This is a genomic window from Winogradskya humida, assembly GCF_016862215.1.
GTDB lineage: Bacteria > Actinomycetota > Actinomycetes > Mycobacteriales > Micromonosporaceae > Actinoplanes > Actinoplanes humidus.
In genome coordinates, this window is the sequence record NZ_BOMN01000116.1 from 1 (window position 1) to 57671 (window position 57671).

At 67.4% G+C, this 57671-nt stretch carries 47 protein-coding genes, 1 tRNA gene and 1 pseudogene (1 of these 49 running past the window's edge); 26 read left to right on the top strand and 23 right to left on the bottom strand.

Annotated elements, in window-relative coordinates:
- Positions 1-161: 161 nt before the first annotated feature.
- Genes Ahu01nite_RS40655 through Ahu01nite_RS40670 form a run of 4 tightly spaced genes read right to left on the bottom strand, consistent with a single transcriptional unit; the run spans position 162 to position 12696 of the window.
- Positions 162-554, bottom strand: a complete 393-nt coding sequence (locus tag Ahu01nite_RS40655) for a hypothetical protein (RefSeq protein WP_203842096.1) — start codon at positions 552-554, stop codon at positions 162-164.
- Positions 554-7387 (bottom strand): RHS repeat-associated core domain-containing protein, encoded by a 6834-nt coding sequence (locus Ahu01nite_RS40660; protein WP_203842097.1) that lies wholly within the window; start codon positions 7385-7387, stop codon positions 554-556. Before Ahu01nite_RS40660 ends, Ahu01nite_RS40655 begins: the two co-directional genes overlap by 1 nt.
- A gap of 33 nt (positions 7388-7420) precedes the next feature.
- The gene (locus Ahu01nite_RS40665) at positions 7421-11056 is read right to left on the bottom strand and encodes a LamG-like jellyroll fold domain-containing protein (protein WP_203842098.1); all 3636 of its coding nucleotides are present in this window, start codon (positions 11054-11056) and stop codon (positions 7421-7423) included.
- Entirely contained in the window at positions 11056-12696 is a 1641-nt protein-coding gene (locus Ahu01nite_RS40670; protein ID WP_203842099.1) for an integrin alpha, read from the bottom strand. The genes Ahu01nite_RS40665 and Ahu01nite_RS40670 overlap by 1 nt, the downstream gene beginning before the upstream one ends.
- Before the next feature lie 568 nt (positions 12697-13264).
- Between Ahu01nite_RS40670 and Ahu01nite_RS40675 the strand changes: the two genes are divergently transcribed.
- Positions 13265-14212 (top strand): hypothetical protein, encoded by a 948-nt coding sequence (locus tag Ahu01nite_RS40675; RefSeq protein WP_203842100.1) that lies wholly within the window; start codon positions 13265-13267, stop codon positions 14210-14212.
- Between the two features lie 624 nt (positions 14213-14836).
- Entirely contained in the window at positions 14837-15679 is an 843-nt protein-coding gene (locus tag Ahu01nite_RS40680; protein WP_203842101.1) for a hypothetical protein, read from the top strand.
- A 261-nt stretch (positions 15680-15940) separates the two neighbouring features.
- Here Ahu01nite_RS40680 and Ahu01nite_RS40685 read toward each other — a convergent pair whose 3' ends face one another.
- A complete protein-coding gene (locus Ahu01nite_RS40685; RefSeq protein WP_203842102.1) occupies positions 15941-16354 on the bottom strand; it encodes a hypothetical protein in 414 nt (137 codons plus the stop codon).
- Between the two features lie 379 nt (positions 16355-16733).
- Between Ahu01nite_RS40685 and Ahu01nite_RS40690 the strand changes: the two genes are divergently transcribed.
- Together Ahu01nite_RS40690 and Ahu01nite_RS51920 are read left to right on the top strand one after the other, a co-directional pair.
- Positions 16734-17051 (top strand): hypothetical protein, encoded by a 318-nt coding sequence (locus Ahu01nite_RS40690; protein ID WP_203842103.1) that lies wholly within the window; start codon positions 16734-16736, stop codon positions 17049-17051.
- Positions 16969-17682, top strand: a complete 714-nt coding sequence (locus Ahu01nite_RS51920) for an ATP-binding domain-containing protein (protein ID WP_344572521.1) — start codon at positions 16969-16971, stop codon at positions 17680-17682. Before Ahu01nite_RS40690 ends, Ahu01nite_RS51920 begins: the two co-directional genes overlap by 83 nt.
- A 46-nt stretch (positions 17683-17728) precedes the next feature.
- On the opposite strand, the gene Ahu01nite_RS40700 is transcribed toward Ahu01nite_RS51920, so the two are convergent.
- The 3 genes from Ahu01nite_RS40700 to Ahu01nite_RS40710 form a co-directional block, all read right to left on the bottom strand.
- Positions 17729-18199, bottom strand: a complete 471-nt coding sequence (locus Ahu01nite_RS40700; protein WP_203842105.1) for a hypothetical protein — start codon at positions 18197-18199, stop codon at positions 17729-17731.
- 210 nt (positions 18200-18409) lie between these two features.
- On the bottom strand, positions 18410-18649 hold the full coding sequence (locus Ahu01nite_RS40705; RefSeq protein ID WP_203842106.1) for a hypothetical protein: 240 nt from the start codon (positions 18647-18649) through the stop codon (positions 18410-18412).
- Between the two features lie 391 nt (positions 18650-19040).
- Complete coding sequence (locus Ahu01nite_RS40710; protein ID WP_203842107.1) at positions 19041-19841, bottom strand: HEAT repeat domain-containing protein; 801 nt, start codon at positions 19839-19841, stop codon at positions 19041-19043.
- An 842-nt stretch (positions 19842-20683) separates the two neighbouring features.
- On the opposite strand from Ahu01nite_RS40710, the gene Ahu01nite_RS40715 reads away from it, so the two are divergent.
- From Ahu01nite_RS40715 to Ahu01nite_RS40725, 3 genes are read left to right on the top strand one after another with little or no spacing between them, the layout of a single operon-like run.
- Complete coding sequence (locus Ahu01nite_RS40715; protein ID WP_203842108.1) at positions 20684-21361, top strand: response regulator transcription factor; 678 nt, start codon at positions 20684-20686, stop codon at positions 21359-21361.
- The gene (locus Ahu01nite_RS40720; protein WP_203842109.1) at positions 21354-22829 is read left to right on the top strand and encodes a sensor histidine kinase; all 1476 of its coding nucleotides are present in this window, start codon (positions 21354-21356) and stop codon (positions 22827-22829) included. The genes Ahu01nite_RS40715 and Ahu01nite_RS40720 overlap by 8 nt, the downstream gene beginning before the upstream one ends.
- Positions 22830-22884: 55 nt before the next feature.
- Positions 22885-24378, top strand: coding sequence for a DUF2079 domain-containing protein (locus Ahu01nite_RS40725; protein ID WP_203842110.1), 1494 nt, complete (start codon positions 22885-22887; stop codon positions 24376-24378).
- Here Ahu01nite_RS40725 and Ahu01nite_RS40730 read toward each other — a convergent pair.
- Entirely contained in the window at positions 24308-24721 is a 414-nt protein-coding gene (locus Ahu01nite_RS40730; protein ID WP_203842111.1) for a hypothetical protein, read from the bottom strand. The two genes, Ahu01nite_RS40725 and Ahu01nite_RS40730, sit on opposite strands and share 71 nt — an antisense overlap.
- 228 nt (positions 24722-24949) lie before the next feature.
- Between Ahu01nite_RS40730 and Ahu01nite_RS40735 the strand changes: the two genes are divergently transcribed.
- Together Ahu01nite_RS40735 and Ahu01nite_RS40740 are read left to right on the top strand one after the other, a co-directional pair.
- Positions 24950-25219, top strand: a complete 270-nt coding sequence (locus tag Ahu01nite_RS40735) for a hypothetical protein (RefSeq protein WP_203842112.1) — start codon at positions 24950-24952, stop codon at positions 25217-25219.
- Between the two features lie 73 nt (positions 25220-25292).
- Entirely contained in the window at positions 25293-25523 is a 231-nt protein-coding gene (locus tag Ahu01nite_RS40740; RefSeq protein ID WP_203842113.1) for a hypothetical protein, read from the top strand.
- Between the two features lie 106 nt (positions 25524-25629).
- Here Ahu01nite_RS40740 and Ahu01nite_RS40745 read toward each other — a convergent pair whose 3' ends face one another.
- The gene (locus tag Ahu01nite_RS40745; protein WP_239159528.1) at positions 25630-26601 is read right to left on the bottom strand and encodes an SMP-30/gluconolactonase/LRE family protein; all 972 of its coding nucleotides are present in this window, start codon (positions 26599-26601) and stop codon (positions 25630-25632) included.
- Positions 26602-26753: 152 nt separating this feature from the next.
- Between Ahu01nite_RS40745 and Ahu01nite_RS40750 the strand changes: the two genes are divergently transcribed.
- Positions 26754-27626 (top strand): helix-turn-helix domain-containing protein, encoded by an 873-nt coding sequence (locus tag Ahu01nite_RS40750; RefSeq protein ID WP_239159529.1) that lies wholly within the window; start codon positions 26754-26756, stop codon positions 27624-27626.
- Between the two features lie 8 nt (positions 27627-27634).
- Here Ahu01nite_RS40750 and Ahu01nite_RS40755 read toward each other — a convergent pair whose 3' ends face one another.
- Positions 27635-28474 (bottom strand): siderophore-interacting protein, encoded by an 840-nt coding sequence (locus Ahu01nite_RS40755; RefSeq protein ID WP_203842115.1) that lies wholly within the window; start codon positions 28472-28474, stop codon positions 27635-27637.
- Between the two features lie 54 nt (positions 28475-28528).
- Between Ahu01nite_RS40755 and Ahu01nite_RS40760 the strand changes: the two genes are divergently transcribed.
- The 3 genes from Ahu01nite_RS40760 (at position 28529) to Ahu01nite_RS50925 (ending at position 31703) form a co-directional block, all read left to right on the top strand.
- Positions 28529-29317, top strand: a complete 789-nt coding sequence (locus Ahu01nite_RS40760) for an AraC family transcriptional regulator (protein WP_203842116.1) — start codon at positions 28529-28531, stop codon at positions 29315-29317.
- Positions 29318-29405: 88 nt separating this feature from the next.
- Entirely contained in the window at positions 29406-30569 is a 1164-nt protein-coding gene (locus tag Ahu01nite_RS40765; protein WP_203842117.1) for a 4-hydroxybenzoate 3-monooxygenase, read from the top strand.
- A gap of 72 nt (positions 30570-30641) precedes the next feature.
- Entirely contained in the window at positions 30642-31703 is a 1062-nt protein-coding gene (locus Ahu01nite_RS50925) for a hypothetical protein (RefSeq protein ID WP_239159530.1), read from the top strand.
- Between the two features lie 6 nt (positions 31704-31709).
- Here Ahu01nite_RS50925 and Ahu01nite_RS50930 read toward each other — a convergent pair whose 3' ends face one another.
- Positions 31710-31979 (bottom strand): hypothetical protein, encoded by a 270-nt coding sequence (locus Ahu01nite_RS50930; protein WP_239159531.1) that lies wholly within the window; start codon positions 31977-31979, stop codon positions 31710-31712.
- A pseudogene (locus Ahu01nite_RS51925) lies at positions 31969-32805 on the bottom strand (serine hydrolase domain-containing protein); the annotation flags it as partial. The gene Ahu01nite_RS50930 and the pseudogene Ahu01nite_RS51925, both read right to left, overlap by 11 nt.
- A 568-nt stretch (positions 32806-33373) precedes the next feature.
- Here Ahu01nite_RS51925 and Ahu01nite_RS50940 point away from each other — a divergent pair.
- Positions 33374-34045 (top strand): sensor histidine kinase, encoded by a 672-nt coding sequence (locus tag Ahu01nite_RS50940; protein WP_239159533.1) that lies wholly within the window; start codon positions 33374-33376, stop codon positions 34043-34045.
- Entirely contained in the window at positions 34033-34686 is a 654-nt protein-coding gene (locus Ahu01nite_RS40780) for a response regulator (RefSeq protein WP_203842119.1), read from the top strand. The genes Ahu01nite_RS50940 and Ahu01nite_RS40780 overlap by 13 nt, the downstream gene beginning before the upstream one ends.
- On the opposite strand, the gene Ahu01nite_RS40785 is transcribed toward Ahu01nite_RS40780, so the two are convergent.
- The 4 genes from Ahu01nite_RS40785 to Ahu01nite_RS40800 form a co-directional block, all read right to left on the bottom strand.
- Positions 34683-35339 carry a hypothetical protein gene (locus Ahu01nite_RS40785; protein WP_203842120.1) on the bottom strand — a complete coding sequence of 219 codons (657 nt, stop codon included), beginning with the start codon at positions 35337-35339 and terminating at the stop codon, positions 34683-34685. The genes Ahu01nite_RS40780 and Ahu01nite_RS40785 overlap by 4 nt on opposite strands.
- The gene (locus tag Ahu01nite_RS40790) at positions 35332-36507 is read right to left on the bottom strand and encodes a hypothetical protein (protein ID WP_203842121.1); all 1176 of its coding nucleotides are present in this window, start codon (positions 36505-36507) and stop codon (positions 35332-35334) included. The genes Ahu01nite_RS40785 and Ahu01nite_RS40790 overlap by 8 nt, the downstream gene beginning before the upstream one ends.
- A 98-nt stretch (positions 36508-36605) precedes the next feature.
- The gene (locus Ahu01nite_RS40795; protein ID WP_203842122.1) at positions 36606-37322 is read right to left on the bottom strand and encodes a hypothetical protein; all 717 of its coding nucleotides are present in this window, start codon (positions 37320-37322) and stop codon (positions 36606-36608) included.
- A 1-nt stretch (position 37323) separates the two neighbouring features.
- Positions 37324-37668 (bottom strand): DUF6317 family protein, encoded by a 345-nt coding sequence (locus Ahu01nite_RS40800; RefSeq protein ID WP_203842123.1) that lies wholly within the window; start codon positions 37666-37668, stop codon positions 37324-37326.
- Between the two features lie 126 nt (positions 37669-37794).
- Here Ahu01nite_RS40800 and Ahu01nite_RS40805 point away from each other — a divergent pair, with 126 nt between their 5' ends.
- Together Ahu01nite_RS40805 and Ahu01nite_RS40810 are read left to right on the top strand one after the other, a co-directional pair.
- Positions 37795-38802, top strand: coding sequence for an NAD(P)-dependent alcohol dehydrogenase (locus Ahu01nite_RS40805; RefSeq protein WP_203842124.1), 1008 nt, complete (start codon positions 37795-37797; stop codon positions 38800-38802).
- Between the two features lie 11 nt (positions 38803-38813).
- Complete coding sequence (locus Ahu01nite_RS40810; RefSeq protein WP_239159534.1) at positions 38814-39011, top strand: hypothetical protein; 198 nt, start codon at positions 38814-38816, stop codon at positions 39009-39011.
- Positions 39012-39015: 4 nt separating this feature from the next.
- Here Ahu01nite_RS40810 and Ahu01nite_RS40815 read toward each other — a convergent pair whose 3' ends face one another.
- The gene (locus Ahu01nite_RS40815; RefSeq protein ID WP_203842125.1) at positions 39016-39615 is read right to left on the bottom strand and encodes a TetR/AcrR family transcriptional regulator; all 600 of its coding nucleotides are present in this window, start codon (positions 39613-39615) and stop codon (positions 39016-39018) included.
- Between the two features lie 57 nt (positions 39616-39672).
- Here Ahu01nite_RS40815 and Ahu01nite_RS40820 point away from each other — a divergent pair, with 57 nt between their 5' ends.
- The gene (locus Ahu01nite_RS40820; RefSeq protein WP_203842126.1) at positions 39673-41076 is read left to right on the top strand and encodes an MDR family MFS transporter; all 1404 of its coding nucleotides are present in this window, start codon (positions 39673-39675) and stop codon (positions 41074-41076) included.
- Between the two features lie 146 nt (positions 41077-41222).
- Complete coding sequence (locus Ahu01nite_RS40825) at positions 41223-42209, top strand: polysaccharide deacetylase family protein (protein WP_203842127.1); 987 nt, start codon at positions 41223-41225, stop codon at positions 42207-42209.
- Positions 42210-42384: 175 nt separating this feature from the next.
- Here the strand turns inward: Ahu01nite_RS40825 and Ahu01nite_RS40830 are convergent, their stop codons facing one another.
- From Ahu01nite_RS40830 to Ahu01nite_RS40850, 5 genes are all read right to left on the bottom strand, one after another.
- A complete protein-coding gene (locus tag Ahu01nite_RS40830) occupies positions 42385-44658 on the bottom strand; it encodes a putative bifunctional diguanylate cyclase/phosphodiesterase (RefSeq protein ID WP_203842128.1) in 2274 nt (757 codons plus the stop codon).
- A 505-nt stretch (positions 44659-45163) separates the two neighbouring features.
- Positions 45164-45239, bottom strand: a tRNA-His gene (locus tag Ahu01nite_RS40835).
- Between the two features lie 131 nt (positions 45240-45370).
- Complete coding sequence (orn, locus tag Ahu01nite_RS40840; RefSeq protein WP_203842129.1) at positions 45371-45961, bottom strand: oligoribonuclease; 591 nt, start codon at positions 45959-45961, stop codon at positions 45371-45373.
- A gap of 314 nt (positions 45962-46275) precedes the next feature.
- The gene (locus Ahu01nite_RS40845; protein WP_203842130.1) at positions 46276-49914 is read right to left on the bottom strand and encodes a hypothetical protein; all 3639 of its coding nucleotides are present in this window, start codon (positions 49912-49914) and stop codon (positions 46276-46278) included.
- Between the two features lie 195 nt (positions 49915-50109).
- Positions 50110-51762, bottom strand: coding sequence for a copper resistance CopC/CopD family protein (locus Ahu01nite_RS40850; RefSeq protein WP_203842131.1), 1653 nt, complete (start codon positions 51760-51762; stop codon positions 50110-50112).
- 87 nt (positions 51763-51849) lie between these two features.
- On the opposite strand from Ahu01nite_RS40850, the gene Ahu01nite_RS40855 reads away from it, so the two are divergent.
- The 7 genes from Ahu01nite_RS40855 to Ahu01nite_RS40885 form a co-directional block, all read left to right on the top strand.
- Positions 51850-52389: a sigma-70 family RNA polymerase sigma factor gene (locus tag Ahu01nite_RS40855; RefSeq protein WP_203842132.1), complete on the top strand. Its 540-nt coding sequence runs from the start codon at positions 51850-51852 to the stop codon at positions 52387-52389.
- Between the two features lie 89 nt (positions 52390-52478).
- Positions 52479-52973 carry a MauE/DoxX family redox-associated membrane protein gene (locus tag Ahu01nite_RS40860; protein ID WP_203842133.1) on the top strand — a complete coding sequence of 165 codons (495 nt, stop codon included), beginning with the start codon at positions 52479-52481 and terminating at the stop codon, positions 52971-52973.
- Positions 52970-53701: a DsbA family protein gene (locus tag Ahu01nite_RS40865; protein WP_203842134.1), complete on the top strand. Its 732-nt coding sequence runs from the start codon at positions 52970-52972 to the stop codon at positions 53699-53701. Before Ahu01nite_RS40860 ends, Ahu01nite_RS40865 begins: the two co-directional genes overlap by 4 nt.
- Positions 53698-54705, top strand: coding sequence for a hypothetical protein (locus tag Ahu01nite_RS40870; RefSeq protein ID WP_239159535.1), 1008 nt, complete (start codon positions 53698-53700; stop codon positions 54703-54705). The genes Ahu01nite_RS40865 and Ahu01nite_RS40870 overlap by 4 nt, the downstream gene beginning before the upstream one ends.
- Positions 54702-55172: a thioredoxin-dependent thiol peroxidase gene (gene bcp / locus Ahu01nite_RS40875; protein WP_203842135.1), complete on the top strand. Its 471-nt coding sequence runs from the start codon at positions 54702-54704 to the stop codon at positions 55170-55172. The genes Ahu01nite_RS40870 and bcp overlap by 4 nt, the downstream gene beginning before the upstream one ends.
- A gap of 91 nt (positions 55173-55263) precedes the next feature.
- On the top strand, positions 55264-56880 hold the full coding sequence (locus Ahu01nite_RS40880; RefSeq protein WP_203842136.1) for a methyl-accepting chemotaxis protein: 1617 nt from the start codon (positions 55264-55266) through the stop codon (positions 56878-56880).
- A 118-nt stretch (positions 56881-56998) separates the two neighbouring features.
- Positions 56999-57671, top strand: partial view of an HNH endonuclease signature motif containing protein gene (locus Ahu01nite_RS40885; RefSeq protein WP_203842137.1) — the 5' portion only. The gene runs 308 nt beyond the window's last position; only the first 673 of its 981 coding nucleotides appear in the window; the start codon lies at positions 56999-57001; its stop codon lies off the right edge, out of view.

Genomic DNA, 57671 nt, shown 5'->3' on the forward strand with positions numbered 1-57671 from the left:
CCTAACAAAGTCCTACTAGGACTACCGCAGAATCCACGGCGGACTGCTCGTGCTGGGGGGTGAAGGTCGCCGCGTCCACGGTCTGGGAGATTCTCCACCAGGCGGGTATCAATCTGGCACCCGAGCGCGCCAACAGTACGGGTGCGAAATAGAAGTTCGCATTATGCTGCAGATAATTCCACAATTATTTGCACCCTTGACGGGTTGATGAGGTCATCACCCAGTGCCCGCAGAGAAACTGCCCCTCGACCCGATCGAAACTCCATCCGGACCCTTTCTTCTGAATCGTGAACCACTAACCAAGGACCCGCATCCTGCAACTCAGTCTCAAAAATTGCATTATCAAGTTTCGAAGGCGGGGACCCCTTCCACACTTCTACTTCAACCAACCCATCGACGGCTGGAGCCACGCCAAAAATGACTGAATTTCCTTCTTGATACCAGTTCGACGAATCAGCATCCCAATCGGAGATATCGTCCTCTGCAGTCAAATCACGTACCAACAGAGCCCCATGAGATATTTTCGCCTTAAATGAAACTAACAAATCAGCCATCAAAAACCTTTCGCCGCGTTTCTTTTGATGCTACTTACAACGCCGCCCTGTATCCGAGCACAGGTCAGGCAATGTGGATAAGCAGTCTGCTGTGGCAACTTGATACCCACGTCGAAGATCTTAGTTGCCGGCTGATGATCAGGAATCCAGTCCCCCTCCCGTGTACCGGGGGTCTTGGCCGTACATGTGTGGCACCCGTTCTTGTCGCCGACTACGTTGATTAAATCCCGCACGAAGGGGTCGTCGATGTCGCCGTCCACGAGCGCAACGCCCTCCCGCGCGTAGGGTCCGGCGCCGAGAGTGAGATCACATTTCTGGCTAGGCGTTGCATTGTGGACAAGTACCGGGGTGTCACCGGGACGTACGAAATAGGCATGAATGTCATCGACGGTCAGGTCGTACATCACACTTGAGCCGACCCGATCCCGCACTTCGACAACCTCAGGAACAGCTCCGCCGGTCGACTGCAGGGCGTCGCCAGCGACAAGGCCCGCAGCAGGCGCCCATTCATCAACAGCCGATTTCAACAGCGGATGATTTGCGGTGGTGTACAGAACAGCTTCGCCCACCTCCCCCTTGATGCTCACGTCCGTGAAATAGTGATCCAAGTTTACGTGAGTAGCAGTGATCTCTTCAGTAGCTTCGGCTCCTGTTCCCGCGTCGTACGTGACAACTTTCTCACCGACCCGGATGTCCTCGATGGCTTTGTACGAGCCATCGGCCATCAGAACCATCGTACCGGCCGCAAAGCTGTGCTGCTCGAAGGTAATCGCGCAGCTAGCACCTTCCTCAACCGCTTGAAGAGCTTTGCGGCTCTTTTTGTATTCGTCGAAGGCTTTCCAGAGCTCGGTGCCGATTGATTTGGCCCGTTTGTATAGGTCGTCGAGTTTGTCGAGTTTGTTCCAGTAGCGGGCGACGAGTTTGCCGACTGCGCCGCCGACGACCATGCTGACGATGTTCATCAGGGTGGAGACGCAGCCCCCGATGTCGCCCTTGGTGAAGCAGTCGATGGCGTCGGTGATGCCGAGTTCGTCGGCTACGAACTTGATGAGTTCGCGGCCGACCTTCTCGATCATTTCCTGGGCCTTCTGGGCCTCGCTCTTGGCTTTCTTGACCTCGGGCGAGGTGTTGTCGCCGGTGCTGGCAACCGTGCTGGTGCCGCTACTACCGCTGCTGCCGCTGTCTCCGCTGCTGCCCGAGCTGGAGTTGTCGTCATCCCCACTGCAGCCGCCGCAACCATCGTTGTCGCCCTCGACCTCGTGGTAGTCGCCGTTGGTGTCGACGAAGTCGGCGCCGTCGCCGCAGTTGTCGTCGGAGCAGAACTTCAGGCCGCTGGGGTCGCTGAAGGTGACGGGGCTGTTGTTCGCGTAGGCGTACGCGTTCATCCGCTGTGGGTCGGTTACGTCGATGACCGGGTCAACCGAGATGAATCTGCCTGTCACCGGGTCGTATTCTCTGGCCCCCAGATGGGTCAGCCCGGTGGTGCTGTCTTTGGTTCCGCCGACGAAGCCGCGTTCGCCGACCCATTGGGCAGCGGTCGGCTGGACGCCGCGTTCCCCACCGAAGGGGGTGGAGCGGCGTAGGACGATGTCGCCGGTGACAGCGTCAACAGCGGCTTCGCCGGTGCCGTTGCGGTCAGCGATCTGCCACTGCATGCCCTTGGCGGATCGGACCGCGACCACGCCGCCCGGCAGGCCGTAGTAACGAGTGTCGCTGAGGACACCCGTGGTGGTGTCGATGCGCAGTTCCATGCTGGGCAGGTAGAGCGTGGTCGCCTTCGGCTCTTTGCGGAGCAGGCGTTCACCCGTCGGCCCGTACACGTAGCTGGTTTTGGTGCCGTCCGCCGCGGTGGCTGAGGCGAGGTGGCCTTCGGCGTCCCAGGTGAGGGTCTGGTCTTCGCCTGCCTCGCTGCGTTTGGTGGTGTTGCCGGACGCGTCGTACTCGTAGCGCCAGAGTTTCTGGGCTCCGGACGAGGCCGTTTCGGTCAGCTGGGACAGTTCGTGGCCGTCAGGGTAGTCGTATTTCTTGGAGGAGGCGGGGGTGTCGCCGGCCGCGTGGACGGTCTCGGTGAGGCGGTTGCCGCTGCCGTCGTAGGTGTACGAGTGGTGGTACGGCGCCACACCGCCGACGGTGTCCGCGGCGCATGGGTTGTCGCCGGTGGTCCCGGTTGAGAACGCGTCCGTCATCCGGTTCAGGTAGTCGTACGCGAAGCATTGGGTGTCGATCTGGCCTGTTGCCGGGGTGTTCTCGATCGACAGGACATTGCCGGCGGGGTCGTATTTGAACTGCTGGTTGACGTCGTTCGCCGGGCGGTCGGGGACAGGGTTGGTGGGCGTGGTGTATGCCTCCCGGGTGACCTTGCTGGTGAGCAGCCGCCGGGTGCCGCGTTCGTAGGCCATCGACACCTGTGTGGTGCGCTGACCGGCGTTGAGTTTGACGTCGGTCACCTCGCCGGTGGGGTCGTAGGCGATACTGGTGACCATGGGGTTCTTGGCCGTGCTGACGGTCTTGACCCGCTGAAGGTTGTCATAGGTGTAAGCGACGGCTTCAGCGGTCAGCCCACCGGTGACTGTCGGTGTGCCGTAGGACTGCAGCGTGCCGTCGGTGTTGTACGCGGTGAAGAAGGAGTACGTGCCGGACAGGCCGCTGCCGGCGTCGGCCGGGATGACGTAACGGGTCTCGAGCGGACGGTAGAAGTCGTCCATCGTCATCACGGCGGAGGCGTACTGCTGGTTGTTGACGAACCGGGTCGAGATGTAGGGCTGGCCCTTCGCTTTGACGTCCCAGGTCTGCTTGGTCAGCGGGGTCCGGACGGTGCCGGCGACTTCGTAGGTGGCCGTGACCCGGCCGAGGTCGTCGTACTCCGTCTCGATCTTGCGGTGCCGGGCGTCCTCGGTGGACAGCAGGCGGCCTGCGGTGTCGTAGGCGAAGGTGCCGGTGCCGCTGTCCGGGTCGGTCGCGCTGATCCTCTGCCCGGCCTGGTTGTACGCGTACGACCAGACGTCCTGGTCCGGGTCGGTGACCGTCGCGAGCTGCCCCGCCGCGGTGTATGTGTACTTGGTGGTGTCGTGCGCGCCGCTGGGCTTGCCCGACGCCGGGTTGGTCTTGAACTGCCACTGCTCAGTGACCTGACCACGCGCGTCCGTGATAGTGGCGGTGGCGACGCCGCCCTGGGGTGGCTGGACGTAGGTGCGGTCACCGCCGTAGTAGGTGCGGCTGCGCCACTTCTCCTGACCGGCGACGAAGGTGATCGTGTCGGTGACCCGGTCGAGACCGTCGTAGAGATAGCCGGTCGACAGGTCGGGGTCGTTGCGGTTGGTGAGCAGCAGTTCGCTGGAGGGGCTACCGGTGACCCAGCGGGCCTCGCCCATCCGGTCGACCTCGCCGGTGGACGTGTACCAGGTGTCGGCCACCATCCGGCCGTCCGGACCCTCGCCCTGAACCTGCCGGGGTCGCAGGAAGCCGTCGAAGATCTGCCATTCGGAGCTCCAAACACCGGTCGTGTTACCGGCGCGCTCGGTCCGTACGGCGGCGGGTTTGCCGTTGCCCGTGACGTAGGTGTATTTGATGCTGGGGTCGCCGCTCGACTTGCGGTTCGGGAGCCAGACGCTGGTCAGCCGGCCGAGTTTGTCGTACGCCATCTCGGTCAGCTTGTTGTTCCAGTCGTACTGCTTGGTGGGCATCCCCAGGCCCGGGTCGTACTCCGTGACGGCCGCGAACTCCACGGGGGTCTGCGCGGCGATCGTCATCTTCGGGCTGAACTCGGTCTTCTTCGTGGTCCGCCCGTTGGTCTCGACATATTCGAGGCGGGACTCGGTGCCGCCGGCGTCGCGGCCCCAGGTAGGCCGCCCGTACGCGTCGTACTTGCTTTCCGAGAACGTCTGGTACGTCGCCGTGGTGCCGTTGTGGCTCTTCAGCTTCTCGGTCTTGGTGACCAGGCCGCGTGTCGGGGCGGCGCCGAGAGCACCGTTGTCGAAGTAGGTGCGTGCGTCGGAGATCAGCTGCGTCGCCCGGTTCGGGGTGGTCGCGCACGGCACCGCGACGGTTTCGACCTCGGCGATGAGGGTGCGGATGTTGGTGGCGGTGTTGTCCGCGTACGTGGTCCGGCTGCACCGTTCGTCGCCGGTCTTGGTCACGTCGCCCTGGTCCTCGACCTGCGTGACCCGGCCGACCGGGTAGGCCGCGTCACCGTCGTACGCCGTGACCGTCTTCGTCTCGTGCCAGCCCCCGGCCTCGAGCGCGGTGAAGTTGCGCTTGGTCTCGGGGCGCACCAGATAGGCCCGCCGGGTGCCGAAGGAGCGCGTCTGCGCGGCGGTCTGCTTACGCCACGACGTGGTGGTCTCCTTGCTGACCACAGCGCCCGCGGCGTCGAGCACGTCGGTCTCGTACTCGAGCCCGGCCGCTTCGTCGTAGTCGGTGTACTTCGTGCCGGTGGAGTCCTCCACCGTCACCGACCGGGTGCCGCCGTCCGGGTTCTTGTCGCCGTCCATGCCCTGCAGGTAGAAGTGCCGCGACCGGGTTCGGACCGCATTGTCGTCGCCCTTGGTGACCAGCACGCTGGCGTAGCCGCGCCATTCGTTCCACGTCTGGTATTTCGCCTCGGTCATGCCGTCGGGGTCCGGGTACCGCCAGGCCGCGTCACCCTCATACGTGTAGAAAGTGACCATGTCCGGTGGCAGGGCGGTGCCAGGGGCGACGGTGGTGAGGTCGGTTTCGCGGACGGCGGCGACGACGTACTTGTGGAACCAGTCGGTGACCACTTCCTCGACACCGGCGCCGTGCCACTTGACCGGGAAGCACCGCTTGGTGCTCTTGCCCTCGTCGGGTACGGAATCCGCGCTGCAGTTGGCTTTCGCGTACTCGATGTCGATCTGCGAACCGGAGTCGGAGTAGACGGTGCCGAGCCGTGGCCGGACCATCTTGCCGAGCATGTCGTTGCCGCCGGGCTTGAGGATGCGGTTGGGCAGTTGCAGCGCGTCCAGGCGTACGGACGCCGACTTCAAGGCCGTCCCGCCGCCGTAGACGCCTTCCTCGGTGATGGTGTGCAACCAGAGCGAGCTACTGCCGTCACCGTTGTCCGTGAACAGGTGATCCAGGGTGTACCGGTCCACCGGCGTCCACGTGGTGGCGCCGTTGCGGACCTGGGTGGTGACCGTCGTCAGCCGTTTGCGGGTGAAGAACGTCGGGGTCGCCTGGTCGATCGTGCACTTGGCCCCTGCCGCGCAGATGCGGTCGAACGGTACGTCCGGCCACGCGCTCTGGGTGTCCTTGTTCAGGGTGCCGGACTTGCATGCGGCGACCGCCACATCGCAACGCTCGGCGACGGCGAAGTCGACCCGCGTGGCGGCGGCTGTGGTGTAGACGGAGCCGGCGCGCAGGCCGTACTCGATGTGGTCGAGGTAGCCGCCCCGGTCGTACTCGGTGCCGGCGACGTCGATCTTGCGGCCCAGGGCGTACGAGTTTTTTTCGGGCGTGTAGTAGTAGGTCATCACATTGCCGTGGCGATCGAGCGCGTAGTCGAGGTTCCAGCGCCAGGCCTGCTGGCACTTGGCGTTGGCGAACGTGGCGTTGTAGCAGGGCTCGGCCGGCGCGACGGTGTCTGACGGCAGTTTGTCGTCGGCGTTCTCCTTGTCGTCGCCGTAGACGGGGACGGTCCAGACCGACTTGGTCTCGACCTTGCCCGTGCTCCAGCCGGGCAGCTGATTGAGGCCGAAGAAGTACTGGATGCCGTCGGTGGTGGTCAGCTTCCAGTGCTCACCCTTGCCGGCACCGGTCCCCTCGTCGCGGTTGGTGGCACCGGACAGCTTCTCGATCTTCGAACCGTCGTCGCTTGCCAGCCGCCAGGTGTCGCCGCTGCGGACGAGCTCGCTGGACTTGCCGTTGAGGGAGAGCACCGCGTTGTCGTATGCCCAGCAGAGGTCGCCGACCTCCTTGTGACCGTCGTCGGCGCACGACTTGTACCGGCGCTCGACGTATCCCGGTTCGTAGCTGAACCCTTCACCGACCCAGGAGCCCTGGTTGTTGGTGATGGAGGTACGCCCATCGATTGTCTGGGAGTTGTAGCCGAAGCTGACGCCGGGGCCGAATCCACCGGGCGCCGACGGCGAGTTCACCGGGAACGACCAGTTGAACGCGCCGGACGATGGCGTGACGCTCCAGGTCGACGTCGGAGACAGCGGCGTGGCGGCAAAGCTGCCCTGGGCCGAGCTCTCGGTCGCGGTCACCGCCACGAGCGAACTCGCCGCTGCGACCGGCACCTCGGCGGTCAGCGTCCGGGCTTCGCTGTCGTTGACCGCCGCGAGCCGGACCGGCGCGCACGCCTGTGTCTCAGGCGTAGTGAGCGCACATTCGGGAAGGCTCACCAGCGTCAGGCGGGCACCAAAGTTGGCACTGCCTGCTGATGAGTACGCAGCGTAGTCGACGGTCAGCCGCACGGTTCCCGCCGCGGCGGGCGTCAGGCGCATGACCGGGCCGTCGACCTTGACGCGTACCGAGGTCTCATGGTCGTAGGTCCGCAGTTTTGCCTTTACCGGCGTCGTTTTCGCCGCGCGGGCGGTGACCGGGGTGACGGTCACCTCCCTCTCCCCCGCCGCCGGCCAGACGGGTGCGGGCGTGGGTTTGCGCGCCATGGCGAGCGCCCGGTCCGGCAGGTCGGTACGGCCGGAAGGGGCTTTCACCGCCTTGGCCGGTTTGCCGGTGGCGGCCGGTGCCGGTAGCGGAACCGGGCTCGCCTGGGCTTCGGGCGGATCGGCCTGCAGGAAGGTGCTGGTGACGACGAGAGCGGTCAGGAAGCCGAGTGCGCGGCGCACACGGACACGTCTGTGGGGGGACATCGTTACTCCTCCGGGAAGCAACCGGGCGGGACGTCAGAGGCTGGGTTGTTCCTGGCGGTTCGCCATGAGGGCAACGGTGGTGGCATCGGTGATGCCGGAGTACACGCGGACGTCGTCGATCACACCGGCGAAGTACTCGCCGTAGGTGCCACCGACCATGGCGCGGCCCAGTTGCAGGGCACCGCCCGCGTTGAGGATCGCCGCCGGTTCGGCGGGCTCTACCTGTGCCAGTTGACCGTCCACGTAGAACGACAGCTCCTTGGTGAACGCGTTGTAGACCAGCGCGAGGTGCTGCCCGTCCTGCGAGTCGTTCACGTAGTGGGTGGTGTCAGTGATCGTGGTCGTCTGGTCAGCCGGAGGGGCGGCCACGTCAGTCTGTGGCATGACCAGTTCCCAGAGGCCCCCATCGACTGGGGTGCACCGGATGCGGAACCCGCTGGTCTTGGTGGCGGCCTGGGAGATCACTGTCATGTTCTGCGCGCAGCCCGCGGAGGGGATACGGACTCGGGCGGAGACTGTGAAGCTCCCGCTCATCGGTACCACTGCGGCGTTGGTCCGGGCCCGGTCGTCGATCCCGTCGAGTACCAGTTCACCTGCGCCCACCAGAGCGGTGTCAGCGAATGGGTCGTTGGCCAGGTCCGGGATGTTGATCCGGGCGTCGCCCTCGAGGTAGAGGTCGCGGACGGTGTTGCCGTCGTACTCGATGCTGCGTTTGTCGGTGGTGGTCGCGTTGAGGGGCCAGTAGCCGAGCCGGACCGGCCGGAGTTTGGCCATCATCGAAGCCTCGCGGATCGACACGATGCGGTCGTAGACGGCGACGTCGGACAGCTCACCGTTCCACCAGTCCCGGTATCCGCCCTTGTCGAGCAGGCGACCGATCTGCACGGCGCCGCGGGACTTCCATGCAGTGCGGTTCTGGACGACGTTCTGCCCGACGCCGTTGACGATCAGCCGCATCGAGTTCACTTCCTCGTCGAACACCCCAACGAGATGGGTCCACTCATTGGTGCGCGCGGGAGTGTCGCTCGTCGACGTCCAGACACCGAGGGTATTGACGTCCAGGTAGGGCACCTCGAACGACCATTTGCCGCTGCTGGCGTCATAACCGAGGGTGAATCCAGGCTCACCGGTGCCGTCCTGACTGACGGCCGTGTGATCAACGGTGAGGTCGTTGAGCTTGACCCAGGCAGCCACCGAGAAGGAACCGCTGGTGTCGATCAGAGCGTTGGTGTTCGACTCCAAATAGCCGTCCGAGGCACCGCTGAACCGGGCAGCCCGGTCCCGGGTGCATTCCCCCAGGGCGGCCGCGCAACCGGGACCGGGGACACCCAGGGTGACACCGGGCTTGACGGCCAGCGGGTGGTCGCCGCCGGTGTCGGCCGCAGTGGTCGCACCGGCTTGGTCAGTGAGCTGCCATTCGCCGACGCCCTTACGAGTCGCGGTGGTGAAACGGCAGTTACTTTCCGACGAGTTACCGGCGGCGTCGTACGCCACCACGTTGACAACGTGCTCGCCGGCGACGTCCGCCTTGAACCGCATGCTGACCGGTCCACCCGGATTGACGGTGGTGCCGTCAGCCTTTCGGGGCACCAGGTCAGTGGTCGGCGCGGTATCGAATCCGTAGCGGTAGCGAACCGTGTCGGTACCCGAGCTGTCGAACGTGAACGTGGAGTACATGCCCGCGTACTTACGAACCTCGTCGTCGGGGGCGCAGGCGCTAGTCTTCTCGGCCGCGTCGAGGGGCAGAAAGTCCGGCGAATCGATGTCGGCGGCCGGGGGCGCCTTGGTGTCCATCAAGTATTCGCACGCCGGAGAGCTGTAACCGCCGTACCAGCCGTCGTCGTCCTGCGCGCGGACCTTCCAGCTGACCACCGTGTTCTGCGGTAGCCCGGTGGGGGTCATCTGCAACCGAGCCTTGCCATCACCGGCCTTGTACGCGGTGGTGACGGTCTTCGATCCGCCGGACCAGGTGAACAGGACCTCGGCCCGGACCTCTTCCTTGTGGGCAGCGGCGTGGTCGGGGTCGGAGACGTACATGTAGAAGGTCGGCGAGTCCGGGACGATCGGCCGGCTGGTGCCGCTGCGGCAGGTGCCGCCGGGCGATGAGGTCAGCTTGGCGATGGCCGGTGTGTTCGGCGCCCGGTTGTAGGTGAGTTCCAGCTGGCCGTTGCCGCAGAAGCGTTTCCAGGCCGTGGTGTCACCCTCGTCGGACGCACGCATCCCGAAGGTCAGGCTCTTACCGGTGTAGCTGTCGCCCATCGCGCTTTTGACGTCGAAACGCACGTTCTGATCGCCGTCAGCGCAGCTGCTGCGGGTGCCGGTCGGCGAGGCCGTATCGAGAGTGCCATCCGAGGCGGGCTGATTGCTCCACGTCGTGGACTTGCTGATGCCTGATTTGGCCTTGAAGAGCTGGACAGCTCGCGCCGAACTGCTGGCGGTGTGCGTCATGGTGACGGCGAACTGCGCGGAGAGGACGTCCTTGCCCAGATAGGGCGTCGGGACGGTGTAAAACAGCCGCTTGACGTCTGTGCCGTCGCAGCCGCCGTACTCGACGGGGCATTTACCGACGCCCTCGTCGGATTTCTTGTCAAACGACCAGTACGACTCGCTGGGGTAGCCCTTGGCGACCATCGTGTAGGCCGAGCGTTTCGCGGTCGCCCATACCGGATCGATATAGACCGGGTAGGTCGTCCCCGGATCGGCAAGCATCCCCGCGTCGGGTGTCAGGCTGACCGTGGTCGCGGTGATGTCGACGTCCACGGGAACCTCGGAAGACGGGTTCGGTGCGGCTTCCTCCGGAGCGGCCGGAGTGGGGTCGACCTTCTTGGCGGCGGACCGGGCCGCCGCGGTGGTGGCCGGTTCGTCGGAGGCCCACATGCTCGGTCGCGATGCCTCGAAGACGACGCCGCCGGTGTTGTCCATAGCATCGACGCCACCTTCGGGCGTCTCCCGAAGGTTGATCCCGGAGGTGGTCAGACCGAACGCGATCTTCTGCACCTGCGGGTTTTGAGCGGCTTCCGCACTCTTGATGACGAGCACGTGTGAGAACGCGTCCGGGCTGACATTGATCACCAGGTCCACATCCGGCAGTACCTCGGGGTAGGTCGCCTGGGCACCCTCGAACGTCGGCTTTGGCAGCTCACCCGGCCATTCGAGACTGAAGGTCTGGCCGGCCCGCTGGGCGGTGAGCAGCGGACCGCTGCCCCCACCGGACAGTCGCAGCCCGTACGTCGCGGCGCGCGGGCCGAGCGACCCGTCGCTCGCCTTGACCAGAGTGGCATCGACCGCTATCCACTTGCCGTCGCGGACGACCCGGACCGGCCGCGTGTGTTCGATCGCGAGCATGGTGCCCTCGGGCTTGGCGTAAACCGTACGGCTCTCGTCGCGCAGATCGCCAACTTCCACCCGCTGCCCGATCTGGGCGGCGAGGTCGATGGCGTCCTGCTCGTGCTGGCGCATCGGCTCAGTGCCGGTCTCCGCCACCGGCAGCATCTCTGGCGCAGGCTGCGGCACGTCCCGCCGAGCTGGGGTTGGCACGGCGGCTATGCCCAGCACCAGCAGCGCGGCAAGGCCCGCCGCCAGTCCGGTGCGTCGATTGCTGGCGGCCGACCTCACCCGCAGATCCTTCCCCGTGCCGAATTCATCGAGATTCTTGCTGCGTACGCGCATCAAGCCACCGCCGCCCCGAACGAGACGCCGGCGGGGATGCCGCCCGCGTTCGCGGTGTACGTCTGGGCCGGCACCGCGAGGCCTTGCGCCAGATCTGCCCACTTGACAGCGAAAACCTTGCCGCCGTCGCGGTAGGGGCTGGCGACATACAGATAGGTACGGGAGACACCGAAGTAACCGCCGAGCAGTTCCTGGAAGCCCGGTGCACCGCCGATCGATCCGGTGCGACGGGCCACCGTCACGTCAGCCGGGGTCACGGGGGTGACCGCACCCGCAAACACGCTGACCGACCCGGCATCCAGGACGCTTCCGACGTCCTCACCCGGCGAACCAACCGCCAACTGCACAGTCTGCGCCGTGGAAACCTCGCCCGGTTTGGTATTGACCAGCCGCACCACATCACCGAAGTAGTCGCCGTCCTCGATGTCGTCCGCGACACCGGCAGACGCCTGCGAGAGCGAGTCGATGCGGGTCGCACCAGTCGCGGTGACGAGGAAGCGGTGGACCAGACCGGCATCGGACAAACCATTGACCTCGGTGCCAGGCGCACCAACCGCGAGGATCGAAGTCACCGTCCCGGCGGCCGCACCCGGTGCGCGGTACGGGGCAAGCGACACGGACTTACCGAAGTTGTCATTGGCCTTCGGCGTGTTCCCGATCTGGGCAGCGTTCTCCCCGACCACGGCAACCTGCTTCAGCAGCCCGCTGACGATGTCGTGGGTGAAGACGTTCACCACACCGGCCCAGACCACGTCCGCCAGCGCTTCCCCGGGAGACCCGACTGCCACGTGGTAAGGCGAGGCGGAGACCGAGAAACCGACCCGGTCGTCAGCCTCCGGTACGCCGCTGATTCCGTGTCCGGAGTAGAGGTTCACGACGGTGGTGTTGCGCAGGTACAGCGCCATTCCGGCACCGGGGGCGGAGGAGATGTCCGCGCCCGGCACGCCCATGACCACGAACGGATCACCAGCAGGTGTATTGCCTGCCGCCAGTGAGTACCCGAACCAGTCGTCCGCGTCGTTGTGATCCTCCCAGCCCGTGCCGAGAGCCTCGATGAAGGTGCCCGCCGAGCCCGTGGACAGCCCGGTCGGCGCGCCGTAGAGCACCACAACCGCACCAGCCGCGGCGTCGGTTGTGGTGCCTTCGAACGGCGCGGAAACCGCAAGATCTGCACAGCCGTCTTTGTTGGCGTCGTAGGAGGCCAGGGCGAAACCGAACTGGTCGCCGGCCTCGGGGCCCCCGGGCACACCGGAGATGCCTTGCGAGAGCACCTGCACCGTGCCGGTTCCGCCGTACACGATGGTGACCGTGCCGGCCCGCGCCTGCCTGCCGACCAGAGCGTCCGGGTCGCCTATGGCGACATCGCTGATGCCGTCACCGTTGAAGTCCGAATCCGCTCCAGCCGTGCAGCCCGCTACCGCCGGCGCCAGCGCGGCAGCCGCTGCTGCCTGTTCCTTGGTGCGGAGTGCAGTCTCAGTGGTGGCATTCGTGTTGGATGACGAGCCAGTAACGGCCGCGACGGAACGCCGGATCGGGTTGCGCTCTTTGCTGAACGCCAGGTCACCCCCGAACACTGCACCGGCGCCAAGCGCCAGGACCGCGATCCCCGCTATCAATGTGCGCCGCCTTGCAGCGGACACAGTTCTCCCCGTGAAGCGACCGAAAGTCACCCGGCATCCCCGTTCTGTTACTAGCCCGGTGAACCGTAAGGGTCACGATCCGAACAGCACAACGCACAGGCAGTAAGCAACCGGGGAAGCAAGACCACCCAATGTGGATCAACCTCTTCTTGATCTTGCAGGTCAATGCATCGAAGCAGTGCCATACATCAGTGCGGCACGACGTCGACGGACAGAGCAAAATCAACCGAAAGGATGAGCTACTGCTAGCCCGAACGGCGAGCAGTAACTACGCCGACTTGCGAACTCGAGAGTCAGCCCCCGCCCCGTCACTTTCCGCTCCTCACACTGAGCCCGAGCGGTTCCACGCGGGATGCGAGAACGTCGACCTCGCAGCCCAGGAGCGAACAGGTTGCAGCCGTGTACGGCGAGCCATCGGATGCTGAGGGGAACGTCGGGGGACATCCAGGCGCAGACCGCAGCCGGGTCTGCCGCTGGGTCTCGGCACGCCGTCGGTCAACCCGGGATCCTTCGCCCGCTAGCGTCAGCCAATATCATAGGTAACTATCGATACAAATGGTGGAGGAGCATGACTCTGACGACGGAGCTGGCCGATCGGGAGTCACCGGCGTCCCGGTTCCTCCATGATTCATTTCCGGCAAGGGATGCCCTTGTCGCTGTCTGGAACGCGCAGATACAGCGACTGCCTCCGGTCGCCACAGTCCCTGATGGTGGTCTGCGGGCTGCGATCGGTGGCGCCATCGAGTGGGCCATCGGTCTCGACTTGGCCGACACAGTCCCCTATGCCGATGTCTTCGACATGGTGGCCCACGAGGAAGCCGCACGTGTCCTACAAAATGCTGGCCTCCAACACGTCATCGGAAGCAGCGTCAACGGTGAGCTTGGTGAGTGGCAACGGCCAGCGTCATGGACGCCATCTGCACCCGCGTCCGAACTCCTCCGTGATGCGTGGATGCTCTGTCAGTACTCGGGCATTCTGCGAAGGCTGCGACACCCGGACCGTGAACAATTCCGGCAGTCCTACCACCTGTGGTTGGCCATGTTCGGCAGCCAAGGCCCAGGTCCCGACGTTCGAGAGGCGTTGGAAACGCTCTGGCACACCTACGTCACCCGCGGCCAGCCGAGCATGGCGCGGCTGGGCGGGCCGCGAGTCATCCGCCCGGTCTTCGACGAGGCGTTCGCGATCGGTGATCTCATCCTCGGCGGCGCCCTGGTCGACGTCAAAACCTACCCGGAACCAGCCCCGTCGATGGGGGCCTTCGTCGACCAACTCCTGGGCTACGTGTTGTGTGATGTCGAGGACCACTTCAATCTCCGGTCGATCGGCATCTATCTGGCCTGGCAGGGAAAACTCCTACACCTGCCACTGGACATAGCGCTGAGCCTTGCGTCAGGTCAGACCAATTTCGACCTGCACACAGCCCGGCGAATCTTCCAGCAGCGGATTGTTCCGGCCGTGGAGCGAAGCCGCTTCTACAAGTACGGCAGCAGTACACCGACCCGCGACCAGCAGTGACAGCCGCAACCGTGTGCGGCTCCCGCGCTGCTCGAGTGAGAACTCGTGGGTCCGTTCCAGCAGAACTACCAAGAGTTGATCGACCAAGCGAGGATCCGCTTGACCGGCGAGATTGAGCTCCGCCGAAAACCATGAAAGCCAATGATCGAATGCTCGGATTTCGGCACGAGCGTGCGTCGGGCCGCCCTGGACGCGCGTAACGCCGCGTAACAGCTCGCCGCCGGCCTCCACGCGCGGTCGGCGGCAGAAGCGGACGGTTCGAGCTGCAATACCAGGATCAGGCATCGTCCAAAACACCGTGCAAGCGAACGCCTGACGCGGTCTCGTTGAAAGTTCACCCGGACGCACATGAAGGCCGTAGGCTGCGGGCTTATGGGCTTCGGCATCGGAATCGGCCCCAGCTGGGCGCGAGTTCGCGTAAGCACTCGCGGCGTCGGAATGAGCGCTGGGCCACGCCTCGCACGTGTACACATCAGTAACCGCGGAATCGGTGTCAGTACAGGTGTCGGGCCGTTCTCGGCTTGGACCAATGCTAGATATCCCCGCCTAAACCGGATTACGGTTGGTGGCTCCAGTGGCACCCGCTATCTATCCGAACCCATGTACAACCCTCACGCCGTCGAGATGGCAGACGTGACGGGGCTTGATGCTCTTGCTCTGACGCCAACAGGATCAGATGACTTGGTTATCCAGTTAAATGCCGCCGACAAGTTTCCGAAGTGGACGTTATTGGCCGTGCTATCGGTCATGCTGCTCACTTTCGGGATCATCGACCTCACCGACGATGGGATGGCAACTCATCTCATCATGCTAGTTCTTGCGGCCCTTTCGATTGCCTTAACGGTTTTCCTCTACCGGAAGGAGAGCGTCGAGCATCTTGTGCCGGTCGAATACAAGCTGGAGGGGAGGATCCCAATATGGGCAGCTGAGATGGAGCGGACGTGGGTCTCGCTGCGCCAACTCGGAGGTGCCTGGCGCATCGTTGAGTCAGGTCGCGTGCAAACCCTGCATCAGCACAAGACGAATGCAGGCGCCTCTCATCTGATTCGCCGTGTTGGCACGTCGTTCAGTACGGATCAACCAAAGGTCCTAGTCGCCAACATTACCGTTCCTTCCGTTCGTAGTGGCCATACGACGCTCTACTTCCTGCCAGATCGCGTCCTCGTTCGAACAGGTCGGAGGTGGACCGATGTTGGATACCAGCACCTTCAAGTGGACGGTCACCCTCAGCGTTTTATCGAGGAGGAGAGCCCACCCCGGGATGCCCAGCAAGTGGGAACTACTTGGAAATACGTCAATAAGAAAGGTGGCCCTGATCGACGTTTCAACAACAATCGCCAGTTGCCTATCATGCTGTACGGGCGCGTGACTCTCTCAAGTCCTCATGGGCTTTCTTGGATACTCGACCTCTCGGTCACAGCAGTGGCCGACTCGCTCGCATCCTGCTTGAATAGCCGCCCCAACTGAGGTTGGCAAGGATCGATTAAACGCGACTTTCATCAACACCCGGACTCGGGATTCCGCCTAATCTGCTCAGCATTTCCCATCAGCGCTGCAGTCGACGAAAATGGGGCACCGGACGCGCTCTCATCGGCATGAGCGTGCGTCGAACTGGTCCCGACGTGCGTCACGCCGCGTGATGGCCACCGCCGACCGCCCCCGGCCCGCGGCAGATCCGTGCGCTCCGTTACTCAAAAGACAGCTAAAGGCCGCAATCCTGCTGGCTCGTTAGCCGGCCAAGTCGTTAATCATGCCGAAGATGCCGGTGATGGTGCCGATGATCCCGGTAAGCGTGGCGAAGATCGCTGGCCCCCCTGAGAGCATGCCTCTGGTCTTATTACGCCAGCTCTGCGCCCACCAGACGCCCTTCAACTTCTGAAATTTGTGCTGCCGGATGTGGCAACCTAATAGCATGCCGCCAGAGTTGTTTCGGCAGTAGTCGACCTCGCCAGCCCGCTGGGTGATGCGGTTGATGGCGGCGCAGGTGGCCGGGGCTTGGAAGAGGATGTAGAGAACGAGCACGCCGGTGAGTACGGCGTAGGTAGCTGGTCCAGCTGCGTCGTTGACGACCGAAATGATCAGGATGGCGGCTACGGCGTAGCCCCAATAGCGCCAGAGTTTGGTCTTCGCTCGACTCGCCATCCACGCAGGGTATCGATTCGTTTACTGTAGGCACAGACTTGTACTTCTGGCTCCGTTGGTGTTCCCCTCCGCGCAGCAGGCGGTCGCGAGCGAGGCCATCGCACGCTTCGACAGGTGGTTCACGAGTTCTCCGGACGAGTGCACTCAACTCGGCTACTTATCTACTGGTGGCACGACCGCTGCCCGGCCAGGCATGGTCGAGGTGACCGGCGGAGTCGCTCTCATTTCGGCTGCCCACCGTAGGTTTGGTGTGGCTCTCATCTGGCGTGCGTCCTGCCGGTCACCGCGGCGCGGAGAGGCTCAAGAGGGGTATGCCCAGCTCGAAGTAGCGGTGCCCTCCTCGCCGACACCACCGTCGGTTCGAGGGAAGGAAGGCCAGATGGCGCAGGTCATCATCGGCGTGGACCCGCACAAGCGTTCCGCCACCATCGAGATCATCAACGACCGGGAAGTGACTGTCGGGCAGGGCCGGTTCGCGACCGACCGCGAGGGCTACAAGGCGATGCTCGCGGCGGGTCGCAAGCACCCAGATCGGTTCTGGGCCGTCGAAGGATGCAGCGGCATCGGGCGCCACGTCGCCCAGCGCCTGGTCGCCGACGGCGAAACCGTGATCGATGGGCCGGCGTCTGGCGCTTCGGCGGCGACATCGCCCGACTCGCAACCGCCATACGCGCCGGCGACGACGACACCGTGGTAGCGCTGCTGCGCTCCAGCGAACAGGTCGAGTTCATCGAGTCACCCGACGCCTGCCTAAGACCGACATCCTCACCGCGCTGCAGACCGTTGCCGAAGCTGCCGCCCACGGCGACGCAGAGGCAGCACTCCGCGGCCTCGACGTCCACCGGCTGCTCTGCGCCCACCGCCGAGGCCCATACGGCGTCGCCCACTGGAACACCGAAATCGAAAGTTGGCTCCCCGCGAATCAACTCACCGGCCTCGGCCACCCACTTCTCATCACCGCCAACGACTACGACGCAGGCCTGTACAACGGCGACACCGGCGTCATCATCAACACCCCCGACGGCCTACGCGCGGCGTTCACCCGAGGCGGCGAGACCATCCTGATCCACCCATCCCGCCTGTCCGAAGCCCAACCCCTGTACGCCATGACCGTTCACCGCAGCCAGGGCAGCCAGTTCAACCGGGTCTCCATCCTGCTACCGCCAGCCACCTCACCACTGCTGACCCGCGAGTTGTTCTACACCGCAGCAACCCGGGCCACAACCAGCCTGCGGATCGTGGGGAGCGAGGACGCCGTACGAGCAGCGGTCACCCGGCCGATAGCTCGAGCTAGCGGCCTGCGAGACAGCCTCGCCATCCCGACATAGCAGCCTCCGGCTCCGCGCTGCTCGTCTCGAAGCCGAGGATCTCCCTCTAAAAGACGACGCCGAGGAACCTAACAGCGCAGCCGCGGCACACCGAATCCATGATCAACTGCGCGCCGTCCGTCTGAACACGGCAGTAGCGGCAATAACGAAACGATGCCCGGCGGCGGCGTTCGGCCTCGTGGATCGCCTCGCTGAGAGTGACGCCGTCCTGCGTCTGGTACCGGTCTTGGACCGCCAAAATCTTCGCTGGCTTCAGGTAGGTTGGGCTGCTAGGTAGACCACCGACAAGCATCGGAATGGCAACGCAGACGTCGGCGTCACCCACGCCAACCATGACTTGCACAGGTTCGCCGGCGGAGAACCATCTACGGTCGGGTTCCGTCTCCTCGGTGGGCCAGAAAAGATCACGCCAGTCGCCTTCGACACGATGCCAGTACGCCCCGATGTTGGCCATCAGAGCAGCTGGATCCGCCCGCAACAGTCCAGCGAGAATCTCCGTATCGTCGGATGCTGTCATGCCTCTCCCCTGGAACCCGCACCCAGATCGACCCAGACTGCCGTTCCACCGACGGCCCGTTGAACGGCGTCCGGACTTTGGGCATTGCCCGCCGCGCCTGGTCTCGGGTGAAGGTGCTGAGGACCAGCTTCGCTCATACACAACCTCTATGTCCGATGGTTCTCCCGACTGGCGTCAACTGGGACCAGGTGGTGTCGAATCATCCTCAGCCTAGGCGTTTCGGGAACTGTTCAGATGCCGTTCCACGTGCACCTCGTACGAGCGCAGCGTGGTCGGGCTGATCCTCGTGCGGGTGGTCAACCAGTACCGCAGCCACCGCTGCATCGTCCAGCCTTCAGCGGTGACCGTGCCACCGTCGCCGAGCAGGGCGTCCCGGGCGGCGATCGCCTCACGTCGAGTCAGGTAGCCGCCACGGCGCAGCCGCTCGCGCCGGCCCGGCAAGACCGGCACGGCACAATCGAAATACCAGCTCCTATAGCCCCGCTCCGCCAACTGCGGACACGCCGAACTCAGCAGCCGTCCCTTCTCCGACGATCGACATCCGCACTGTTTGAACACTCCACCACTCATCGCCACGCCTCCCTCGACCGGATATCTCAACCATGAGCCAGATCGGTACGCCAAGGGCCACCAGGTCACTCCGACGTGGAGCCCGGACAGGGCAAACGCCGCATCACTCACCGCAGCCAGCCAGCACGCGGATCGCGGCAGATCCGGGCGGTCGACACTGACTGACCGTGGGCTGCGGGCGTGCCAGTCGAGTGTGGCCTTGCCGGACGACGTCGATTCGATGGTCTGCCGCGTGACCATCAAAGGTCCGTATGCCTGACGCCGCGGATCGTCAGTTCGCAGCGGGTCGCGGCGCTCCCAGCACGCCGAGGCCGCGCTCTGCTCCGGCGCGTACCTGAAGCTCGGTGTCGGCGAGCAGCGACAGCAGGGCATCGGCTGCCATCGCCGAGTGATCGGTGCCGACAGCCAGGTGGCCGATCGTCTCGCCCAGCGCTGACCGGACGCTCACGTCAGGATCCTGGATCAGCCGTGCCAGGTGCTCGACGGCAGCCGCGTCAGCGAACCAGCGCAGATCCAGTACCGCAGATCGCCGGGTCCAAGCGTCCGGGTCGTTCAGGGCGGACAGCACCAGCTCGTAGGCGCGCCGGTCACTCTTGAGGCTCGACAGCGCGCCAAGCGCATCTTGACGGATCTTCGGATCGGGATCGGCCAGCGCGTGCCGCAACAGTTCCACATCGCTGGCCTGGATGACGTAGCCGAGGGCCCACAGCCCGGCGCTGCGCAGCTCGCGATGGCCGGTGGCTATGAACGACAGAACGGTGGGTCGGCACGCAGGCGGGTCTGTCTCCATGATATCGGCCAGCCATGCGCAGAAATTGTCGAGTTCGTTACCCCGCATGGGACGGGCGAAGGCGCGCAGCAGTAGCGGGAACGCGGCAACCCCGCGAAGGCCAGCCAGGATGTAGACCATGAGATCCCGGCCGTACCAGTCCTCCTCGTCGAGATACCGTTCGAGTGCGGCCTGCACGGGCGGGATCAACGAGCGGTCTCCGCTCATCGCAAGCTGGCGCACGGCCGGCCACGGGTCGCCATTCAGCGTCTTGACGTGACGAAACACCTCAGCAAGCGTCATCTGCACCCCCTCTCGAGTGGTCCGACGAAAGATCGTCGCCACACGTGGAGCTTCACGCCGATCATGCCATCCGAACGATCACGCTCCGACCCGACAGCTGCGTTCGGCGTCACCAGCTGGCCCCATGCGCGCACATCGGCAGATCCGTGCACGCGAGCATCAGCGTGACGGGGACGCACAGTGACCGGCGCACAGACGGGCACGCGATGCCCGCGGCAGTCCGGCGGTTTGCCGGAGGCACGCGGGAAGGGGCAGCGAGCCGGTCGCGGCCCGTGCGAGACGCTTGATGCGGCGCCGGCTCCTGGCAGCTCCTGGCAGCAACCAGCCAACCAACCAACGCCGCCGAGACCTCTACAATCCAACCGCCTCGCCCGTATACGACAACGCCGAATCGCTGTCCGCCACCCCGACGATCTCGGCGGTGGTTCACCCCGTGGTGTTATCAGCACCCATGTCCGGGTGGGCCTACGGCCCCGATGCCGCCGACCCTGCGATCGATGTGTGATCCATGCGTGATCGACAGCCCTGGCGTGAGGCGTCACACGACAGCATTACCCGACACTCGGAAATTGCGTACGCGCAGGTGAGGTGGCATATTTTGACACAGGGCGGCAATTCCTAACATTGGCCGACATGAATAGCAGCGGACTCTTAATCCGCGGGTTGTAGGTTCAAGTCCTACGCGGCGCACCAAGCATCACCAGGGCGTATAGCTTTCAAGCTATACGCCCTGAGTCTTTGTGGGGCGTCGTCAACGCTGAGCACAGCAACCGACCGGGCCGGCCGCCGCAGGCTGAAGTGAGCTTCAGGATTGCGGGGCCTGCGGCTGGCAGTATGGCCTGGTGCGGCTGCTGATTGTGGAAGATGAGCGCGAGCTGGCCGAGTCTCTGCGGCGCGGATTGACTGCGGAGGGTTACACAGTCGATGTGGCTCATGACGGGAGCATCGGGCTCGAACTTGCCTTGAGCGAGGGCTATCAGGCGATCATCCTGGATCTGATGCTGCCGCGGTTGAACGGCTATCAGGTGTGTGCTCGGCTGCGGGAGTCGCGGGTGGGTACGCCGGTTCTGGTCCTGACCGCCAAGGACGGTGAGTACGACGAGGCGGAGGCGCTGGACACCGGGGCGGACGACTATCTGACGAAGCCCTTCTCGTACGTCGTCCTGCTGGCTCGCGTGCGGGCGCTGCTACGCCGGGGTGGCGAGCCCAGGCCGGCGCTGCTGAAGGTTGGTGATCTGGTCGTCGATCAGGCGCGGCGGGTCTGTTCGCGCGGGCCCACGCCGATCACGCTGACCGCCAAGCAGTTCTCGGTCCTGGCCTGCCTGGCGCGCCGGGCCAACACCGTGGTGAGCAAGGGGGAGATTCTCGACGAGGTGTGGGATGCGGCCTACGAGGGCGATCTGAACATCGTCGAGGTCTACATCCGGGCACTGCGTCGCAGCATCGACGTGCCGTTCGGCCTGATGAGCATCCAGACGATCCGCGGCGCCGGCTACCGGCTGGTCGACGCGCGTGCCTAGGCCTCAGCTGCCGGTACGGGTCCGTGCGGCGGCCGCGGCGGCGCTGGCGGCCGCGTTGTGCCTCGGGGGCGGGGCGCTCTGGCTGCGCCATGTGATCTACGTGAACAGCGTGGCGGGGTCCCTCGCGACCGCGCAGTCACAGGCCCGGGCCATCGCGTCGACCTATGACACGCCTGCGGCGAGGATCAACGCGGACGGGGGCACGCTGGCGAACAGCCGGGGGGACTGTGATGTCGAGAAGGATCCTGCGCGCTGTGCGTACGACAGATGGTATGAATTTCCCTATTTCGGCTTGGGCATCAGCTTCGCGGTGGTCGACGAGCGCGGCAAGCTGCTGCTTGCGCAGAATCAGCTGGCTTATTACGTACGGGAAAGTGGTCTGACTTTCCCCGCCATCCCACCCGAGCCGGCCGAGGACTCCTTCGGCCGCGTCGACGTTGTCCTGCGACCTGCCCGCAGCGGCGCACAAGGGCAGTTCGACGGTCGCGAGGTCACCCTGGTGACCTACAACGTCAGCCCGTCGGGCGCGACCGTCTACATGCTCCTCTCTCCGCTCGACGCGGAGGTCGCCGTGGCCCCCGTCGACCGCTGGCTCCGCCGTGGTCTCCCGCTCGCCGTACTGTTCGTCGCCGCGGTCGCCTGGTGGGCCGCGGGACGCGCGCTGCGCCCGGTCGAGCGGATGCGCGACGAGCTGGCGCGCATCACCGCCGCGGACATGAGCAGCCGGGTGCCCCAGCCGCGTACCGGCGACGAGATCGCCCGGCTGGCCGTCACCATGAACGAGACCCTCGACCGGCTCGCCGACGCGGCCGAAAGGCAGCGCCGATTCGTCGCCGACGCGGCGCACGAGCTGCGCAGCCCCCTTGCCGGCTTGCGGAACATCGCCGAGGTCGCCGCCACACACGGCGGCACTGTCGACCCGGAGGTCCTGCGGGCCGGCACCGAGCGGTTGCAGCGGCTCACCGACGACCTGCTGGTGCTCGCGCGCCTGGAGCGGACGGCACCGGCTCGCGGGAAGCCGGTCGACGTCGCCGCGATCGCAGAGGAACTGGTCGGCGAGCGACGCTATCGGGTGCCGCCGGACGAGCGGTTCGTCGTGGTGGCCGGTGAGCCCGCACTGGTGATCGGGCGCGAGGAGGAACTGGCCAGGATGCTGGGAAACCTTCTGGAGAACGCCTCCCGGTACGCGCTGGACCGCATCACCGTGACCGTCGCGGAGACCGAGCCCGGCCTCGTTCGCGTGGAGGTCCGGGACGACGGCCCCGGGATCCCGCAGGCCGATCGGGAACGGGTTTTCGAACGGTTCGCTCGGGTCGACGAGGCTCGCGATCGCCGGCACGGCGGTGCCGGTCTGGGCCTGGCGATCGCCCGGGACATCGCCGTACGCCACGGTGGCCGGCTCTACGCGGCCGACACCACCAGCGGCGCCAGCCTCGTCGCGGAGCTGCCGCGAGCACCGCGTACCTGAAGCATTTTAAGGTTGCTTCAGTGGCGGTTCAGCCGCGGTGCTCGACTCTCCCCGCATGTCCGCAACCGCTGTCCGTGCCCCGGCTGGCACCGCGCAGGCCACCGCAGCACCGTACCTGCTGGCCGCAGCACTGTTCTTCGCCTACGCGTCCTGGTCGGTACACCGGCATCTGCGACTGGAGACCAGCGGCTACGACCTGGGCATCTTCGAACAGGCGGTACGCGGCTACGCACACTTCGGCGCCCCTGAGGCGACGATCAAGGCGCCCGGCTTCAACCTGCTCGGCGACCACTTCCATCCGATCCTCGTCGTGCTCGCCCCGCTGTACCGGCTCTTCCCGAGCCCGATCACGCTGCTGGCCGCGCAGGCCGCCCTGATCGCCGCGTCGTCGATACCGATCACCCGGCTCGCCCTCCGCATCGGGGGCCGGACAGCCGCGGTGAGCGCCGGGGTGGCGTACGGGATGTCGTGGGGTTTGCAGTCGGCCGTTGATTTCGACTTTCACGAGGTCGCCTTCGCCGTTCCGCTGCTGGCGTTCGGCCTGACCGCGCTCGTCGAGCGGCGCTTGATCGCGGCCGTCGCGTGGACGCTGCCGCTCATCGCGGTGAAGGAGGACCTACCCGCGACGGTGGCGGTGATCGGCCTGCTGGTGGCGCTGCGTGGACGGCGACGTCTCGGCGCTGCGACGATCCTGATCGCGATCTGCTCCGGTCTCGTCATCGTCGGCGCGATCCTGCCGGCGCTGAATTCCGCGCACGTCTACCCGTACGCCGAAAGTGCGGCCCTCAACGGCCAGGACCCGCTGCACCGCCTGCTCCTGCCCGCCGTCAAGCTGCACACCCTGCTGTGGCTCCTCGCACCGACGCTGTTCCTCGCGCTGCGCTCACCGCTGCTCCTCGCCGCGGTGCCGACGCTGGCATGGCGGTTCTGGTCGACGAACCCGCTCTACTGGGGCACCGCCTTCCAGTACAGCGCCATCCTGATGCCAATCGTGTTCGTCGCCTTTCTCGACGCGCTCACCACGACGGGAACCGGACGCCGTGCGCGGGCGGCGATCCACGCCACCTGTGTGATCGCGGTTGCTGCGACGGTGCTGACTCACCTGCCACTACGCGGCCTCCTCAGCACCGGCACCTGGGCCACCAGCCCCGAGGCCCGGCAGGTACGCGTGACGCTGGCCCGCATACCGGACAACGCACAGGTCGCCGCTGACAACCGGCTCGCGCCGCAGCTCACCTCCCGCTGCACCGTCTACTTGTTCCCCGTGTACCCGCAGGGCGACGTCCGACCCGAGTGGGTCGCAGTCACCGACCCGCCGGACACCACCATGGCGACGCCCGTGACGATGGCTGCCGCCCTCGACCGCCTACCCGGTTACGGGTACCAGGTCGCGCTGCGAACCAGCGACGTCACCATCTTCCATCGCAGCGACGCCAAGCTCCCGGCCGACACTCACGGCGTCGGCCGGCAGCTTGCACTCAGCAGGCCAGGGCCTTCACTTCCAGCACGACGTCCTCAGTTCGGGGCTTCTTGGCATCGCACTGCATGATGCCTGTTCGAGACTGTTCCCAGGAGCGGGCGACACCGCTGGTCGCCTCAGCACCACAGCGGTAAGTGAAGCTGGCCTCTACCCGCCGGACGGACTCGAACGCCACCATCGCCCCGGCTCCGTCGACAGTGAACTGGCCATTCGTCTCTCCGCTCGGGGAGGTCTCGCCGATCTGTGCGGCATCGGGTCCCACCCGCTTGGCGAATTCGGCGAAGATGCGCGCCTCATCGACGGCACCGGCCGCTTCCACTGCGGGCGTCACCTCGCGGACGGGTCTCAACTGGGCGGGGAATGTCCCGCCGCCCGAGCCGTTGACCCGCGTCACGTCGGACACCTCGGTCACCACGACCGTACGAACCAGAGGCCCGAAGGAAACAGCTCCGTCACCACAGGCACCAGCGGTCAGCGCTGTCGCCGGCCGTCGACTCACAGGCGCGGACGAGCTCACCGAGCCAGCAGCGTCCGGCTCGGTGCAGGCTGCCAGAGCCACGACACCCATCGCCGTGCAGAGGACGAGAGCTGACCTGGAGCATGTGGTCCTTCCTCTACCGCCAGGGCCATCACCAGGACTGTGCGGTGGCCGGCCGGGCCGCGGTGGCTGATCCGAAGGCACAACTGCGCGCTCACGCTGTACCGGGAGGTCGGCGACCGCTACTACGAGCCCGACCCCCTGATCAAGCTGGGCGAGACCCACCGCGCGACAGGCGACCTGGACGCCGCCCGGGACGCCTGGGAGGACGCGCTGGCCATCCTCGACGACATCGGCCGCCCCGAGGCCGACGCGGTCCGCGCCGACCTCGCCACCCTCGGTTCGACGCGACAGCCGGAATCGATCGACTGAACGGCGCCTGGATACCGCGATGGACCTTCAATACGGTGAATAAAACCAGGTCGCCGTCGGCAAAGGGGTTGCCATGGGCCTGTTCATTCTCGGCGCGATCGCGGCTCTGTTCATCGGGATGAAGTTCGCGCGTCTCCTGGACGGCAGTCGCTCCGCCCGAGCCGACCACCAGAAGGCCAAGGGCGGGCTACCGGGCGCCCGGAAGAAGGCGTACGGCAAGACGTTCGAGTTCGTCCGGTTCGCCGCGGTCATCGCCCTGGCGTTGATCGCCGTGGTGTACGGCTGGGTCCGCAGCGAGGGTTGAGCGCCATTCCTCCCGCGCTACATTCCCGTCAAGGCCGTGCCGCCGGTCGCCGAGCACCAATTCGCAGATACGCGCTTCCTGCTCGGCGGTGAAGGCGGTGCAAGGGTCATTCATGCAACGTTCCGATCACCAGGTTCGGGTCCTGCTGGGTGAGATAGGCGGCGCTGGGCACGAGGATCGTGCGGCCACGGACGGCGACGGAGGTGGGGTTGGAGAGTCCGTCTGCGGCGGTGAGCAGCACCTGCGCGCGGCCGTGATCGACAAGGACGACCTCGCTGCCGGTGTTGAGCGCCGCGACGATCTCCTGGCCGCGACCGGTGAACTCGAAGTCGTCGATGCCGGCCAGGCCGGTGGCCACGACGCGGACCGGGCCGCCGCCGGTCGGGAGGCGCAGGATGGTGCCCTTGTCGAGGTTGGAGACGTACACCGCGCCGTCGCGAACCTTGACACCGTTGACGCCGAGCAGGCCGTCGGCGGCCAGCACGGGGCCGGAACTGATGGTGCGCACCCGGCCCGCCGGTGACACGGCGTAGACGGCTCCCAGGACCGAGTCGCTCACGTACAGCGTGCCGGTGGCGGGATCCTGCGCCATGCCGTTGGGCAGTCCGTCAGCGGGGAGCGCGGCGATGCGCCGGGGCGTACCACCCTCGGTGAACTTCCAGATGCCGGTCTCGGCGGCGGAGCCGGTGGCGTAGGCGACGTAGAAGGTCCGGCCGTCGCGGACCAGGCCGGTGACCAGCGGGAACCCGAGCACGGGGGTCACCGCACCCGGGTCCGCCGGTGCGGGCAGGGTGGCCAGGACGGTGATGGCCCCGCGGGCATCGACACGGGCGACCTGGCGGCTGCCGGCGAAGGTCACATCGACACTGCCGTGGTGGTCCAGGACGATGTTCTCCGGCATCTGCCCGGCGGCAAGATTGAAATGTACGGCGACCCGCGCATCGGTCACGGAAGCGCGGCTGACCGACGCGACTGCGGGTACGCCGGCGACGGCGGGCACGCCGGACACGACAGAGCTGCTCAGGATGCCGGCGAGGGCCGCGGCGATGACGAACCGACGGCTGAGGATGTTGTTCACGAGCTTTTCTCCTGGTTCGGAGGATTCCGGTGCGGTTGTTGTCCGCTGACGGATCACAGGTAACGCCCGATCCGATGCCGGGAACCAGCCCGCCTTGTGCCTACCCCTCGCAGGGTCAGGCTGTGGGCGCACCGGCCCCGCATACTCGGACTGTGAGCACGATCGAATGGCCGTTGGGCGAGGCCCTGCAGGCATGGCGCGCCCGGGTGACCCCCGAGGACGTGGGACTGGCCACCTATGGCGACCGGCGCCGGGTCACCGGGCTGCGCCGAGAGGAGCTCGGCCTGCTGGCGGGCGTGAGCGCCTCGTACTACACCCGGCTCGAACAGGGGCAGTCCCGCAACGCCTCGGCGGAGATCCTCGACGCGATCGCGCGGGCTCTGCGGCTGAACGAGGCCGAGCGCGCACACCTGCATGCGCTGGCCGCCGCCGGACACACCAGGCAGGGAGCCCAGCCGCCGCCCGTCGAGCAGGTGGATCCGGCCCTCGCCGATCTCCTGGCGGTGCTCGGCGACGTGCCGGCCGTCGTGCTCGGGCGGCGTACCGACGTCCTCGCCTGGAATGCAGCCGGGCATGCGCTCCTCGGTCTCGACCTCGCCCGCGAAGCGCCGGCCGATCCAGGCAACCGGCCGAACATGGCCGAACTTGTCTTCCTCGACGCCTACCAACGCGACCTGTACGTCGACTGGGCCGCTAAGGCCCGGGCCGTTGTCGGCAACATGCGGCTCGTCGTCGGCCTGCATCCGAACGACGCGGTGCTGGCCACGCTGATCGGCAGGCTCTCCATGAGAAGTGCCGAATTCGCCGGGCTGTGGGCTGACCACAGCGTGCAGCCGTGCGCCACCACGGACTACGACCTGCACCATCCCCTCGTGGGGCGGCTGACCACGACGCAGCAGTCACTGCGCTCCCTCAGCAGCCCGGACCAGATCCTCGTCACCTGCACCGCACCCGCAGGCTCGCCGTCGGCCGAAGCCCTGGCCCTGCTGGCCCTGATCACCGCCGACAACAAGCCGCAGTCGTAGCTGCGCGGTCAGCCGAGGCTGGCCCTGCCCTGTCGCCAATAACCGCGAAAGGCGACATGCGATCTGGGTACGCCGTGAGCGCCGACAAGGTGCCTGCGGATGCTCGTGGCCAACGACGACTCCCCCGCCGTCCAGGCGTAGAACGGCCCTGACCGCAGCGGCGTGCCCGTGACGGCCTGCAGGGCGAGGCTGCCCGGTGCGAGGCCCGGATCGTTGCGGGGCAGCCATTGGATGCGGCTGCCCTGCGGTGCGGTGATGTCGTCGCGGATGTCGCTGTCGCTGGGGATCTCGAGGTAGACGTCGGCGGGCAGAGCGGCGGTGGAGCGTTCCAGGATCGCGACGATCGCCGGCAGTGCGCTTTCGTCACCGGCCAGCAACTGCCATTCGGCGTCCGGTTGAGGCACGTAGCCGCACCCCTCGTCGAGGAAAGCGACCCTGTCGCCGGGCTTGGCCGACAGCGCCCACGCGGTGCCGGGAGCGGCCGGCCGATCGGCGGTGGCGGCTTCCTGGTGGACGGCCACCTCGATGTCGAACGCGGATATCTCCGGCCGGAACCGCCGAATGGTGTACGACCTGACCCGTGGACGCCGCCGGGCCGGTTGGAGAGCGTTCTGGATCATCCATCGCTCGCTGGCCGGCAGCGCTACCTCGTCCTGCCCGGGACCGGCGAAGAAGAGCCGGCCCCACTGGTCGAACCCCTGCTGTTCCAGGTGGCGGACGTCGTCTCCGCCCAGCGTGACGCGCATGAAATGCGGGCTGATCTCCTCGCGGGCGATGACGGTCAGCGCCAGCATCCGCCGGTGACGAGGACGGCGATACCGGTTCGTCAGCTCACCAAGGCTGTTCATCGGCCCATCCTTGGCCGGCCGAGGGGGATGCGACCACCGGTAAGCTGCCGTCTTATGCCGGAAGCCCGCCACACTTTCCCGCCGTCGGACGACCTGCACGGGGAGACCCCGAGCGGCGCGGGCTGGCTTCCGCACGGCTTCCAGCTCGCGCCCCATTCACACCCTGAGGGGCAATTGGTGTACGCCGCCGCGGGTGCCCTGGCCACGACCACCGACCGGGGCACCTGGGTGGCACCGGCCAACCGGGTGACCTGGACGCCGCCGGGGTTCCGGCATTCGCATCGCTTCTACGGCGAGACCGATGTCCGGCTCATCGCGATTCCGGCCGAACGCTGCGGCGACCTGGTGGCGCACCCGGGCGTCTTCGCGGTCGATCCCCTGTTGCGCGAGGTCCTGCTGGCTCTGACCGACCGGCCCGAGACGCGCCCCGGCGCCCACGACCGGTTGTGTGCCGTCATCATCGACGAACTCACCAAGGTCCCCGAGGAGTCCCTGCACCTGCCGGAGCCTCGCGACGACCGGCTGCAGAAGGTGACCGATCTGCTGCACGAGAACCCCGCCCGCTCGTCAACGCTGCACGAGCTGGGCCGCATCGCCGGGGCGAGCGAGCGCACCCTGAGCCGGCTCTTCCACGCCGAGCTGAGCATGAGCTTCCACCGGTGGCGCACCGTCCTGCGCGTCCAGCACGGCCTGATCCACCTCACCGACGGCCGCTCCGTCACCGAGACCGCGGCGCTGTGCGGATGGCTGAACCCGACCAGCTTCATCGAGGCGTTCACCGAGGTCGTCGGTCAGACGCCGGGTCGCTATCAGGCGCAACACGGCTTGGCGGGTTCCCGGTAATTGCCGTCCAGTTAACGGTGGTCGGCGGTCGGCGCGGCAATCAGAGTGGAGGTCAACGCGCCGCACCACGTCATGGAGGCTGGACTTGATGATCGAAACCACCGTCGTCATCGTCGGAGCCGGGGTCGCCGGGCTCACGCTCGGCAACTTCCTGCTCCGCAACGATGTCAGCTGCATCGTCCTGGAGAAGAACACCCGCGAATACGTCGAACAGCGCCAGCGTGCCGGGACGGTCGACGCTCGCGGCGTACGCATGTATCGCGCCTGGGGTCTTGGCGAGGTGCTGAACGGCGACCCACTGCCCGAAGTCGCCGGCGGCTTCTGGATCGACGGCGAGGAGTTGCCGATCGAATTCGACGACGAGGACACCAACGACAGCATCCTCTGCCCGCAGCAGGTTCTCGTCCGCAACCTCACCGATGCCTTCCTGCGCGACGGCGGAGACCTTCGCTTCCAGGCCGCCGACGTCACCCTGGCCGACCTCACCACCGACGTCCCCCTCGTGCGATATGTCGACACCGACGGCTCGGCACAGGTCATCCGCGCCGGCTTCGTCGCCGGTTGCGACGGCGACCGGGGCGTCACCAGGGCATCCATCCCCGACGGGATCCTGACCCGCTACTCCCACGAGTACGGCTACGCGTGGCTCAGCGTCCTCGCCGCGGTGCCGGGAACCTCGTCGGGCATGGCCATCCACTCGCGTGGCCTCGCCGGCCTGATCCCGCGCGGGGCGAACGCCAGCCGCATCTACCTCCAGATCCCCTTGACCTCCACTGTGGAGCAGTGGCCGGACGAACGGATCTGGAACGAGCTCGAAGCCCGGTACGGTTCCGCCCGGCAGACCGGCCCGATCATCGAGAAGCGGATCGTGCCCCTGCGCAGCGTGGTCTACGAGCCCATGCGGTACGGCAGGCTGTACCTGCTCGGGGACGCCGCGCACATCGTGCCGCCGATGAGCGCGAAAGGCATCAACCTCGCCCTCAACGATGCCGAGACGTTCGCCCGCGCCGTGATCCAGCAGGTCCGCAACGACGACGCGGGCCTGCTCGACAGCTACTCCGACGACTGCCTGGGCCACATCTGGAACTACCAGGCCTTCGCCGCCTGGATCACCGACACCATGCACGACGCCGGTGACACGTCCTACGCGGGAGAATTCCGCAAGAAGATCGCCCGGGCGGAACTGCAGCGTCAGTTCGCCTCGCCCGCCGCGAACCGGCTCTTCGCCGAGCTCACCTCCGGCGTGAACTGAAGTCCACCATTCGTACAGTCCACTAAGGATCCCGGCCATGGCAGGGTGAGGTGTACGACGGGGGGTGCGGATATGGATCTGCTGAGTGGGACCGGTGCACTCGTGGTGATCACCACGCTGATCGTCAGCGTGCTGCTGTGCGTGATCGCCGGGGACCGCGTGGACGCCTTCCTGCGCCTGACCGGGCCGGTGATCGCCGCGGGCGTGGTAGCGATCTACGGCTGCGCGGCGCTGCTCCTGGCGGCTCCGGCTGACCTTCTCAGCGGCAACCCCGGCAGCAGCGGCGCGGCCTGGACGACACTGCTGATCGCGCTGGCAGTAGCCCTGTTGCTGGCACGCCGTTTCCGCTCGCACAGCCGGGAACCCCTGCTCGCCGTCGCGGGCCGGGCGCTGATCCTGCTGGTCTGCTGCTCGGGTGCGAGATATCTCGCCCGTCTCGCGGGTTTCCCGGTCGACGCGTTCTGGACGGCGGCCGCGGTCTCCTTGGCCGCGCTGATGTTGACCGTCGCCGCGTTCGAGTTCATCCGCCGGCCGGGAGTCCTGCACCTCGTCGTGCGGGCGTTCGTGCTGCTGTCGGCGACCGGGTTGGTGGCGGCCTGGGCGATAGCGAACCACGTCCCGGTGTACGCGGATCCGCGTACGGCCTCGCCGCGGACGCTCTGGGTGATGCTGCTCGTCGAGCCGCTGGGCGCCCTCGCCATCCTCCTGCTGGCGATCGCGACGGTCCGCCACTTCGCGCCCGCCCTGCTGCCCGACAGCAGGCGGACGCCGATGGCGGGAGAGATCTGGAACGCCTTCGTGACGTTCGACAGCGGCGACGACGAGGGCAAGGACCGGCCGGTGCTGGTGCTGCGTGGCGGTGGCGATCAGGCCACGATCCTGAAGATCACCAGCCAGGACAAGAGCCGCTTCGCCGGCTACCTGCCGCTGCCCCGCAACCGGTGCCGGGCGGTGCTGACCAAGGACAGCTGGCTCGAGCTGAACCCGATGCCGCTGCCCGCGGAGTCCTTCCGCTCGTACCGGGGCCGCTGCCCGGCCTGGGTCCTGGCCGAGGTCCGCCGGCGTGACCTGCTCCCGGCGGGCTTCGGGGCGGGCCGGGTGCGCAGCTGGCTGACCGCCGTCCGGGCCCGCTGACCACCGTCAGGCGCGGCCGCACAGGGCGTTCTGGATGAGCTTGTCGGCCGCACGTTGCTGCTGTAGTTGGTGCTCCAGCGTGTCTCCGAGCGCGGTCGACATGGACACCACCGCACTTCGCCGGCCGTCGTCGGTGACGCCGGTGCCGGTGATGAAACCGGCGTCGCCGCCGTCGTGGCCCCAGTAGAAACCGCCGCACGGCAGCGGACGACGGGCGAGGCCGAGCCCGTACTGTCCATGGGGCCAGATCTGTTCGATGTCGGCGCTGACCGGCACTGTTCTTTTCATGTCGGCCAGTTGCGCCGGTCGCAGAAGTCCGCCGCTCAGCAGCGTACGGAAAAATTGGGTCCAGATCTTTGGTGCTGGAAATGACGGAGTCCGGGTCGCCGGAGACCTGTTCGGTGACATCTGTCAGCTCGCCGGTCCCGAAGAGTTGGTACGCCTGCGCGTGCGGCCCCGGCAGGCCCGCCGACGTTCCCGGGAACGTCGTGTCGTGCAGGCCGAGTGGCCGGACTATCCGGTCTTCGGTCTCCTCGCGCAGGGACCGGCCGGTGACCCGTTCGATGATCATCGCGACCAGGATGAAACCGGTATTGGAGTAGTGCCAGCCCGATACCAGGGGGTGGTTCATCGCCCGCGCCACGAGCTGCTCTCGGGTGTAGACGTCGTAGCGTTGCTCAAGGTATTCCGCCGGCGTCGTGTATCCGGGCAGGTCATCGGTGATGCCGCTGGTGTTCTGCAGGAGCTGGCGCACGGTGATCCGGCTCCCGTCGTAGCCGTCGCCGCGCACGACGCCGGGTAGCCACCGCTCGACGGTGTCGTCGAGGGACAGCCTGCGTTCCCCGACCAGCTGCAGCGCGACGACGGCCTCGAACGCCTTGTGGGTGCTCGCGATCCGGAACCGTCCATCGGACATCATCGGCCGGCCGGTGGCGAGGTCGGCGACGCCGCTGGTTGCTGTGTGGTGCCGCCCGTCGGAGGTGGTGACCCGGGCCTGCACGCCGGTCACCCCGAGTGCGTGGAGGGCGTCGGCGTCGCGTTCCACCCCGGCGCCGGTGAGGGCCACGATCACGACCATCGCTATTACGCTGTTCAGTCCCATGCCGTCCGACGCTATGAGGTGCGGCGGCGGCAGACGATACAGCTGGCTGTAGTGCCACGGCGGTGACCGCCGGGCAGACTCGACGCCATGTCACGCGGGCGGTGGTCTCAGGTGTGGCGCGGCGGGATCTACCTTCTGGGATCGCTGGTGTCCGGGATCGTCACGGTGCTCGCGCTGCCCCTGCTGTGCGCTCCGCGGTTTGCTCTACTGTGGGCAGACAAGCATCGCGACCGCGCCAGTCGTCTTCTCGGTACGCCACCGGCGGCACGCGCCGATACGACCACGCGCCGCGCTCTGCTCTGGCTTCCGGTGAACGCCGTGACCGGGGTGGCGCTCGGTCTGCTCGCGCTGCTGTGCGTGGGCAACGTCGTCGTCGCCACGATCGCCACCCCGCTGTGGTGGGCGTTCACCTTCGAGGAACGGCCACGGCTGTTCATCGACATCGCGGTGACCGGCTGGACCACCGCGCTCACGCTCGGCCCGCTGCAGATCGTCCTGCTGGCCGCGCTGGCTTTTCCTCGGCTTCCCACCGATCGCTCGTACGCACGCGCGGATCTGCCTGGTCGTGTTGTCGCGCTCGACAGCCGAGGAGCTCACCGAACGGGTCGCCGTGCTGACCCGCACCCGGGCGGACGTGCTCGACGCCCACGGCGCGGAACTGCGCCGCATCGAGCGCGACCTGCACGACGGCACCCAGGCCCGGCTGGTGTCGATCGCGATGCGGCTGGCCGTCGCCCGGCAGGTGCTGACCGACGATCCCCGTGACGAACAGTTTCTGGGAGAACTTCTTCGCGATGCCCACGAAGGAACCGAAGAGGCCATGACCGAACTCCGCGACGTCATCCGTAGCGTCTATCCCCCGATCCTCGCCGACCGTGGGCTGGCCGGTGCGCTGACCGCGGTGACCACCCGCTGCGGCGTACCGACCCGGCTGGACATCGGTGATCTCGGCCGGGTGCCGGCGGCGGTGGAGGCCGTCGTCTACTTCGCCGTCGCCGAGTCGCTCACCAATGTCGCCAGACACAGCCGGGCGACCGCGGCGGGTGCACGGGTGAGCCGTACGGCAGACCGGTTGTCCGCAGTGATCACCGACAACGGCATCGGCAGCGCCGATCAGCGGCGGGGAACCGGTCTGGCCGGGATCCGCCGCCGGATTCTCGCCCTCGACGGCACCATCACCATCAACAGCCCGCCCGGTGGGCCCACGACCATCACGATGGAGCTGCCATGCGGGTTGTGATCGCTGAGGACAACGTGCTGCTGTCCACCGGCCTGGAGCTGCTCCTCGGCCGCTACAACTGCCAGGTGGCAGCCGTCGTCGACAACGCGGCGGACTTCCTCACCGCGGTGCGGGACCACCAACCCGACGTCACCATCGTCGACGTCCGGCTGCCGCCGTCATTCCGGGACGAGGGCATCCGAGCCGCCCTGCGAGCCCGTCGCGAACACCCCGGCCTGCCGATCCTGGTGCTTTCTCAGTACGTCGAGCAGCAGTACGCCGCCGAACTGCTCGCCACCACCGGCGGCGGCATCGGCTACCTCCTCAAGGACCGCGTCAGCCGGGTGGAGGAGTTCGTCGACGCCCTGCACCGCGTCGCCGCCGGTGGCACAGCGATGGACCCCGAGGTCATCGCCCAGCTGGTCCAGCACGCCGGCGACCCGATCGCCACCCTCACCGCCCGCGAACGCGAAGTGCTCGCCCTGATGGCGCAGGGCCGCGACAACACCACCATCGGCCACCGGCTCCACATCACCGACAACGCGGTCCACAAACACATCGGCAACATCTTCGCCAAACTCGGCCTCGCCATCACCGACACCGGCCACCGCCGCGTCCTCGCCGTCCTCACCCACCTCAACGCGGCCGGCACCAGCCCCTAACCGAGAAGCGCCGCAAGCGGATCCGAGTCAACCGGCTCCTCAAAGACAACCCCACTCGCCATGGCCACAAGCATCGCCCGGTACTGCGGCCCATGCTCCGCGAACGGCGTGGACACCTCAATCGTCGCAAGCTTGTCCCCCTGCGGCGACGGCACGAACGCCTCCAGCTGCCACACCGGCGACTCCACCCCCTCGGCCAGCACGTGCTGCCCCGGGATCGCGGGAGCCGGCATCAGCGTGACGCGCTCAAAGAACAGCGCCGGCCCGTTGGGTAGGTCGACCAGGTCCGTCTGACCCGCTTCGCCCGCGCCGGCCTTGGCTTCGAGCAGATCTTTGAGTACGAGCCGCGGGTTGTTCTCCTCGGGAAACTCCAGCAGCGTCACGACCAGCGATGAGGTGATCAGCTGGTCGTTGAGGGCGGAGCGGTGCCGCCCGACGCCACAGTAGACGGCCCGGCGCTCCGCCAGCGTCTCCAGGAAGACCTGCAAGGAGGACAGGACCGTGTCGCCGGCTTCGCGGATGTTCGGCGGGCCGAGCTCGGTTACCAGCTTGCCGACGGCCTCGACGGTCTCCGCGATGCCGGTCAGCGGCAGTGCCGCATATCCCTGCGGGATCTCCACCCACACCCCGGCCTGTTCGACAGGATCAGTCATCTCCGCCACCGACCAGCCCCTGTCCCGTGGCAAAGCTCTTCTTGGCCATGCCGACGGTCTTGTTGATCACGTTCAACGCCCCCGGTACAGCGTCCACGTTTTTCATGGCCAACGGCACTGCCGCCGTGATCTTCTCGATGACGATGGGCACCTCCGGCACGACCTTGGCGACGTTTTTCATCACGAAGCCCGGATCCTTGGCGGCCTCACTGACGATCTGTGTGATCGACTTGGCGCCTCGGACTCCGTCGACAACAACCTCGCCGCCCTTCGCCACCTTGCCCACCGCACCAACGCCCGGGACCAGCCCGATGACGTCCCCACCGAGCTGGATGGCCGAGCCCCAGTTGCCCTTGAAATCACCGTGGAGCATCTCCCCCAGATCCTGTCGGACCTTGGGGTTGGCAATGGTTGTCGCGAGCGCACCGACCCCGGCGACCGCGGACACGGCAAACGCGATGACATCGATCGGCGGCGGCGTGACAAGCGCGATGAGGCCGGCGACTGCCGAGATCGTGCTGAGCACCGAGTGAATTTCGTCGAGGTGGTCCTCCACCCAGGAGGCGGCCCCGACCACGCCGTCCAGGATGTCGTCACCGAGCTGGCTCAGCAGGCCTTTGCTGGGTGCGAACTTGGCGGCTTCCTTCAGCAGGTCGGCCACCTTGCTGGCGGCCGCATCCCATTCGTCGTGCAGCTGTTGCGCCAGCTTGCGGAGGTGCGCGAGCACGTCCAGGGCCATGTCAAGGTCGGTGTTCGCGTCGCGCAACACCATGGTGGCTCGGTCCAGCCTCTGCTGCGCGTTCTGCAGTTCGGCCTCGTTGTCGAAATACTGCCCGGCGAGATTCAGGTCCGGGCTGGCCGCCGCCGACTGCTGCTTGTTCTCCGCAGCGGTGACGTCCCGCTGCGCGTCGGCGGCCTGCCGTTCGAGATCGGCGGCCCGTTCCTGATAGCCGTCGAGGCTCGTGCTCCAGCCCCGCAGCGCGTTGACAGCGGTGTTGAGCGACTGGTTGGCCTTGGACAGATCCTCGATGAGCGTCGAGTTCAGGTGTGCGCGGAACGCGTCACCGGCAGCGCCCTGCCAGACCCCCGAGTTGTCGTTCCGCAAGCTGTTCATCAGGTCGTTCGCCTGCAGCATCGAGGACGAGGCCCGGGAGATCTTCTGCTGCATCACCGAGACGCTCGCGGTCGAACCCGGGGCCGGATCAAACCCCAGATTCGGGTACGCCGTAGTGGCACCCAATGTCGTTTCCTCCCCGTGAGTCTTTGTTACTTAGGGCGACGCGTTATCCGGTCGCCCGGTCGATAGAGGATCGCGACGCCGGCCCACGGCGCCTTACGCGCGGGCTTGTTCGGCTCGTCGGCGAACCAGGCGCGGTACATGTCCAGGTATGCGTAATCGACAGGTTGCCCGGCGGGTGGCAGCCTGTCGGCCTGACCGGTACGCAGCAGCTCAATCGCCTTGATCTGGGGAAAAACGGTGCTCCACGGGCTTTTGGCGAAGCGGATCGTGTCCGGCGACCCGCCGAACGGCCGGTAGGCCACCAACGATGTGGGATCGCCGGCGATTTCGAGCGCGCCACCCGGTTCGTGCAGCAGATCGTCCTCCACGTCGGGCTTACCCCACATCGAATAGTGGAACGACGGCGCGCTCAGCTCACCGATCGGCGCCCCGGTGTACGGATCGAGCAGCTGAAACACATCCACGGACCGCGCCCAGTGGTACGAATCCCACAGGCTCAGGCTGATGAGGTATTTCCACCCGGTCTGCTCGGCCTGCCAGCGCCCGAAGCGATAGTTCACCCGCTGCCACGGATAGGCCGCGAGCAATGAATAAGTATCGCGGGCCTGCTTGAGGATCCGCTTCTGCTTGGACCCGCCGCCTGCCGCCGCGGCCTCGAGCACGTCCAGCTCGGCAATCTTCGCCGCGCGCAGATTTCCGTCGGTGAGGGCGGAACCGGGGCGGATGGGGTCGGCTGGGGTCATGTCAGCGGCCGGTGGTGGTGAAGCCGCTGGAGAACTGGTTGATCAGGATCAGGGGCTCCTTGAGTTTGTCCACCGCGTCACCGATGGCCTGGTCCGCGCCTGAGTAGAGGCCCTGCACCTGCTGGACCGCGGTGGTGGTCTCGTCGACGGCCTTGCCCAGTTCCTTGGAGCCCTGTTCCCAGCTTGTCTGGAAGTCCTCGGCGGCCGAGTTCAGCTTGTCGTTGCCCAGCCGGGTGTCGTTTCCGGACAACAGTTTCGGCAGGTCGGCCAGCTGTTGGTGGGCGTCCCGGAGTGTTGTCACGTACTTCGACAGGACACCCATCTCCACCTGGAAGAAATCGCTCATCGACAACCACCCCGCCCGCCGTGATCTTCAAGTCGGCGAGACGATATCAGGACAACCTATGCCTGCGTTGCCCCTGAACTGGCGAAACTGTGGAGGCGGTGACAGAGGGTTCTACCGTGGCTACCTATGCGGGCGATGATGCAGGACCGTTATGGGTTTCCCGGCACGTTGCGGCTTCGGGAGGTCGGGCGGCCCGCGGTGGGTGACGGTGACGTTTTGGTACGGGTGCGCGCGGCTTGCGTACATCCGGATGTTTGGCATGTGGTCAGTGGGCGACCGTATGTGCTGCGGGTGATGGGCAGTGGGGTCCGGCGGCCGAAGGACCGCATTCCTGGCACTGATTTTGCCGGGGTGGTGGCGGAACTGGGGCGTGGCGTCACCGATCTGGCAGTCGGGGATGAGGTTTTCGGGGAGAGCCTGCGTGGCTTTTCGTGGCGCAACGGGGGCGCTTTTGCCGAGTACGCCTCCGTTGCGCGCGATTCGCTGGCACGTAAACCGGCGGGTGTGACTTTTGAGCAGGCCGCGACTGTGCCGACAACCGGATACATCACGCTGGTGAACGTTCCCGCCGAACGGTTGCGGCCCGGCGCCCGGGTGCTGGTAAACGGCGCGGGTGGGGGTGTCGGGGCCATCGCCGTGCAGCTCGCCAAGGCGAGTGGGGCGCACGTGACCGCCGTCGATCAGGGCCGTAAGTCGGGGCTGCTGCGTGGGCTCGGCGCCGACCGAGTCGTCGATTACGCCATTGACGACTTCACCCAGGGAACCTATAGGTACGACCTGATTGTCGACGTTCCGGGCAATCATCCGTTCGCCGCGATCCGCCGCGTGCTCGCTCCGGACGGGCTCTACGTGCTGATCGGGCACGATGATTTCGGTCGTGCCGGGCACCGGTGGCTGGGAAGTCTGCCACGCTTCGGGAGGCTCGCCGTGCAGTCTTTGCGCAACCGGCAGTTGCCCCGGCCCACCCGGGCCGGGCTGGGCAAGAAGGAGGCGATGGGCGTGCTGCGTGATCTCCTGGAGTCGGGGCGGCTCACGCCCGTTGTCGACCGGGCGTTTCCGCTCGCCGAAGCCGAGGCTGCGATGGGCTACCTGATTTCCGGCGAGCCCGTGGGCCGAGTGGTTCTGACCGTCTGAGGGGGCACGGCGTGGAAGCGAAGATGAAGCGGTGCCCGCGGTGCGGCCACCCGACCCGGGCCGACCGGATGGTGAAGGGTTTCGGCAGGGACTGCGCCGTGCAACTCGGCCTGGTCGGCAGGTCGGTGGACATCGGGCATGTTGGCCCCGACCTGCTCGACATGCTCGACGCGGAACCCGAGGATTCCTGCGACGGCTGGGATCGCTGAACGCTCAGGCGCCGGGCCGGACCAGCGGCAGGAGGATCGTGTCGACGATCTCCTCGATGGCGTCGTCCGGGAGCGGGGACAGGGTCATCAGGACGTGATGGCGCAGCAGGTCGAACGGCAGTGATCTGACGCGTGCCGTGAGCTTCGCAGGGTCCGCTTCGCCACGTTCGACCGCGCGGTCGTACGCGCTGTCGAGTGCCGTGCGGGCGCCGCTGATGATCACGTCGCGCAGGTCGGCGAGGCTGCTCCCGGTCTCCTGGTAGTAGCCGCTGAGCTGGACGCCGAGCACCGTGGCGAAGTCGACCCGGGTCTCGTTGGCGGTCCTGAGCAGGGCTGTCACGTCGCCGCGCAGGCTGCCCGTGTCCGGTGCGGGGCGGGGCACGCGGGTGCTCGCGTGGGCGACCGCGGCGCGCAGGAGCTCGTGCTTGGTCGTCCAGCGGCGGTTCAGCACCGGCCTGCTCGTGCCGGCGCGGGCGGCGACCGCTTCGAAGGTGAATCCCGCGTACCCGTTCTCGACCAGCTCCTGCCATGCCGCGTCGAGCAGGGCCGCTTCGAGCTCGGCACCGCGGCGACGGCTCGGCGCATGGGGATCCTGAGGATGCACAACTGCATCTTACCGTGCTTTGCTTAGGATGCACTGCCGCATCTTAAGGAGTGGTTCATGGCCGAGAACTCAGGCCTCACCCGTACCGCGATCGCCGTGATCGCGGGCGGGCTGGCCGTCATCTTCGACACCACGATCGTCAGCGTCGCCCTGCACGATCTCGCGACCGACCTGCACGTTCCGCTCGGCACGATCCAGTGGGTGAGCACCGCGTACCTGCTGGCCCTGTTCGTCACGATCCCGGTCGCCGGCTGGGCGCAGACCCGGATCGGCGGCAAAAGACTCTGGCTCATCGCCCTGTCGGTCTTCCTCGCAGGCTCGGTGGCCTGCGCGTTCGCCTGGGACGCCGCCAGCCTGATCGGGTTCCGGGTGGTGCAGGGCATCGGCGGCGGCATCATGTTGCCGCTGATGTCGACGCTGCTCATGCAGGCCGCACACGGGCGCAACCTCGGGCGGGTCATGTCACTGGTCAGCCTCCCCGCGGCGCTCGGCCCGATCCTCGGGCCGGTGATCGGCGGGCTGGTGCTCGGGTACGCCGACTGGCGGTGGCTGTTCCTGATCAACGTCCCGCTCGGCGCGGTCGGGATCGTGTGCGCGGTTCTACTGTTGCCGGCGGGCGAGCCTGGGCGGCGTACCCGGCTGGACGGTCTGGGCCTCTTGCTCCTGTCGCCTGGTGTGGTCGCGCTGATCTACGGACTGTCGAACGTCAGCCACTCGGGCGGATGGCGCCGGGGCGACGTCGTGGTCCCGCTCATCACCGGGCTCGCGCTGGTCGCGGGCTTCGCAATTCACGCCGTACGCCGTGACGACGCACCACTGGTCGACGTCCGGCTCTTCCGCCACCGCGCATTGACCTCGGCGTCCTCGCTGCTCTTCCTCTCCGGAGCCTCGCTCTACGGCACGATGCTGTTGTTGCCGCTGTACTGGCAGCAGGTGCACGGCACCGACGCGCTCGGCGCCGGACTGATGCTCGTCCCGCAGGGAATCGGCACGCTGCTGAGCCGCACCCTCGCCGGCCGGCTCACCGATCGCATCGGCGGCCGATGGGTGGCGATGACCGGCTTCATCGTCATCGGCATCGCACTCGTACCGTTCGCGACCGCGTCGACGAGCACGCATCAAGCGGTCCTGCTCGGAGCGCTGTTCGTGCAGGGACTCGGCATGGGTGCCGCGTCGATCCCCCTGATGAGCGTCGCCTTCCAGGGACTCGAACGCGCGGAGGTACCGCATGCCAGCATCATCACCCGCATCGCGCAACAGGTCGGCGGCTCGTTCGGTGTCGCGCTGCTCGCGGTGATCCTGCAGCAGTCGCTGGCTTCTGGAAACGCACCCGACGCGTTCGATGTGGCATTCCGGTGGGCCATCGGCTTCACCGCCGTCGCGGTGCTCCTGACCACCTTCCTGCCTCGACCCAGTGTGAAAGTTTCGGAACCTTCACCGACTCTGGTTGCCGCAAAATGATCGACTTTGATTGCAAAATTACCTGCTAGATGTCGCTACGAAACTATCGGACATCTCCCGGAATTCAGTCATTGACGTTCGTCACATTCACCACCACCATGAAGGCAGCGATATTTATCGATGCATCTGACGGAAGGTGAATCCCCATGACCAGATCGGTTCTCCGCAGCGCGCTGGCCGTCGGCGCGGCGGGGCTGCTGGCAGCCGCCGGGGTCGTGTTCCTGGCACCCACGGCCGGCGCCCTCGCCACCTGCTCCAACGGATATGTGGGGCTCACGTACGACGACGGTCCGAACGCGAGCAACACCACCACGTTGCTCAACACGCTGCGGTCGAACAACGTGCGCGCGACGCTCTTCAACATCGGTCAGAACGCCGCGGCGAACCCCTCCCTGGTCGCCGCCGAGGCCGCGGCCGGCATGTGGGTGGCCAACCACAGTTACACCCACCCGCACATGCTGACACTGAGCGCGGCACAGATGACTTCCGAGCTTTCGCGTACGCAGTCCGCGATCCAGAACGCAGGCGGCGGCACTCCCAAACTGTTCCGCCCGCCGTACGGCGAGACGAACGCGACGCTCGCAGCGGCGGCCTCAGCCCTCGGCCTGCGCACGGTCACCTGGGACGTGGACTCGCAGGACTGGAACGGCGCCAGCACCGCCCAGATCGTGCAGGCGGCGAGCACCCTCACCAACGGTCAGCTCATCCTGATGCACGACCAGTACGCCACGACGATCGCCGCCATCCCGCAGATCGTGTCCGGCCTGACCAGCCGCGGTCTCTGCGCCGGCATGATCTCGCCCACGACGGGCCGCGCCGTGGCACCGGACGGCACCACCAACCCGACCACTTCCCCGCCGCCGGCCGGCTCCTGCACCGCGACCTACGCCGACGGTCAGAGCTGGACGGACCGCTTCAACGGCCAGGTGACGGTGACGGGCGCGACGAACTGGACGGTCACCGTGACCGTGCACTCGCCCCAGAAGATCATCGCTACCTGGAACGCCGCGGTCAGCTGGGACAGCAGCGGCAATGTGATGACCGCGAAGCCGAACGGGAGCGGCAACACCTTCGGCTTCACCATCCAGCACGGTGGCAATCTGGCCCGGCCGGACCTCACCTGCCGGACCTGAACCTCCGCTTGCCCTTGACCGTCCGATTGCCCTTGACCCTCCGCTTGCCCTTGACCCTCCGCCCGGGGAGCGTGCGGTCCGGACCTTTGCGGGTCCGGGCCGCCGTGCCGGGCGTCGCGTTAGGTTGTGTGCAATTTAGTTGTGCACAACTAAATTGCACACAACCTAACGCCGCCTATGACGCCGGTCTGACCTTGGACCGCTGGATCAGCAGGCTCTCCATCGCATCGGCGGGAAGCGGGCGCGAGTAGTGGTAGCCCTGGCCGGCGTCATAGCCGAGCAGGGTGAGTTCGTTGGCCTGCGCTGCTGTCTCGATGCCCTCCGCGACCGTGACCATGTGCAGGGCCCGGGCGAGGCGCAGCACCGCTTCGGCGACCGCGGAGCCCTCAGGTTCGCCGTTGAGCTCGGCGACGAAGCAGCGGTCGAGTTTGAGGATGTCGACCGGCAGACGGGTGAGGTACCGCAGCGACGAGTAGCCGGTGCCGAAGTCGTCCACCGCGATGCGGATACCCAGCGAGCGGATGTCCTCGAGCACCGCCACCGCATCGGTGCCGTGGACCAGCGCACTCTCGGTCAGCTCCAGGACGAGGTCGCGCGGGTTCAGGCCGGTGGCGGCGACCCGGGCGCGGATCTGGTCGACCAGGTCGGGCTGGATGAGCTGCCGGGGCGACAGGTTGACGCTCAGATGCAGGTGCCGGCCGAGGTCACGCTGCCAGCCGCGGACCTGAGCGGCCGCCTGGTCAATCACCCACAAGCCGATCTGCTCGATAGAGCCGGTGCGTTCGGCGACGGCGATGAAACGGTCGGGCGAGATCATGCCGAGCACCGGGTGCTCCCAGCGGACCAGCGCCTCGACTCCGCTGATCTCACCGGTGGCAAGCTCGATCAGCGGCTGGTAGTGCACGCGCAACTGGCCGGCGGTTACCGCGGCGGCGAGGTCGGTCTCGAACACGTCGTCTGCGGCCGCGACGTCCTCGAGCTCCGCGTGCCACAGCTGGATGCCGTTGCGGCCGCCGCGCTTGGCGACGTACATCGCCATGTCGGCACGGTGCCGGACGGTGGCGGCGTCGACGCCCGTCTCCGTCATGGCCACGCCCACGCTGGCGTTGATCCGGATGTCGACGTCACCGATCCGGGTCGGTTCCGCGGCGGCGTCGAGGATGCGCCGCGCCACGGCGATGGCCTGGTCGGTGCTTCCGGGCCGGTCGAGGACGATGACGAACTCGTCGCCGCCGACACGGGCGGCGACGTCGGTTGCGCGTACGGTCCGCTTGAGGATTGCAGCGAAAGCCGCCAGCAGAGCGTCACCAGCCTCGTGTCCGCGTGTGTCGTTGATCTTCTTGAAGCCGTCCAGATCGATCAGCAGAATCGCGGACGTCGCCCCTTCCTGCTGCTGCCGGCGGCACGCGGCAGCCAGCGCGGCATCAGCGGAAATGCGGTTCGCGAGCCCGGTCAGATGGTCGTGCACGACCAGCCGGTGGTTCTCGCGCAACGCGATGACCTGTCGCAGCACCACCGCACCGGTCATCACGATCACGCCCGCGGCCAGCCCACTCCACGGGTAGATCTCACCCTCTTGCCAGGCCGCGACGAACAGCATGGTGTACCCGGCGAGCAGCGCCGCATAGGGCAGGTAGGCGACCCCGGACCGGGACTCCTCCGGCGGGATGTCGCTGCCGGCATCGGGATTCCTGACATGTACGCCCGCCGCGAGCGCCATGATCAGGTCGCCAGCGTTGAGAACTAGCGCCAACGGGGTGGTCCACGCCATCGGCCCCTGCATCAGGATGTCGTGGGCGTAGATCACATCGCTGACGAGGAACGCCGCGAGCCCGGCCAGGAAAATCGGAAGCGGCCCGCGAAACGACGCCACCCCGTTGCGCATCAGCAGCGCGCACAGTCCGAAGATCAACACCAGGTCGGCGATGGGGAACCCGATCACGGTCAGCGCGTCCAGTCCCGCCTGCCGCGTCGTCACAGCCGGGCCGAGCTGGAAATACCACGAAATCACGAACCCACCACCGACAACCGTCGCGATGTCGGCGGCGAACCGGGTCCGCTGCTGCCCGGACAACGGCCGCATCGGGAACATCAGAATCCCCACCAGCAGCAGCGCACCCCACACCAGCCGGCAGATCAGCACCGCCATGATCGACCAGAGCGGCAGACCGTCGTAGAGCACGGCGACGACAACAGCCAAGGGCTGCGGCGCCAGCAGCACGGTGAAAGCAATCGCGATCCACCGCCAGGGGCGTCGCGCGGCCGCCGGGCCCTTGCACGCGGCGATCCACGCCATCACGGTGGCGATCAGCGACGTCACCAGGAACGACCGGAAGAAGTCCGCGTTCGCCTCGGCCCCCTGCGGCTGCGTGACAACCCGGGCACTCGACACGAAGAGCCCGAACAGCAGGACAACACTCAGCGCCCAGGTGCCCTTCGTAAACCTCACGGATCCCTCATCGGCAGACTCACGCCCATCATGAACATCGAGACACCGCCGGTGCGCGTACCGGTTTCTGCCTGCCCGTTGGGCCCGAACCGAAGACCGGGATAGACGATTGACACTCCATCGATTATTGTCATCACCGACGCCGTTGCGAGTTCTTCCCCCGTGGAATTCGCAACGGCGTCCTTATGTCCGGAGCTGGTTGTCCGGAGCAGGCTGTCCGAGGCTGGCTGTCCGAGGCTGGCTGTCCGAGGTCGCGGCTTGCTTTCGCTGATGATGCGACTGGACCAGCGCTCGCCTGGACCAGCGCTCACCTGGGCCGGTCTGCCGCTGTCGGCTCTACCGCTCGCTTCTGGCAGGAGGGCCGCTTACGCCAGCGGACTTCAGCGCTGACGTCGCCAACGTGCTGCGCGGGCTTGCCGCTCCCAATCCGCTCCCGAACTTGGACATGCAAACGGCAGAGCCCCTGACCGCTTTCGCGGTCAGGGGCTCTGACCTGGACTTACTTTGGGGTGACCGACGGGACTTGAACCCGCGACCCCCGGGACCACAACCCGGTGCTCTACCAGCTGAGCTACGACCACCATGCCACCATCGCGAAGTTGCCTCCGCAGCGTGCGCCGGATAAGCATAGCGGCACACCCCGGCACCCCGTCGAGCGGGTTACCCCGCCTCCCGCTTCGGCAGGCTGGCGGGACTTACAGCCTGGCAGGTCTTACAGCTCGGCGGCGATGGCGCGGGCCTGGTCGACGTCGGGGCCCGGCAGCGGGACGAAGACCGTGCGCCGGTAATACTCGAGCTCGCGGATGCTCTCGCGGATGTCGGCGAGCGCCCGGTGCGCGAGACCCTTCTGCGGCTGGCCGAAGTACACCCGCGGGTACCAGCGGCGGGCCAGCTCCTTGATCGACGAGACATCGATCATCCGGTAGTGCAGGAAGTCGTCCAGCACAGGCATGTCGCGCGCCAGGAAACCCCGGTCGGTGGCGATGCTGTTACCGCAGAGGGGCGCAGTCCGCGGGTTGGGGACATATTCCTTCACGTACGCGAGGACAGCCGCCTCAGCCTCCGCCATCGTCACAGTCGAGCGCCGCACCTCTTCGGTGAGGCCGGACTTCGCGTGCATGTTGCGCACGATCTCCGGCATCCCGTCCAGCGCGGCATCGTCAGCGTGGATGACGAGGTCGACGCCGTCACCGAGCACATTGAGATCAGGATCAGTCACCAGAGCGGCGACCTCGATCAGCGCGTCCTTGCCAAGATCGAGACCGGTCATCTCACAGTCGATCCACACCAGAAGATCAGCCACGCTCCCAGCCTACGCGCTGACCGAACACGGCGCTGAGCCGTCCACGCGTACACACCTGATCGGGATCCGCACCCCACTCAGCGCTAATAGCCGTGAATTGTCCGGATTAAGACTATGACTACCTACTTTGCCACCCAGGGCCTAAACTGGTCTTAACGGACGAAGCCCCCTTCGGTAACTCCGTTCCCCCGGTAAAGGGCCCTTCGCGTCGGCAGCGCGAGGGGCCCTTCGGCGTACAAAACCGGGGCGCGCAGCGAAAAGAAAAATGGCCGCGCACCGGAAAACCGGTCCGCGGCCACCCCCAGATCCCACAATCAGTCCTTGTCAGCGCCCCGCCCACGCCGAGGCGGCCGCGTCATCTTGATCTGCGCCTCCTCCGCCTCCCCCTCAGGCAACGGAAGCCCCGCAGCAGTCATCCCCTTACGCCGCCGGCGCGCCGCCCCACCACCCAGCAACTCGGCCACCTCAGCCTTGTAGTTGCCCAGCAGCGACCCCGCCCGGCGAGCCTCCGGAGCCTTCTCGCCCGGGCGCTCCCCTGCCGCGTCCTGGGCCCTGGGCCCTGGGGTTTCGGGGGCCGTCTCGAGCTTGGGCTCGGTCTTGATCTCCGGGCTTCGCTCAGTCCGGGCGGTATCCGTCTCGCCGTCCTTGGTGGTGCTGGGCTGGGTCCGCTGACCCGCGATACGGGTCTCTGTCTTCGCCGCCGTCGCGCTCTGCTCAGTCTTCTCGGTCGGGCCGGTGGGACTTCCCTCGCCTCTGGCAGCTCCGATCGTGCGCCCCGGCGAACCCTGGCCGGCTGGAACGGGCTGACGCTGAGGTTCCGCGGGGCGCGCAGGGCCGGGCACCGCAGGCCTGGCAGGCGAAGTCACAGGCCCTGCGGGAGCGGGTCCAGCGGGCGCGGGCGCTGCGGGCGCGGGCGCTACGGGCGCGGGCGCTACGGGCGCGGGCGCTACGGGCGCAGGTCCAGCAGGCGCGGGCGCTGCGGGCGCGGGCGCTGCGGGCGCAGGTCCAGCAGGCGCAGGTCCAGCAGGCGCAGGTCCAGCAGGCGCAGGTCCGGCAGGCGCAGGTCCGGCAGGCGCAGGCACTGCGGACGCAGGCACTGCGGGCGCGGGCGCTGCAGGCGCTGGGCCGGACGGGGCGGAGGTCGCGGGTGCGGGACCGGTAGGAGCCAGGCCAGCAGATGCGGGGCTGGCTGGCGCGGAGGTCGCGGGCGCAGGGGTCGCGGGCGCGGGACTGGTTGGTGCCGGGCCCGTGGATGCGGAAGTCGCAGGTGCTGAGGTGGGTGAACCCGGATCGGCCTTGGCCGAGTTGTCCTTCGCCAGGGTGGCGGGGATTGACGGCTCCGGTCGAGCGGGTGATGACGTCGCTGCCTTGAGGGAGCGCGGCGCGTCGGGGGTGTCTGGCTTCGGCTCGGCTGGGTTGGTGGTGGATGCGGTCGGCTTGGTGGCGGCGGGGGTTGGCTGCGGGTTCGGAGCGCCGGGGGTGAGACCGACGCGGGGGGAGTCGGCGCGGGTCAGGCCGTTTGCTGCCCAGGCGTTCGAGGGCGGGCCTCCGAACAGGGCGTTGCGAGGCGTCATGCCGGACGGGCGTGAAGTCTTGGTGACTGTTGTGCCGCTGGTCGGGGCCTGCGTCGGGGCCGTCGTCGCGGCGGGATTGCCGGTAGGGCCTGTCGGCTCGATCTCGGATTTCGGCGCTGCATGTTCGGTATGAACCACCGGGATGGTGGAGGATTCCGGGCGCTTTGCCGCTGTGGTCGGCGCGGTCTCGGGTGTGGCATCGATGCTCGCCGCCTTGGGGGCGGAAGGTGCGGTTAGGGCATTCGCCGGCTTCGCTGTGGCCGGAAAAGTCGGCGCGCCTGACGCCTTCGATACCGCTGGGACCACCGAGGGCTGGGATGCCGCCACCGGTGCGAGCTTGGTTGTCGCCGCCGGAGCCACCGCGGGCTGCGAAGCCGCCGGAGCCACCGCGGGCTTGGGTGCCGCCGGAGCCGGAGCGCGGTCAGGCGTCGGCGGAGTAACCGCGGGCCGGGATGTCGGAGACGTCGAGGTCGCCGCGGAACTCGATGTGGGAGCTGGTGCGGAGGCTGTTGAGGGCTTTGAGTTCGGCGCTGTCGGCTGGGTGGGCATCGCCTTGGAGGTGGCGGACGGGGGCGGGGTGGTTGTGGGCTGCTGCTGGTTCGGGGCGGGGATGGCCGGAACCGTCAGGCCTACCACCACCACGTCGTAGCCCTCTGGCACCTCGGACGCTGCCTTGGCCGGAGCGATGGATGGTTGGGCTGCAGGCTTCGGGGCCGCCGGGCGGGTCGCAGCATCGGCAGATGGGCCGGTTGCAGGCGCGGGAACAGGCTTGGCGGCGGAAACAGGAGCCGGGTTGACGATGGATCCAGCCGTAGGTGACGAGGACGACGTAGCCGCAGACACGGTTGCCGGAACGGCCCCGGAGCCAGCTGCCGTCTCGACAGCCGCGCCGGTCTTGGACCCAGCAGCCGGAAGCGTCCCGGAACCGGGCGTCGAGCCAGCCTTGTTCCCCACAGCCGGAACTGCGGCGGGACCGGTCGCCGAGCCGGGCTTGGCAGCCGCGGGCGGAACGGTCGCGGGACCGGACGCTGAGCCGGGTTTGGCGTCGGTGGGTGACGGGGCTTTGGGTTTTTGGGCGGCGGCGATGGCTGCGGCGGCTCGGGCCTGGGTTTCGCGGGAGCGGGCGGCGGCGGTTTCGGCTACCCAGGCTCCGACGGCTGAGGCTTCGAAGATGGGGAGGTCGGTGGGCTGGGGAGACGTGCGGCGGCGGGTGGTGGCGCGGCCGAAGAAGGGTTCGGTGGATTCGGGGGTGGGGCGGACCGGGACGAGTTTGATGGGTTCGCCGGGGGCGGCTGCGGGGGTGGATTGGTCCGGGCCGGAAGGCTGGGTTGGTGCCGTGGAGAGAGGAGCCGCGGCCGAGGGCGACCCGGAAGGCTGGGTCGTTGCAGGCAGGTGGGTGGAGCCCGAGGCCTGGGTGGGGGCGACGGCGGTGGGGGCGACGGCGACCACGGAGGCCGGTGCTGGGGTGGTCGGGGCCGGGGTGGTCAGAGCGGGGGTGGTCAGGGCGGGGGTGGTCGGCATGGGGAGGGCTTCGGACTGGGCCGGGGTGTGGTGGGCGGGGGGCCAGGTCAGGGATGGGGGGCGGGTTCGGGACTGGGTGTCGGCGAGGGTTCGGGGGCGGTGGGTGGCTGAGTGGCGGCCTCCTCCGGTGCGGCTCAGGGGGAGGGGGGCTCCGATGGCCTGCATGAGGTCGGGGACCTGGCTGGGTTCGACGACGTAGACCACTTCGCGGCGGCGGGCGGGCCAGCCGAGGGTGATCATGCCGGACATGACCAGGAGGGTGCCGAGGATGAGCAGGGCCCAGGTGGTCTGGTTGAGCCAGCCGGGGCTGAGGGCCGCCGTTGTCTGCAGGCGTACGCCGGGCTGGGCCGCGGCGTTCATGATGATGAGGCTGTAGTCGGTGTCGCGGAAGTCGGCCGGGTTCCAGTCGAGGGCTCCCGTGCCGGCGGCGAGCCAGAACGTCTCGCGGGTCGGCAGGGTCTCCGGGGCGCGGGTGCCCGGGACCAGACTGCTGGTCACGGGGAGGGCGCCGGTGCCGAGGTCGATCGACGAGACCGTGATGCGGGGGATGTCCGCCAGGTAGGTGGCCGCCTTCGCCTTCGGGGCGAGGCCGATGAAGGCCGGGGCGTCCGACGAGGTGGCGGTGATGCGCAGTTTCGAGTCGCCGAAGCGGGCGAACGGGGCGTCGTCGCCGAGCAGGGTGTCGACGTCGTCGATCACCACGGCGTACCCGGAGGTCGCCACCCGCTGCATTCCTGCGCTGAACGCACCGCCCGCGTCGCGGTGCTGCATGGCGGCCCAGAGGGCACCGCCTGCGAGCAGCGCCGGAAGTCCAGCGGTGAGCAACAGCATGCCGAGGATCGTGCGGAATACCCGCATCGCGATCTCCCCCTTCTCGACGGTACTGGGCAGACCATACAGAGCAATTAACACCAAAATGGATAAACCGCTAGTTAGCCCGCTAATGGGGTCGCGGAGGGGGTTAAGGCACGGGAGGCGCTGGAGTTAGCGCGGGAAGGGAGCAAAAAAACGGGGCCGGCCCGAGTGGGCCGGCCCCGGAAGGAGGGAAGAGCGTCAGGCGATCTTCACCGTCATGGTCAGCGTCGACTGGTCGATGTCACTGGTGCGGACGGTGAACTTGAACGTCCAGTCGCCCGCGGCCGGGAGGGCGATGTCACCCACGGCGTGGAAGTCCGTGATGCGCAGGAGCGGGACCTCGATCGGTTCGATGCCCTTGGCGGGCAGGGCGGCCGTGGCGGTCCACTCGACGACGGGCAGCGGCTTGTTGTCCAGCGTGTACGCGTACAGATGCAGAGAATTGTTGCCGACCGTTGCCGGGAAGACGTCGACCTGGAGCGACACATTGGCGTCCGCGACGGTCTGGGTGACCGTCGTGGTCGTTGTCGCTGTCTCCGCGGCGGCGGCTGTGCGCGGCGGCGGGATCTGGACCAGGGCTGCCGTGACGCCCAGCACGACGGCGGTTACGGCGAGTTCCGCGAGGACAACGCGGCGCAGGGTGCGGGGGCCGGTTTCGGCCGAGCGGTTGCGGACAAGCTTTCGCGAGTACGCCGCCACGCCGATCACCACGGCCGCCAGCGCGATCTTCACGAGGATGAGCCGGCCGTACGTGCTGTCGTAGAGGCCCTTGAACGACGCGACCTCGATGAGCGCCTGCACCGAGCCGGCCACGATCAGCGCGGCGACCGCGGTTGCTGCCCAGCGGGACCAGATCGGGAGGATCGCACCGAGTTCGCGCTCGTTGGCGTTGCGCAGCAGGAAGCCGGCCAGCATCACCAGGCCGCCGAGCCACACCGACATCGAGGCCAGGTGGATCGCGTCGACGACCACGGAGACGCCGGCGACCGGAGACGCCGTCGGGTGGCCGGTCAGGGGCCAGGTGGCCAGGGCTCCCACACCGAGCACGCCGAGCAGGGCCAGGTCGGCCTTGGACTCGCCGCCCGATCCGCGCAGCAGTGGGCGCAGCAGGAACGCCGAGGCGATGACCACGCCGAGGCGGACCAGCATGACCGCGCCGAACGTGCTGCCGAGGACGTCCTGCAGGTCGGTGAGGCTCGCGCCGAACAGGCCGGTGCCGGTTGTGTACGGCGCCTGCAGCCAGATCGCGAGGACGGTGCTGCCCAGGACGAGGCCGAGCCCGGTCCAGACGAGCCGGGCCGGGCCGACTCGGGAGAGGCGGTGCGGCCAGAGCAGCGCCAGGACGAGAACCGGTCCGACGAGCAGGACCAGGCCGGCGTACCCGAGGTATTTGCCGACCGGGATCAGGGCGCGGACGACCGGATCGACCGATTCGGCACCTGCCTGTTCCGACGGAGGCGTCGACGCCGCGCCGACCGAGTAGGTGATGCTGCCCGCGACCGGGTGACTGTCGGCGGAGACGACCCGGTAGCTCACCAGATAGGTGCCGCGGCCACCGCCGGAGCGCAGCGGGATGGTGACAGTGCTGCCGCTGGATTGGGGTTCGCCCTGGTCGGCACGGGTGCTGTCCGGGGCCAGGACCTGGATCTTGCCGGAGATCAGCTGCACCGATTCGCTGAAGGTGAGCGTGATCTTGTTGGGCGCGTCGGGGACGATCGTCCCGTTTCCCGGGTCGCTGGCCACCAGGGCGGCGTGCGCGCTGGCCGGGGCTGCGGGTCCCAGAAGTGCGCAGACGAGCCCGAAGAGCAGCCCGGCGAGGGCTGCGGCTGCCCGGCGTCGATCAACGGTCATGCAGGCAATGCTCCCCGATGCGCTCCATACCGCAAAAAAGTGGTCGCACTCGCGGGTCAAAACGCTGCCCGCGTACCATCTGCCGGTGTGACAGCGAGCGACCCACTCACCGCGCTCGCCCTCCGGGCGCGGGAAGGCGACACCGCCGCGCAGGCTGCCCTCGTCCGGGGGACCCAGGCCGAGGTGTGGCGCTTCACCGCAGCGCTGGTCGACCCCGGCGCCGCCGACGACCTGACCCAGGAGACGTTCCTGCGGGCGTTCCGGTCGCTGCCCGGGTTCGAGGCGCGCGCGGGCATCCGTACCTGGCTGCTCGGCATCGCCCGGCGCACCTGCGCCGACCACCTGCGTGCGGTGGTCCGCCGGCGGCGGCTGGACGCGCGGCTCGCCGCGCAGGTCTGGACCGACAATCCCCACCATCCCGATCCGGCATACCGGCTCGGGGCGGCCGATCTGCTCGGCCGGCTCTCCGACGAGCGGCGGACCGCGTTCGTGCTCACCCAGGTGCTCGGCCTGTCGTATGCCGAGGCTGCCGAGGTCGAGGACGTGCCCGTGGGGACGATCCGCTCGCGGGTGGCGCGGGCCCGGGAAGAGCTGGTCACTGCGGTCGCGCAGGCACAAGCAAGCTGAATACAGGTCCAAAGACCCGTCACACAGCAAACCCCCAGGCGGTATGACGGAACCTTGCGGCGCCCAGCGCCGACTAAGGGGGCGTGAGCATGGAGACCGGGCAACAGGCCCGCAGGACCACGGTGCTGCCGTGGATCTCGACCGTCGCACGCCTCGGCCTCGCGGCCGTGTGGCTGATCGCGGGCGGCCTCAAGATCGGTGACCTGGCGGCTTCCGGGCGTGCGGTGAACGCGTACCAGATCTTCCCGTACGACGTCGCGAAGGTCATCGGGGCCGCCCAGCCGTTCCTGGAGATCGCCCTCGGGTTGCTGCTGCTGGTGGGGCTGGCCGTGCGGCTGAGCGCGGGCATCTCGGCGGCGTTCCTGCTGATCTTCATCGCGGGAATCGTGTCGGCATGGTCGCGCGGGCTGGCGATCGACTGCGGTTGTTTCAGCTCCGGTGGTGAGCTGGGTGCCGGGGCCAGCCCGGTCTACGGCTGGGACATCGCCCGCGACGCCGGTTTCCTCGTGCTCGCCGGGTTCCTGCTGTGGTGGCCGCGGACCCGTTATTCCATGGACGGCGTTCTGATGGGGGACGAGCAGTGAGCAAAGCCACGAAGGACCGGGCCGCACAGGCGAAGCGCATCGTCGCGGAGCAGAAAGCGAAGGAGCGGCGCCGGGTAGTGACGCTCTGGACCTCCGTCGCCGTCGTAGCGGTGCTGGTCATTGCGGGCCTGGTCGGTTGGGGGATCTTCGCCGGCCAGGAAAAGGACAACGCGGGAAGTGTGACGACACCACCGACCGCGGTTGACGGGGGCACCGCCTTCGCCCGCGGCGAGGGACCCGTGACGATCGATATCTACGAGGACTTCATGTGCCCGATCTGTCACGAATTCGAGGATGCGGCGGGCCCGACGATCACGCAGCTCGTCGACGCGAAGAAGGTGACGGTCAACTACCACCCGATCGCGATCCTCGACCGTTACTCGACGACGGAGTATTCGACCCGGTCGGCGGCAGCGGCAGCCGCGGCGGCGCAGGGCGGGAAGTTCTACGAGTACCACGAGACGCTGTTCGCGAATCAGCCCGAGGAAGGCAGCGCCGGGCTCGACAACGCCAAACTGATCGAGCTGGGCAAGGACGTGGGGCTGACCGACCAGGCGTTCGCCGACGCGATCACCAACAAGACGTACACGGGATGGGCGACCAAGGTGACCGACACGGCCTCCGGGAGCGGCGTCACGGGCACCCCGACCGTGCTCGTCGCCGGCAAGAAGCTGGACAACCCGTCGGCGCAGGCATTGACCGCCGCGGTGGAGGCGGCCGCGGCGTGAGGCGTACTGCCCTGTTTCTCGTGGTGCTGGCCGGTGCGCTGCTCGCGCCGGCCGGCCCCGCCTTCGCCCACGGTGGCGACGCGCCCGACGCCACCTCCTATAGAACAGATGTGTCAGGTCTGAGCGAGAGGATTCCGGGCCTGACCGTGCGAGCGGTCGAGGCGGGCGCGCGGCTCGAACTCGTCAACAACACCGGCAAGACCGTCGAGATCCTCGGTTACCAGGACGAGCCCTATCTCGAGGTACGCCCGGACGGCGTCTACCAGAACGTCAACTCCCCGGCGACGTACACCAACGCGACGCTGGACGGCGACTCACCCGTACCGTCGAATGCCGATCCCACCGCGCCCCCGCAGTGGCAGAAAGTCTCCGGCGAACCCACCGTGCGGTGGCACGACCAGCGCACCCACTGGCTCTCCCCCGGTCTGCCGCCGCAGGCGCAGGCCGATCCGTCCCGGGCGCACAACCTGCGGGACTGGGCCGTGCCGCTGCGTCAGGGCGCGCACACGTTCACCGTCAACGGCACGCTCACCTGGGAACCACCGCCCGCTGCCTGGCTCTGGTGGGTCGCTGCGGTCGCCCTCGCCGCCGGGATCACGGCGCTCGCACTGCGGTCGGCACGCTGGGTGGGGCCCGTCGCGCTCCTCACCGGCACAATCGGCTTCGCGTACGCCGTGACGCGCGCAGCTCTCGGCGTCAGCGGACAGGCACCGGCGATCGTGGCGTCGGCGATCGCGATCGTGGCGGGCGTGTTCGCGCTCTCCGGGCGTACCCCCTTCCTGGTATTGCTCGGGGGCGCAGCCGTCGCCATCTTCGGCGGCCTGGGGGACGTCGGGGTTTTCAAGCAGGCAGTGGTCAACTTCCCCGGGCCGGGCTGGCTGTCCCGGGCGGCCGTGCTGATCGCGATAGGCGCCGGAACGGGCCTGGCCGCCGCCGGGGTGCTGCGCCTGCGAGCCGCCCCACCAGCACCGGCACCGGCGGCCCGGATATCTTCGGACGCATGACTGAGCGTCTTACCCCGGGTGATCCGGCCCCCGAATTCACCCTGCCCACCGACAACGGCGACACCCTGACGCTGAAGGACCTGCGCGGCCGCAAGGTCATCCTGTACGTGTACCCGGCCGCGATGACCCCCGGCTGCACCACCCAGGCGTGCGATTTCCGCGACAACCTCGCCTCGCTGCAGTCCGCCGGGTACGAGGTCGTCGGCATCTCCCCCGACAAGCCCGCCAAGCTGGCGAAGTTCCGCGAGAACGACGCGATCACGTTCCCCCTGGTCAGCGACGAGGACAAGAGCGTGCTCACGGCGTACGGCGCGTTCGGGGAGAAGCAGCTCTACGGAAAAACGGTCACCGGCGTCATCCGCTCCACCTTCGTCATCGACGAGAACGGCGCGATCGAGAAGGCGCTCTACAACGTCAAGGCCACCGGGCACGTCGCCAAACTGCGCCGGGATCTCGGTATCGACTGATTTTCCCGTCTGATTTTTCCGGTAGTTCCCGCGGATTCTGGACGCGGGTGCCGATAAGAGCGGTGACCCCCAGCTTCCCGGGAGACCGCCGATGCCGACTGCCGCCAAGCTCCGTATGAGTGGGTTCCGTTTGGGCGGGCTCACCGTTTCACAGAAGCTCTTCGCCAGCTTCGGAATCCTGAGCCTGCTGGTCGTCGGTGTCGGCAGCACCGGCCTGATCGAGCTGCGCAGCGCCAACGCCCAGCTCGACACCATGTACGAACGCAACCTGCAGTCCACGGCCCGCCTCGGCGAGGTCCGCGCCGACGTCCAGCAGGCCACGTCACTCGCCGACAAACTGATCGTGCGCTCGCCGCTGACCGACGTCAGCGACGTGCAGACCGCCATCAAACGGCTCGACGACCAGATCGACAGCACGTGGAAGGCGTACCTGGCGAAACCCGCCGCGGGCACCGACGCGGACCGGGCGGCCTTCGCCGCCGGGCTCGCCAACTATCGCAAGGTGCGCGACGAGCAACTCGTCCCCGCCGCGAAACTGAACAGCCTGAGCACGTTCCTCGGCGTCATGAACAACTTCATCGACCCGCTGACCAGCAAAATCACGGTCGCGCTCAACAACCTCGCCGGCATCGAGGACAAAGCCGCCGCCCGTCAGCAGACCCGCGCCAGCAACAACGCCATGGTCGCCATGCTGATCACCGCGGCCCTGGTCGCCGCCGCGCTGGCCTTCGCCATCGTCATCGCCATCGTGGTCAGCCGCGCCATCTCCCGCCCGCTGCGCCAGACCGTCACCGTGCTCGAAGGCCTCGCCGAAGGCCGCCTCGACCAGCGCCTCACTGTCCGCGGCCGCGACGAGGTGGGCCGCATGGCCGAAGCCCTCAACACCGCCCTCGACCGGCTCACCGCCACCATGCGCAACATCGGCACCAACGTGACCACCCTCGCCACCTCCTCCGAGGAACTCACCGCGGTCGCCGGCCAGATGAACTCCTCTGCGGCCCGCTCCGCCAGCCGCGCCCAGGCCGTCACCAATGCTTCCGAAGAGATCAGCCGCAACATCAGCACGGTCTCCGCCGGCGCCGACGAAATCGGCAGCTCCATCACCGAGATCGCCCGCAGCACCTCCAGCGCCGCCGAAGTCGCCGGCCAGGCCGTCCGCATCTCCGGCGAGGCCGGAGCCATTCTCCGCAAGCTCGGCGAATCCTCCGCCGAAATCGTCTCCGTCATCAAAATCATCACCGGCATCGCCGAACAGACCAACCTCCTCGCCCTCAACGCCACCATCGAAGCCGCCCGCGCCGGCGACGCGGGCAAAGGCTTCGCGGTCGTCGCCGGCGAGGTCAAAGAACTGGCCCAGGAAACAGCAAGAGCCACCGAAGATATCCGTACGCGCGTCAGCGCCATCCAGACCGACTCCTCAGCAGCCGTGTCAGCGATCTCCGAAATCGGCGCGGTCATCGACCAGATCAACGCCACCCAGAGCGCCATCGCCGCCGCCGTCGAAGAACAGACAGCCACCACCAACGAAATGGGCCGAAACGTCGGCGAGGTCGCAGCCGGCTCCACCGACATCACCGCCAACGTCGCCGAGGTCGCCGAAGCCGCCGCGGAAACCACCCAGGCCGCCGCCGGCACCGCCGCGGCCGCCGACGACCTGGCCCGCGTCGCCCACGAACTCCAGCAGAGCCTGGCGGGATTCCGCTACTGAACCACCCTCGGTAAGGGCCACCGACCCACGGCGGCTGTCACGCGGCCTGGATCCGCGAGGCGGCCGCCGTGCCGCTTTTGGCATTGCAGATGCGTCCCCATGTAGGTACGTTGGACTCATGGCGAAAGCCCGCTACACCCTGGAAATCCTCATCGAAGCCGTCACCGCCTCAACCTCCATAGCCGGGGTCATGCGCCACCTCGGCCTCCCGCAGAACGGCGGCTCGCACGCCCACCTGCGCAAGCGAATCGATCAGCTCGGCATCGACACGTCGCACTTCCTTGGCCAGGCACACGCCCGCGGCCAGCAGCCCGGCAACCGCCGTCGCCCCGAGGAGGTAATGGTCATGAGATCCATGACAGCAAAGCGGGAAGTCCCTAGGATCCTCCGGCGAGCGCTAATCGAATCGGGCCGTCTGTACCAGTGCACCGAATGCGGGATCGAGCCCACCTGGAACGGACGTCCACTGACGCTGCAGGTTGATCACATCGATGGTTGCCCCTGGGACTGCCGTCCGGAGAACCTGCGCTTTCTCTGCCCCAACTGCCACAGCCAGACCGACACTTTCGCCGGACGACACCGCCTCAGGGCAACCTCGGCGCGCGACCCGATGGTGGCCGTCGACAGCGCTGGCGACCCTGTTCGGGCAGCGCCTCTCGAGCCCTTGGACGCTGCAGGGCGGCAAGAGGTGGTGGAGCGCGTGATGAACGGAGAGCTACGACCATACGAAGCCGCACACAAACTGGGCTGCAGCAGGCATTTCGTCTACAAGCTGGTTGCGCGCCTACGCG

Bases quoted from the DNA above. Each gene is read 5' to 3' on its own strand.
- Ahu01nite_RS40655 (WP_203842096.1), bottom strand. From the start codon at position 554: ATGGCTGATTTGTTAGTTTCATTTAAGGCGAAAATATCTCATGGGGCT.
- Ahu01nite_RS40660 (WP_203842097.1), bottom strand. From the start codon at position 7,387: ATGTCCCCCCACAGACGTGTCCGTGTGCGCCGCGCACTCGGCTTCCTG.
- Ahu01nite_RS40665 (WP_203842098.1), bottom strand. From the start codon at position 11,056: ATGCGCGTACGCAGCAAGAATCTCGATGAATTCGGCACGGGGAAGGAT.
- Ahu01nite_RS40675 (WP_203842100.1), top strand. From the start codon at position 13,265: ATGACTCTGACGACGGAGCTGGCCGATCGGGAGTCACCGGCGTCCCGG.
- Ahu01nite_RS40680 (WP_203842101.1), top strand. From the start codon at position 14,837: ATGGCAGACGTGACGGGGCTTGATGCTCTTGCTCTGACGCCAACAGGA.
- Ahu01nite_RS40685 (WP_203842102.1), bottom strand. From the start codon at position 16,354: ATGGCGAGTCGAGCGAAGACCAAACTCTGGCGCTATTGGGGCTACGCC.
- Ahu01nite_RS40690 (WP_203842103.1), top strand. From the start codon at position 16,734: ATGGCGCAGGTCATCATCGGCGTGGACCCGCACAAGCGTTCCGCCACC.
- Ahu01nite_RS51920 (WP_344572521.1), top strand. From the start codon at position 16,969: ATGGGCCGGCGTCTGGCGCTTCGGCGGCGACATCGCCCGACTCGCAAC.
- Ahu01nite_RS40700 (WP_203842105.1), bottom strand. From the start codon at position 18,199: ATGACAGCATCCGACGATACGGAGATTCTCGCTGGACTGTTGCGGGCG.
- Ahu01nite_RS40710 (WP_203842107.1), bottom strand. From the start codon at position 19,841: ATGACGCTTGCTGAGGTGTTTCGTCACGTCAAGACGCTGAATGGCGAC.
- Ahu01nite_RS40725 (WP_203842110.1), top strand. From the start codon at position 22,885: ATGTCCGCAACCGCTGTCCGTGCCCCGGCTGGCACCGCGCAGGCCACC.
- Ahu01nite_RS40740 (WP_203842113.1), top strand. From the start codon at position 25,293: ATGGGCCTGTTCATTCTCGGCGCGATCGCGGCTCTGTTCATCGGGATG.
- Ahu01nite_RS40755 (WP_203842115.1), bottom strand. From the start codon at position 28,474: ATGAACAGCCTTGGTGAGCTGACGAACCGGTATCGCCGTCCTCGTCAC.
- Ahu01nite_RS40760 (WP_203842116.1), top strand. From the start codon at position 28,529: ATGCCGGAAGCCCGCCACACTTTCCCGCCGTCGGACGACCTGCACGGG.
- Ahu01nite_RS40765 (WP_203842117.1), top strand. From the start codon at position 29,406: ATGATCGAAACCACCGTCGTCATCGTCGGAGCCGGGGTCGCCGGGCTC.
- Ahu01nite_RS50925 (WP_239159530.1), top strand. From the start codon at position 30,642: ATGGATCTGCTGAGTGGGACCGGTGCACTCGTGGTGATCACCACGCTG.
- Ahu01nite_RS40780 (WP_203842119.1), top strand. From the start codon at position 34,033: ATGCGGGTTGTGATCGCTGAGGACAACGTGCTGCTGTCCACCGGCCTG.
- Ahu01nite_RS40785 (WP_203842120.1), bottom strand. From the start codon at position 35,339: ATGACTGATCCTGTCGAACAGGCCGGGGTGTGGGTGGAGATCCCGCAG.
- Ahu01nite_RS40790 (WP_203842121.1), bottom strand. From the start codon at position 36,507: ATGCAGCAGAAGATCTCCCGGGCCTCGTCCTCGATGCTGCAGGCGAAC.
- Ahu01nite_RS40795 (WP_203842122.1), bottom strand. From the start codon at position 37,322: ATGACCCCAGCCGACCCCATCCGCCCCGGTTCCGCCCTCACCGACGGA.
- Ahu01nite_RS40800 (WP_203842123.1), bottom strand. From the start codon at position 37,668: ATGAGCGATTTCTTCCAGGTGGAGATGGGTGTCCTGTCGAAGTACGTG.
- Ahu01nite_RS40805 (WP_203842124.1), top strand. From the start codon at position 37,795: ATGCGGGCGATGATGCAGGACCGTTATGGGTTTCCCGGCACGTTGCGG.
- Ahu01nite_RS40820 (WP_203842126.1), top strand. From the start codon at position 39,673: ATGGCCGAGAACTCAGGCCTCACCCGTACCGCGATCGCCGTGATCGCG.
- Ahu01nite_RS40825 (WP_203842127.1), top strand. From the start codon at position 41,223: ATGACCAGATCGGTTCTCCGCAGCGCGCTGGCCGTCGGCGCGGCGGGG.
- Ahu01nite_RS40845 (WP_203842130.1), bottom strand. From the start codon at position 49,914: ATGCGGGTATTCCGCACGATCCTCGGCATGCTGTTGCTCACCGCTGGA.
- Ahu01nite_RS40850 (WP_203842131.1), bottom strand. From the start codon at position 51,762: ATGACCGTTGATCGACGCCGGGCAGCCGCAGCCCTCGCCGGGCTGCTC.
- Ahu01nite_RS40860 (WP_203842133.1), top strand. From the start codon at position 52,479: ATGGAGACCGGGCAACAGGCCCGCAGGACCACGGTGCTGCCGTGGATC.
- bcp (WP_203842135.1), top strand. From the start codon at position 54,702: ATGACTGAGCGTCTTACCCCGGGTGATCCGGCCCCCGAATTCACCCTG.
- Ahu01nite_RS40880 (WP_203842136.1), top strand. From the start codon at position 55,264: ATGCCGACTGCCGCCAAGCTCCGTATGAGTGGGTTCCGTTTGGGCGGG.